This window comes from Halanaerobaculum tunisiense (assembly GCF_054657635.1).
In genome coordinates, this window is record NZ_BAAHYI010000002.1 from 1 (window position 1) to 57,671 (window position 57,671).

Sequence of the window (57,671 nt, forward strand, 5' to 3'; positions counted from 1 at the left end):
TTACTACTTTAACAAATAAATTACTTATTGTCAAGAATAAAATTAGTATTATTGGATACCTTAATTAAAAACTCATTTATTAAATCTAAACTTCTTAATACTAAGGAGCGGATAATAATGTTAAAAACAATAATAACAATTTTTAAATTTGTTTATTCTAGCTATTTTTTATTTCTACTTTTAACTACTGGCTTATTAATTATAACATTAGATATGTACCATCACTACCAAAATCAAAATAAAACTGATACCTTAATCTCAAGATGGATTGGCTTATCTTACATTATATTAAGTATCATAGCATTTATAGTTGATAAGTTACTTACTAGTCTTGGAATATAATCATTCCTACTTGTCTAATATAAGCTGTAACTTCAACTTGCAAATTAATTTCAGAGTACTTCTGGTGCCAATCAATCTTATCCCAATAGTCAGGATAGTAAGCTCTTACATACTCTCCTATCCCCCAAATATCAGCTTGAAATTTATTTTGAGTCTTTTTAATAATTGTAATCATCTCTTGCTTCATCTTATTTTCTATCCTAGTCTCTATCTCCCGCACAATCTTCTCTCTACTTAAATTTGATTGGCTAAGCTGTTCAGTTACTCTAGCTTCCACCTCAGTATTAATATGTAAAGTTAAATTATCATCCACTAATTCAGGTTTTAGATTAGTAGTAACTTCCTCTATTTTTATAGTTAGCCTATCTATTTCAGTTGTGGGATCAGAAATAATTAAATTTCCTTTATCATTAACTCCTAAAATCCGTTGATAATAAATAGTTTCAGCTTCACTTAAACTTCCTACAAATTTATCTCCTTCAAAAATCCCTAAACCAATATAATCAATCTCCTCCTCATTAGATTTAATCATCACTGCTATTGGTTCTTGTCCCGGATTAGAAAGCTGAACAAAAAAATCACCTAACCTTAAATCAGGTATTTTTCCTATGTCAGACCCGTTATTAAGCATATGCATTAAATAAATTGCTGGTATTGCTTCTAATTTTGGTTTTGACTTTATCACACTTTCTGCACCATTTTGGGAAACTAATAACCAACCTAATCTTCTTATTTCAGGCAGATTTCGAAAATAATTTAAGTATTTATTAAGTCCTTCTTTAGCTAATTGTTGATTAAATACTATTACTCGTAGATGACCAAAAAATAATTGTTGATTCATCTTATCTTGTAAATTATTAATTGCTCCAGCTATACTATTTCCTACGCTACTTACTACCCAAGTAACATCCTCTCCTCCTTTTTCTTCCATCTTAGAAGCAATAGGAGCTTGAATAGTAACTTTAACTTTATTTTTTTTAGTTACCTCGCTATCTTCTTGCTTAATAGAATCAATTCCAATTGCTAACACAGGAACCCTATCTTCAATATCCCTTCTATCCCAACAACCAGTTAATATATTTAACAATAAAATGATAATTAGGATCTTAACTATCTTGTTCATTACTAATCCTACCCCTTTGGCCTCTAATTATAGCTAAAATTAATAAAGTCAATGGCAAAATACTCGTTAGAAATAACCCTATTATAGACATTAAATCAATTAAATTAAATAATTCATAAGCATTTCTAGGAATTAAAGCTACTAAATAAAGAAGAGGTAACAACGGCAAAATTAAAGTCCTATGATCATCTAAATTTAATGTTTTTGCTCCTCCAATAACTGCTCCAAATAATAAATTAGAACCTGTAGTAAAAATAGCTACTACCCAAATTGTAATAAAAGCTACTTCTAATCTCTCAAACAATAGATCAAAAAATTGAGTTGATTTAATCAATTCAAAAGTAGGCCACATCAAATTTTTTAATTCAAAAGCTCCAAAAACAGACAAAGAGGCAAGCATAGTAACTATCACTAGACAAGAACAAATCAGCCAACCACTTAATCCGTATTTCCAAGTTGATTTTTTAGTCGTGATATGAGGAATAAAAATAGCTATAATTTCAAATCCTAATAAACTAAAATAAGCTGACACACTCCCCTTTAAAATATTAATACTATCATAACCTCTAATAAGGGGAAATAAGTGTACCATTCGTCCTTGGCCTAAAGAAACAATAACCAATAATAATAACGGAATTACTAATACTAAGACATACAATTCATTTAATCGACCTATCACCTGAATATCTTTCCGAACTAAGTAAGCAATCAATAAGAACATACTAACCATTATTACTTCTAAAGGAGTTGTCGGTAAAATAGCAGTTACTATTAATTCACTAAAGGCTCTAACGCCTAGGGAAATACCTAACAACCAATATAAAACTAATACGCCCCCTATTAATTTTCCTACTATATTACCTACAATCTGTGGTAAATACTCAAAAATATTATCTTCTGGAAATCTAAGACCTAGTTTAATAATAACCAATAAATTACCTAAAAAAAATAAAGTAGCTAACACAACTGATACTAAGCCCCCACTCTGAGCAAATCTAACTACTATCCGAGGCAAAAATAAAATTCCTACTCCAATAACTGTATTAATCAAAATAGCACTAAACTGTCTTTCAGTAACTTGACCTTTAATTTTGATCTTGATCACCCTCTTCCTGACGCTGAGAGTCCTGAGTCCGCATCAATTTAGGTCGATAAACCATCTTCCATAAGGGAAATCTAATTATACTATCCTTTAAATCACTAAGTCGAGAAGGAGCGAAAGGAGTTAAATAAGGAATCCCAAAGGATTTTAAAGCAGCTAAGTGAACAGTGACAACTATTATACCTAGTATTAAGCCATACAGCCCAAAACTAGCAGCTAAAACCATCAATATAAACCGCAATATTCTAATAGCAATAGCTGCACTATAATTAGGAATTGTAAAAGAACCAAGAGTAGTCAAAGCTACAATAATTACCATTCCTGGACTAACTAATCCTGCGTTAACAGCAGCATTACCAATCACCAAGGCACCTACAATTCCAATTGTAGAACCAATTAAATTCGGCAAACGTACACTAGCTTCCCGGAGTATCTCCATAATCCCCTCCATCAAAAAAGCTTCAAAATAAGTTGGAAAGGGTACTTGAGCTCTTCCTCCAGCAATAGAAAGCATTAAAACAGTAGGTATCATCTCAATATGAAAGGAAGTTAAAGCTATATAAAAAGCAGGTAACAGTAAAGCTACTGCTCCACCAATAACTCTAACTACTCTGACTAAACTAGAAATTATAAATCGTTGGTAATAATCTTCAGGAGAGTGATAAAACTGGTCAAGTACCGCCGGAATAATTAAAGCAAAGGGAGTCCCATCAATAATAATAATAACTCTTCCTTCTAACAAATTACCTACTGCTTTATCCGGTCGTTCAGTATTTTGAATCTGAGGAAAAGGAGAAAATGTAATATCTTCAATAAATTGTTCTATATAACCTGATTCTAAAATACCATCAACTTCTATATCAGTTATTCTGTTAGTTACCTCTTCTACAATATGTTGATTAGTTAACCCTTTAATATATAAAATTGCTAGATCAGTTTTACTTCTTTCTCCTATTGTATGACTCTCTATTTTTAATCCAGGGTCCCTTAAACGACGTCTAATATGGGCAGTATTAGTTCTTAAGTTTTCAGTAAAGCCATTTCGGGGACCTCGAATAACTGACTCAGTAGTTGGCTCTGAAATAGAACGTGACTCCCAACCTCGACTACTGATAATCAATCCTTGCTCCACTCCATCGATTAATAATAATGTATCACCGGATAACACTAACTTAATTATCGGGGCTAGTTTTTTCTTTTTCTCAGCACTACTAGTAGTTATAATCGAATTTTGAATTAGATCTAGTCGTTTCTGAGCAGTAGCATCAGCTATTTTTTCCTCGTGAGATTTATCTAACAAAGGGTCAATTACATTTAAGTTTAATAAATTAGTATTAGTTAATCCATCTATGTAAATCAATAACGCAGAATAGTCTCCATTCCCAGCTAAATTAAATTCTTTAAAAACGACATCTCCACTCTCACCAAGAATTTTCTTTAGCTGTTCTTTATTCTGGTCTAATTGAGTTGTTAATTGCTTCTCCTCTGATTTGTTATCTTTATCTTCTTCCTCACTAGCAACTAATTGCTCTATTCTTTGCTTTAAGTTATTCCAATTCATTCCTTACCTCCTTTTCCTTACCTATTATGTACTAAAATCATTCTCTATATAACTAAAATAGACTAGTTGATTGAATAATTAACGTATTGCTTCTCAAACTAAGAAAAAATATGAAGGTGATAAATATGAAACAAATTTTAGGAATGTTGTTAATAATTAGTTTACTAACAACAGCTTGTCAGCTAAATATAAAGCAACTAAATCCTCTTACTCCTCAACCACCATCTAAAAAAGAAATTAGCATTGGAGTCAGTATAGGACAGCAGGAAAAGAAAGTAGCTAAACTGATGAAGAAAGCATTTCGGAAGAATAAAAGAAAAGAAAATACAACTATCACCTGGAAGAATGCCAAAAATAATCTAGAGCAGCAAAACAAAGATGTCCTGAATTTAATAAACCAAGAAGTAGATGTGATTATTATCCGTTCTTTAAATACTAGCCAACAAGGAAGAGAAATGATAGATTTAATCAAAAAAAACAATATTCCTGTCGTCGCTCTAGATAAATTACCACGCAACTGTAATGTAGATGCTTATATCAGTGCTGATAATTTTAAGACAGGTCAATTACAAGCTAGGTATTTAATTGATCAGCTTAATAAGGAAGGAAAGATAATTATTTTACAAGGGCCAACTGAGGATAAAATTGTTCAAGATATTATCACAGGTAATAAAGAGGAAATTAAAAAGTATGACGAGGTGACTATTCAGCAAGAAAAAAATTGGTCTCAAAAAACAGCTAAACGCACAATCAAAGACTATATTAAAACCAAGGCTCAATCTAAAATTAAAGGTATTTTAGCTACTAATGACCAACTTGCTCTAGGAGCCATTACAGCTCTTAAACAAAAAGGGCTTAATCAAGATATAACTGTAGTAGGTGCTACAGCAAGCAAAGCTGCTACTAAGGCAGTAGCTAAAGAGGACTTAGCGGCTACCATAGATAAGATGCCTTATATTCGAGCTTTGCATGCTCTCAATGTAGCTACCTTTATTGCTAGAGAAGAAAACTGGAACTGGGATAATAAGATTAAAAATGGTAGTCACGAAGTTAATTTAGTTACCACTCCCGTCCGATTAATTAACAAGTATAATGTCTATAGTTTACAAGATCGCTGGCCAGATATAAACCTAAAAAAATAGACCAGGAATAGATCTATTCCTGGTCTTGATTATCTTGTTGTAAATTAGGAATTATCTTATCTGTAGCTATAACTTGATCTCCCTTAACTCTCATACACCGCACTCCTTGTGTATTACGACTAGTAGTCGAAATTTCAGCTACAGAAGTTCTTAGTAGATATCCTTGTTCTGTAATAAGCACTATTTCATCCTGCTTAGTAACTAATTCTAAATCGATCAAATCACCATTTGCTTTAGTTCTATTGATAGTGATTAATCCTTTACCGCCTCTTGCTTGCTGAGTATACTCTTCGAGAGGAGTTCTTTTCCCATAACCTTGTTCAGTAATAACTAATGCTTCTTGTTTATCAGCTGTAATGACTTCTAGTCCTTGGACTACATCTTCAGAGCCAAGATCAATCCCTTTAACTCCTCTAGCAGTCCGACCCATATCTCTAACATCTGCTTCAGCAAATCTAATTGCTAATCCTTCCTTAGTAGCTAACATGATCTCTTCTTCTCCACTCGTTACTCCTACGTCAACTAGTTGGTCACCTTCCTGAAGGCTTAAAGCAATTAATTTAGAGTAATTTGTATTAAAGTTGCTTAAACTAGTCTTCTTTACTATACCTTCCTTAGTAGCCATAAATAGGTACTGATCCTCTTGGAATTCAGACAGAGCAGAAACAGCAACTACTTCCTCTTCCAAATCAAGATCTAACAAATTAATAATAGGTACCCCTTTAGCTTGCCGGCCACTTTCAGGAATCTGATAACCTTTTAAACGGTGCACATAACCTTGATCGGTAAAGAATAATAAATAATCATGTGTTGAGTTAACTTGAATATCACTGACTCGATCATCTTCTTTTGTCTTAATCGCAATAACTCCCTTACCATCTCGATGCTGATTGCGATAAGTATCTAATGGCATCCGTTTAATATATCCGTCTTCAGTCAGGACAACTATTATCTCTTCTTCTGCAATCAGATCCTCTATCTCTAAATCAATATCCTGATCTTGAATTTCAGTCCGCCGTTGATCCTGATATTTTTCTTTTAATTCTGTTAATTCTTCTTTTACAATCCCTAATAATTTATCTTCACTAGCTAAAACAGAACGATAATAACTTATTTTCTCCTGTAATTCAGAATATTCTTCTTCTACCTTTTCCTGTTCTAAATTAGTTAAGCGATGTAATTTCATATCTAAAATTGCTTTAGCTTGCTTTTCAGTAAAGTTAAATCTATCAATTAACCTTTCGTTAGCAACTTGAGAAGTATCCGAACCACGAATTGTCTTAATTACTTGCTCAATATTACTTAGCGCTGTCTTAAAACCAGCTACAATATGAGCTCTAGCCTCTGCTTTATCTAACTCGTGTTTAGTTCTTCTAGTTATTACTTCTTTCTGATGATCTATATAATGATTTAGTACCTCTTTCATACTTAAAACTTCTGGTTCGCCATCTACTAAAGCAAGCATGATAACCCCAAAAGTAGTCCGTAATCTGGTATGTTTATATAATTTATTAAGCATAACTTGAGGGTTAATCCCTGTCTTTAGTTCGATAACTACTCTTAAACCTCTTCTATCTGACTCGTCACGCAAATCAGTAATTCCTTCTACTTTATCCTCACGTACTAACTGAGCGATTTTTTCTACTAATTTAGCTTTATTCACTTGGTAAGGTAGTTCGGTAATTATAATCTGGTATTTATTAGTTGCTACTTCTTCAGTGGTACTCTTAGCAATTAACTTAATCTTACCTCGGCCAGTCTCAAAGTACTCTTTAATCGGCTTCCGCCCCATAATAATTCCGCCTGTAGGAAAATCAGGCCCCTTTATAATATGCATTAAATCTTTAGCTGTTAAATCAGGATTATCTATTAGTTCTATAACTCCATTGATCACTTCATTTATGTTATGAGGGGGAATGTTAGTACTCATACCAACAGCAATTCCTGAACCACCATTGACTAATAAATTAGGAACCTTAGCTGGTAATACTTCTGGCTCTTGTAGTGTACCATCAAAATTATCAGTAAAATCTACAGTGCTCTTTTTTATATCCGCTAAAAGATCAGTCGTAATATCTGTCATTTTAGCTTCTGTATACCTCATAGCTGCTGCTGAATCACCATCAATAGAACCAAAGTTACCATGACCATCAACTAATTGATAGCGATAAGAAAAGTCCTGAGCCATACGCACCATAGTATCATAGACAGCACTATCTCCATGGGGATGATACTTACCTAGTACCTCTCCTACAATCCTAGCTGACTTCTTATGTGGTTTACTAGGTTTTAATCCCAAATTATACATAGCATATAAAATACGTCGGTGAACTGGCTTTAAACCATCTCGTACATCAGGCAAAGCACGTCCTACAATTACACTCATTGCATAATCAATATAGGCATCCTGCATTTCATCTTCAATATCTACCTGTCTAACTCGTTGAGAATTTACTTCAGCCATAATTCTCCTCCTACACATCTAGATTCTGTACGTCATTAGCATGCTGTTGAATAAAATCTCGCCGTGGTTGTACTTGATCGCCCATCAATTTAGTAAATATTTCATCGGCTCTGATAGCATCACTAATGCGCACTTGTAGTAAAGTTCTATTTTCAGGGTCCATTGTTGTCTTCCATAATTGAATCGGATTCATCTCTCCTAATCCCTTATACCTTTGGATTGAAGTCCGTTTTTTACCTAACTTATTCAATAATTCTGTTAGTTGTCGGTCTTTATAAACATATTCCTCTTTTCTGCCTTTAGTTACTTTATATAACGGCGGTTGAGCAATATACACCATTCCTTCTTCCAATAAAGGTCGCATATAACGATAAAAGAAAGTTAATAATAAAGTTCTAATATGAGCCCCATCAACATCAGCATCAGTCATAATAATAATATTTTCATAACGTAAATTATCCATATCAAATTCATCAGCTATTCCTGTACCTAGCGCAGTAATTAAGGATCTGATTTCTTTATTATTGAGAATTTTATCTAAACGTGCTTTTTCCACATTGAGAATTTTACCTCTAAGAGGCAAAATAGCTTGAAATTCTCTATCTCGCCCTTGTTTAGCTGACCCTCCGGCTGAATCGCCCTCTACTATATATATTTCACTTTTTTCTGGATCTTTAGAGGAACAATCCGCTAATTTACCAGGTAGAGCAGTACTAGCTAGAGCACTTTTTCTCTTAGTTAACTCTCTAGCTTTTTGAGCTGCTTCTCTTGCTTGAGCAGAAGCAATTGCTTTTTTAACTATCTTTTCTCCTAACTTTGGATTCTCATCTAAAGTAGTACTTAACTTCTGGGAAACGGTAGAATCAACTAAGCCCCTAATCTCGCTATTTCCTAGTTTAGTCTTCGTCTGTCCCTCAAATTGGGGATCAATTAGTTTAATATTTATAATTGCTACAATTCCTTCTCTAATATCCTCACCTGATAAATTATCATCGCTATCTTTTAAGAAATCATTTTTGCGCGCATAATCATTAATTGTCCGAGTTAAAGCTGATTTAAACCCGCTCAGATGAGTACCACCTTCATGGGTGTTAATGTTATTAGCAAAGGTAAATATTTTATCCACATAATCTGTATTATACTGGAATGCTATCTCAATTTCTGTTTCTTCTGTTTCTTCAGTAAAGAAAATAATTTCTTCATGAATTGGATCATGAGGTTTATTTATCTCCTGAACAAAGGAAACAACACCTCCGTCGTATTTAAATTCATCAGTTTGCTCTGTACGTTGGTCATTAACTTTAATCTTAACTCCTTTATTCAAGTAAGCTAATTCTTTAAATCTCTGCGCCAAAGTATCATACTCAAAACCAAGTGTAGTAAATATCTCTTCATCCGGTTTGAATTTAATCTTAGTTCCTGTTTGCGTAGTATCTCCTAAGACCTTTAAATCCGATTCCGGAATACCTCGATAGTATTTTTGATAATAAACTTGACCTTTCCGATGGACTTCTACTTCTAGCCAAGCTGATAAAGCATTAACCACAGAGACACCTACTCCATGTAAACCTCCGGAAACTTTATAACCTTCTCCTTCAAATTTACCACCAGCATGAAGTACCGTCATTACTACTTCAATAGCTGGTCTATCCATTTTAGCATGAGAGGAAACTGGAATTCCTCGCCCATTATCCTGGACAGTAATAATTCCATTTGATTCAATTGTAATTTCAATTTCATCGCAATAACCCGCTAACGCCTCATCAATACTATTATCCACTACTTCATAGACTAAATGATGTAATCCTCTTTCTTCGGTACTTCCGATATACATCCCGGGGCGTTTACGAACAGCTTCTAATCCTTCTAGTACTTGAATTTGGTCGGCATCGTAATTAGCTTCTTTACTCATTCATATAAACCTCCATTATACATTTTCTTCACTACCAAGGTCATACATGAAATTAACTCTCTTTCGTAAGGTAGCTGAAGAAATTATAGAATAATAAATCTTTTCTTCAGTTATGACAAAAGAACTAGGCTCACCTTGAGTATAATCAATAATAAATCCTTCTTCTTTAGCTACCTGTAAAAAATTACGAGTTTCTGGCGAATCAGTTGTTGCTTCCCAATCAGCTATCATAACTACATCTTGAGCTGGAATAGTATGTCCGCCACCTAAATGTAACAAACTACCTCCTCCTTATCTAATCTAACTAAAGGATTGCTACTAGTTATAAATTGCGATACACCTTCATCCAGTTAGAACCTATAACTTTCTTAATTAGCCTCTCAGTTAGATTATCTGGACTAACACCAGTCTCTAACATGACATACTTTTGAATAACAACTCGCACTTCTTGGTTATCAACTTGATCTTTCATAGCTTGAGCAGTTAATTTATCTAATTTTGTTTCTAAACTTTGACTAAGTTCTGTTTTTACTGTCTGAAAATCATCCTTGGTTAAGTAAGGAAAATAGTCGGTGGTTTGTTGGTAACTCAACCAAGGATTACTAGTCAATAAATCCTTTAGTTGCTCCCAGTCAATTCTGGCTTGCTTACATTCACAAATATAACATTTTTCCCTCTCAGGCGGAATCAAGACTGAACAATTAGAACAAGAAGCCCAATTATTAGTTGCTCGCCATTTTTGTTTTTTCTTATCTCTAACTAATAATTTAAATAATTTATCTTGTAATTCATCATCTTCAATATTAGCAGTTATATTTTCTATTTTATTAAATTCTTGCTTAGTAAGTTCTATATTCTCTAGTGGATTAGACTGTTGCTCTGTAGTAGGATCCTCTTGGGTAACGTGGCCTACTTGAAATCTGATATCTTGAACTATTTCCTGATTTAATCTCCGGTTTAATTTAGTAATTAATTTTTCTTTCATAAATAACAATTGGTGAGCCCAAGTAGAGTTATCAACTGCAACAAATAAAACTCCATGATTAATATGTTTAGCTGCAGTATGCGGCCGAATTTTATCCCCGATAACTTCTGACCAGAGATTTAAAACACTTTCTTCTTTGATTTTATCTGCCAAACCTAATTTATTTAAGGTAGACCCCAATACTTGTTTAATTGATTCAGCCATAGTTACACCTCAATTGCTGTACCATTTTTAATTTTAAATAGCTTGTAATCAGCCCTAAATTCTTGTAGTTCCTCTTGATTTGTACTAGTAATAAAAGTTTGAATCTTATTTTTAACTGTTTGTAATAACTGATTAGAGCGATTAGCATCTAGTTCAGAAAAAACATCATCTAGTAACAAAATAGGATATTCACCTGTTTCGGACTTCATAAATTCTAACTCTGATAATTTTAAAGCTAAAGCTGTCGTTCGTTGTTGGCCTTGTGAACCAAACTTTCTGATATCAATATCATTGACTAATAACGAAATATCATCTCTATGTGGGCCAACTGTCGTCACTCCTCTGTTAATTTCCTGGTCAATACGCTGGTCTAAATAAGAGTTAAAATGATGCTTTATCTCCTCAACAGAACTATCATGATCTAGATCCAATTTTGTATCATACTTAAGTTCTAAACTTTCTAAACCATTAGTTAACTTACGTTGCTTTAATCTAGCCAAAGGAATTAATTTATTTAAAGCTTGTAATCTGCGGCTAATAATTTTAGCGCCTAAATCAACTAACTGTTGGTTCCAGACTGGTAGCATATCCTGAGGAGCATCATTATCTCTAATCTCCTTTAAAAGATTATTTCTCTGCTTTAAAACTTGTCGATAATCAGTTAATAAATGGTTATAATAACTACTTACTTGGGATAGCTCTAAATTGATAAATTTTCTCCTTAATGAAGGACTGCCTTTGACTAATTCTAAGTCCTCAGGAGAAAAAATTACAACATTGAGATAACCAATTAAGTCGCTAATCCGATCTAATTTGTTAGAATTAACTTTAACCTCTTTTTGGCGCCCCTCTAAGTTAACTGCCAGTTGATAATCCTGATTCTTCCTGATTACTTCCCCTTTAACGTAAAATCTATCTTGATGCCAGTTAGTTAATTCAGATGTAACATTAGTCCGGTGCGATGAGCCAGTTCCTAATAAGTAGATAGCCTCTAATAAATTAGTTTTTCCGTGGGCATTAGCCCCAATGAAAAAATTTAACTGTTCGTTAAACTGTAAATGTTGTTGTTGATAATTTCTAAAGTTATTGAGATATAATTGTGATAATCTCACTCTCTTTGTACCACCCTTTAAGAAGAAGTTACTTGGTAACTAGTTCCGCGGTATTCTATAGTATCTCCTACACTTAATGTTTTAGCTCTCTTCTCTACTACTTCTCCGTTGACCTTAACTTTTCCTGCTTGAATAACTACCTTCGCCTCTCCACCTGTTCCAACTAAGTTGGCCCATTTCAAGAATTGATCAAGATTGATGTTTTCTGTTTTAATTTCTATTTTATTCATAATTAATTTCCTCCTTACAATTGACTTTAAGCACTTCTCACTGGCATAATAACACAGATATAATTTTGTCCGGTCTTAATTACACCTGGTGCTAGAGCACCTGATAATTCTATATTTATTGTATCCTGATCTATAACTTTTAAACAATCTATCAGATAACTAGCATTAAAAGCAATTTCACTTTCCGGACCAGTCAAAGAAATAGAAACTTCTTCATAAGCTTGTCCTATTTCCGGAGCATTAGAAGTAATTATTAATTTATCAGTTTCAAAATTTATTTTAATAACATTTGATTCTCTTTTGGCTAATAAAGAAGCTCTTTTAGCTGCTTGTAATAAATCTCCTTTAGCAACTTCCACTTGAGTTTTAGTTTGGTCTGGAATAACTTGGTTATAATCAGGGAATTGGCCTTCAATTAAACGAGAAACAATAGAAATCCCTGCAAACTGGAATAAAATTTGGTTTTCAGTAACTATAATTTTAACTTTTTCTTCTGAATCATCCAGTAATTTGCTTAACTCAGATAAAGTTTTTTTAGGAATAATTACTTTTTCTTGGCTAGCAGGTAATTGGTCAAGTTCATCTTCTCGATAGGCTAGCCGATAGGTATCTGTAGCTACTAATTTAATAGAATTCTCGTCTAAGATTAATAATCCTCCAGTCAAAAAAGGTTTACTTTCATCTTCAGAAGTAGCAAATTCTATTTGCTTAATAACTTGTTTTAATTTTTCTTGGGTGATAGAAAATTCAGTATTAGATTCTATCTCTGGTAATAAAGGAAATTCATCAGCAGCTGAACCATGAATATTAAACTGGGAATTACCACATTTAATCTGGGATGTGTTATTAGTCGGTTCAGTAGACAATAAAATTTCTTCATTAGGTAATTCACGTGCAATGCTAGCTAAATATTTAGCTGGCAAAACAATATCACCTTGTTCTATAATATCTGCTTCTACAAAACATTCAATTCCTATTTCTAAATCAGTACCTACTAATTTTAAATTATTCCCTGCTGTACGCAATAAAATACCTGATAAAATAGGTAAAGTTGTCTTAGATGATACAGCTTTTTTGACAGTTTGAATTGCATTATAGAATTCTTTTTGGTTAAGTTTAACTTTCATCTAAATCCTCCTTTTTTACGTTATTACTACACTAATACCATTACTATTACTAGTTAAACATATATATACAAAAACATAGTAGTAATAGTAGTAGGGGTTGTGGATAATGTGGATAACTAACCTCAAGCCAGGCAACACAAGGGCTGATGCTTGTGGAAAGATTGTGGATAAGTTGTGGATAAGTCCAAAAGTTATCCACAGGGTTGTGGACAAAAATAGGCTTTAAAAGTTATCCACAAGTAAAAAAAGGTTATCCACAGGGTTATCCACAGGGTTATCCACAGGCAATTAATCTTTGATTTTAGCTAATAATTGGTTAATTTCAGACTCAAATTCAGAGTCAGCTGAGATTTTATCATTGATTTTATTATAAGCATGTAAAACAGTACTATGATCTCGTCCTCCAAATTTTTTACCGATCTGTGGTAGAGATAATTCAGTTAATTTACGAGTGAGATACATTGCTACTTGCCTAGGGAAGGCAATAGCTCTAGTTCTTTTCTTGGATTCCATATTCTTCAAGTCTATTTGGTAATAATTAGCTACTATTTTTTTAATAGATTCAGCGGTTATCTCTGTAGGGCCTTGAGAATTAGCTGTATTTTCACTAGCAATATTTTTAAGTACTTCTTGGGCCAAATTAACATCGATTTGGTCATTAGAAAAGGAAGAATAGGCAATGACTCTAATTAAAGCTCCTTCTAATTCTCTAATATTGGACTTGATTTTATTAGCGATATAGACTATTACATCATCAGGAACTTCATGTCCTTCTAAAGCAGCCTTCTTTTTTAGAATAGCAATTCTAGTTTCTAAATCCGGTTCTTGAATATCAGTAATTAAGCCCCATTCAAAACGAGATCTTAATCTTTCTTCTAAAGTAGGAATTTCTTTTGGCGGACGATCACTAGAAATAATAATTTGTTTATTAGCATCATGTAAAGCATTAAAAGTATGAAAAAATTCTTCTTGGGTTCTTTCTTTCCCTGCTAAAAATTGGATATCATCAATTAATAATACGTCTATATTCCGATACTGGTTTCTAAAATCCATTGTTTTATCATCTCTAATGGAATTAATTAATCTATTTGTAAATTCTTCTGAAGTTAGATACATTACTGTAGTATTGGAAGTATGTTCAAGTATATAATGCCCAATAGCGTGCATAAGATGAGTCTTTCCTAAACCTACTTCTCCATAAATAAATAGTGGATTATAAGCTTTAGCTGGTGCTTCTGCTACTGCTAAAGAAGCAGCATGGGCAAAACGATTACTACTACCAATTACAAAATTATCAAATGTATATTTAGAATTTAATGATGGTGGTTCAATGTCTGGTTCCTCTTGTTCCTGTTGGGAGTTAGGAGCTTCTTTTTTTTCGTCTATTAGTAGTTCTTCTTCTTTCATTTCGGGAATAATAAATTCAATTTCGTATGATTTACCGGAAATATCAGAAATAATTTCTGTAATCAACTTAGAATATCTTGTTTCTAGCCAGTCTTTAGCAAATTCATTTGGGACTTCTATTAGAAATTTATTATTTTTAGTAGCTAAAGCCTTAGTTGATTTAAACCAGGTTTCAAAACTAGGAGTACTAAGTTCAGTTTTGATTTCCTCTAATGTTTTATCCCAAATTTTTTCTGCTTCTTTCTTTTGCACAATAACTTAACCTCCTGCTAGGTAATGTTATCCACAAGATTGTGAATAACATTGTGGATAACTAATGATTAATTAAAATAAAGTTAAAAAAAGATTAGTTATCCACAGTTTAGACAGCTATTGTCAATAAATTGTGAATAACTAATCTTGTCTTGTTTATTTAATTTATTTTATTTATTTTCAATGGTACCGTAAAATAATCTTAACAAATTAGTACTACTTTATCAAGATTTTTAGGCTGAAATACTCTTTAATTAACAAAAAGATATTATATATCTTGACATAAGATGATTTTATCATTTATAATTGAATAGAGTATTGCTTGTATTTATTAAGTTAGGTTAGTCTCCACTTGAAGATGTCAAGGAGGATCATTCATGGGAAAAGATAGTACATTAAAAAAGACTTACCAATTCAAACGAGTTTATAATCATGGATCATCTGTTGCAGATCGTATACTAGTAGTCTATTCTTTACAAACCAATACTACTAAGAGAAGAATTGGTTATTCAGTTAGTAAGAAAGTAGGTAAAGCTGTAACTAGAAATAGAGTTAAAAGATTATTTAGAGAGGTTTATAGACATAATAATAGTCAATTGATTACTGGAGTGGATATTATCTTAATTGCTCGTAATCCAATTGTGGATGCTTCTTATCACCAAATTGAAGATTCGTTTAATAAATTATGTCAGAAGGCTAAATTAGTAAAGGAGTAGTCTATGAGCTGGGGAACTAATATTTTAATAAAATTTATTAAGTTTTATCAAAAGTTTATTTCTCCGCTGAAAGGAAAGAGTACTTGTCGGTTTAGACCTACTTGTTCTACTTATGCTAGAAAGGCTTTACAAAAATATGGATTACTAAAAGGTGGTTGGTTGGCACTGAAAAGAATTTTTAAGTGTCATCCGTTTCATCCTGGGGGTTATGACCCAGTAGATTAGGGAGGGTTTATTTTGTTAGCAACACTGTCACTTGGTGTCTTTGGTTGGTTAGGAGATATAATGCAAAGTCTATTAGTTTGGGTTTATAGTTTCACAGGTAGTTATGGTTTTTCAATTATTTTATTAACTTTGACTGTGCGAGTGATTCTGTTTCCGTTAGTAGCTAAACAAACTCGTTCGATGAAGAAAATGCAGGAATTGCAGCCGGAGATGGAGGAGTTACAGGAAGAATATAGTGATGATAAGGAGCAGTTACAAGAGGAAACTATGAAGTTATACAAAAAGCATAAGGTTAATCCTGCTTCTGGATGTTTGCCTCTTTTAGTACAGATGCCTATTTTAATTGGTTTGTTTAGAGGATTGCGCGGTTGGGAAGAATTAGTAGGACAACCATTTTTGTTAATTCCTGATTTGAGTAATCCGTATCTTCCTTTAGTTATTCTGACTGGATTGACTATGTTAGGTCAGAGCTTATTAACACAGAAATTGTCAGGAGGTACTGGTGGGGGGAATAAGATGGCTTACTTTATGCCATTATTAATTGTGGTTATTGGTTATAGCCTACCATCAGGAGTTTTACTGTATTGGTTTATTTCTAATCTAGTAATGACTGTGCAACAATATATATTATATACTGAGTCTAGTGATGATTTAGAATTAAAGGAGGAATCTAATTAAGATGCAAAGGGTCATTGTAACTGGTGAAAATATTGAAGAGGCCCTTAAGGAAGGATTAAAGAAATTAGATGTTTCCCGAGATCAGGTTGAATACAAGGTATTAAAGGAGCCTAAATCTGGTTTTTTAGGTATTTTTGGTAAACAAATTGCCAAATTAGAGGTTAAAACAGAAAAGTCTAAAGTAGAAAAAGCTTTTTTCTTTTTAGAAAAATTATTAACTAAGATGGATTTAGGTTTTGAAGTGGAATTAGCTGAAAATAGAACTAGTGATAACGAAGTTGTTTTTAATATATCTGGGGATGACCTAGGAATCATCATTGGACATCGAGGTAAAACTTTAGATTCATTACAGTATCTTACTAATCTAGCAGTTAATAAAGGAGAAAATGACTATTTACGAGTTATATTAGATGCTGAAGGTTACCGCGAGAGAAGAAGAAATACTTTAGAACAGTTAGCTGTTAAATTAGCTGATAAAGCTAAAAATAAAGGAGGGCAGATTAGTTTAGATCCCATGCCTTCTCATGAGAGAAAGGTTATTCATAAAGTTATTCAGAATATATCCAATGTATCTACTTATAGTAAGGGCCAAGATCCTAATCGGAAAGTAGTAATTAAGGCTGAATAATAGTTTGCCCAGTATTTTTTAATACTGGGTTTCTTTAATTTAGTGGTATATTAATTAAAATAACTTGACTAGGATAATTTAATTATTGGAGGTGTTATCAATGTATCAGGCTGATACGATTGCAGCTATTTCTACTGCTGTTAGTGAAGGCGGGATTGGAATTGTTAGAATTAGTGGTCCTGAGGCAATAGAAATAGCAGATACTGTTTTTAAAAGTAAAGGAAATAAGAGTTTAACGGAAGTAGATAGTTATACAGCCCATTATGGTCATTTAGTCCATCCTACAACAGACCAAACAGTAGATGAAGTTATAACTTTGGTTATGAGAGCTCCTAAAACATATACTACTGAGGATATAGTAGAAATAGATTGTCACGGAGGAACTGTGATTTTAAAGAAGATCTTAGATCTTGTCCTCCACCAAGGGGCTAGATTAGCTGATCCTGGTGAGTTTACGAAGCGAGCCTTTTTAAATGGGCGGATTGATCTATCCCAAGCTGAGGCTGTCATTGATTTGATTCGCTCGCAAACAGAGGCTAATTTAGAAGTAGCTGTCGACCAACTAGAAGGAGGTTTAGCAGCTAAAGTAACTGCTATTCGGCAAGATATAGTTTCATTATTGGCCCATTTAGAAGCTACAATTGATTTTCCTGAGGATGAAATAGATGATTTTTCCTCTGCTGAGTTAGGAGAGCGGATTGATCAAGTAATAGCCAAAGTTGATAAGTTATTACAGACAAGTGAACGAGGTAAGATAATTAAAGAAGGAATTGAAGCAGCAATTATTGGTCGTCCGAATGTGGGAAAATCAACTTTATTAAATTCTTTACTGAGAGAAAAACGAGCTATTGTGACAGAAGTTCCAGGGACAACTCGAGATGTGATTGAAGAAGTAATCAATTTGGATGGAATTCCGGTGAAGATTATTGATACAGCAGGGATTAGAGAAGCTGAGGATGAGGTAGAAAGAATTGGAATAGAAAAATCGGAAGAATTTTTAGCTAAGGCCGATGTAGTCTTATTAGTCTTAGATTTAAACCAAGGTATTGCCCAGGAGGATCGGGAATTAATTGCAGCAACTGAAGATAAAGAAAGAGTTATTGTGGCTAATAAATTGGATTTAGAGAATGAAGTTGATTGGGCAACAGTAAAAGACTTAGCAGGAGATAGTCCAATTGTTAAAACAGCAGCTGTGGATAATAAAGGAATTGATGATTTAGAAGAAGTAATATCTGATTTAGCTTTTAGTGGACAAGTCCAAGCTAGTAATCAAACTTTAATCACCAACTTAAGACATAAGAATGCTTTGGATAGAGCTAAACAGAGTTTATCCGATGTGAAAGAAACCTTTAACCAAGGTTTACCTAATGACTTTTTAACTATTGATTTACGCGAAGCTTTAGAGGCAGTAGGAGAGATTACTGGTGATACTCTAAGTGAGGATATTATAGATCAGATCTTTGCTGATTTTTGTTTAGGGAAGTAACATTAATTTACAATTAACAATTGACAGTTGACAATTAGAATTCTTAATAAATCTGTATATTTCAAAAATTAATTCTTACATGATACTCTCATCGTGGTATTGGTATTAGGATATTATATCTGTCGTAAAATTATTAACCTGTATCAAAATTTTAAAAAGGATAATTTTTGATTGTAAATTGTCTATTGTCAATTGGTTTTATAAGAAGGAGGAAGAGGAATGAAAGAGTATGATATTATAGTAATTGGTGCTGGACATGCAGGTTGTGAAGCAGCTTTAGCTAGTGCTCGGATGGGTTGTAGTACTTTATTATTAACTTTAAATATTGATCACGTTGCTTTAATGCCTTGTAATCCTTCTATTGGAGGTCCGGCTAAGGGAAATATTGTCCGAGAGATAGATGCTTTAGGAGGAGAAATGGGTAAAAATATTGATAAAGCTTATGTGAATATGCAATTGTTAAATACCTCTAAAGGACCAGCTGTCCATGCTTTAAGAGCGCAAGCGGATAAGCATAAGTATCAAGTAGAGATGACTAAGACTTTACAAGAACAGGATAACCTTGACCTTAAACAAACAGTAGTAACAGATATAATGATTGAGCAAGGAGTAGCAACAGGAGTAGAGACTATTACAGGAGTTAGCTATCAGGCTGAGAAAGTAGTTTTAACCACAGGTACTTCGTTAAATGGTAAAGTAATTATTGGTGATATTAAGTATACTGGTGGTCGACAAGGGGAATTTGCAGCAGTTAAATTAGCTGATAGTCTTGAAGAAGCAGGGATTGAACTGGATAGATTCCAGACAGCTACTCCTCCGCGAGTAGATAAGAGTACAGCCAATCTGGAGCAGATGAGAGTTCATCCTGGAGCAGAAGAGCCCTTACAGTTTTCCTTCTTTGCTTCAAGAGATGAAAGAGAGCAGATTCCGTGTTGGCTGACAAGAACTAATGAGGACACTAAAGAAGTAATCAAGAAAAATATCGAAGAATCTCCGCTATCAACAGGAATTGTAGAAGGGGAAGGCCCAAGGTATTGTCCTTCTATTGATCGGAAAGTAATGCGCTTTCCAGATAAGGAAAGTCATCAGGTTTTTGTAGAACCTGAAGGAGCAGATACTAATGAACTCTATTTAAATGGGTTAACTACTAGTATGCCTGAGGAGTTCCAAGAAGATATTATCAGAAGTGTACCTGGTTTAGAAGAAGCGGAGATTGTACGACCAGGTTATGCTGTAGAGTATGATTATATTCCTCCCTATCAGTTACAACCAACAATGGATAATAAAGTAGTAACTGATCTTTATACAGCAGGCCAAATTAATGGAACAAGTGGTTATGAAGAAGCAGGAGCCCAAGGTTTAATGGCTGGAATTAACGCTGTATTATCTATAAGAGATGAAGAACCTTTGATTTTGAAGCGGTCTGAGGCTTATATAGGTGTTTTAATTGATGATTTAGTAACTAAAGGTACTAGCGAACCTTATCGAATGTTGACTTCGCGAGCGGAGTATAGATTATTATTGCGCCATGATAATGCTGATTTAAGATTAAGCGAGATTGGTTATCAGGTAGGGTTACTAGCAGAAGATGATTATAGACAAGTAAAAGATAAAAAGAATAAGATTGAATCTGCTTTGGAAGTCTTAGATAATACTAGGATTACTCCTACGAAAGAAGTTCGCCAGACTTTGCAAGAATTAGGCAGTGGTGGATTAAAGAAACCTGTTAATTTAGCTACCATTCTGCAGCGACCAGAAGTTGATTATCATGATTTAAATAAATTATCTGCTGAGATACCAGAGATTGGCCCGGAAGTTAAAGAACAAGTCAAGATTAGAGTTAAGTATCGAGGTTATATTAAAAAACAACTTAAACAAGTAGAAAAGTTTAAAGAAATGGAAGAAAAGAAGTTACCAACAGATATTGATTATCAGCAGTTGGATAATTTAAGGTTAGAAGCGAGAGAAAAATTAGATCGGATTAGACCAGTCTCTTTAGGTCAAGCTTCTAGAATTTCTGGTGTTTCACCAGCTGATATTTCGTCACTAATGATTTATTTAGAACAGTTAGAGAGGGATCATTAATGAAAGAGTATGATGTAATTGTAGTAGGTGCTGGTCATGCTGGTTGTGAAGCGGCTTTAGCTAGTGCTCGGCTAGGGTGTCAGACTTTAGTACTTACTATTGATCTGGATAATATTGCTTTAATGCCTTGTAATCCAGCAATTGGTGGGCCAGCTAAAACTAATATTGTCCGGGAGATAGATGCTTTAGGTGGGGAGATGGCTAAGAATATTGATCGTGCTTGTATCCATATCCGGAAATTAAATACTGGTAAAGGTCCTGCTGTCCAAGCTTTACGAGCTCAAGCAGATAAAATGACTTATCACCTAGAGATGAAGCAGGTTTTAGAGCAAGAAGCTAATCTTAATTTACGCCAGGGGTTAGTAGAGGAATTAATTGTAGAGAATGATATTGTCCAAGGGGTTAAGATTAAAAGTGGGGCTCAATTCAGGGCTCAAAAAGTAATCCTAACGACAGGTACTTTCTTGCAAGGAGAGATCATCGTAGGCCAGACTAGTTTTAATTCTGGTCCCCATCATCAGTTTCCAGCAAATGCTTTATCAGCCAATTTAGAAGAGTTAGGTTTTGAATTAAGAAGATTCAAGACAGGAACACCTCCGCGGGTAGATAAGAGAACTATTGATTTTGCTGAATTAAAAGTCCAACCTGGTTTAGAAGAGCCAGTAGCTTTTTCTTTTACAAACCAGACGATTAGCAATAATTTAAATCAGCAGGACTGTTGGGAGTTATTTACTAACCAACAGACTCATCAGGTGATTCAGGAAAATATTGATCAATCCCCTATGGTAGCTGGTTTATTAGAAGGGGAAGAGCCAAGATATTGTCCTTCGTTAGAGACTAAAGTACAAAAATTTCCTGATAAGAACAGGCATAAGCTGTATTTAGAACCAGAAGGAGAGTATATTTATGAGATGTACTTATCTGGTTTTTCTACTAGTCTACCAGAGGAGATTCAAGTAGAAATGTTACGTACTTTACCTGGCTTTAGTCAGGCAGAAATTATGCGTCCTGCTTATGCTATTGAATATGATTGTCTAGATCCTACTGTTTTAAAACCTACTTTAGAAACTAAGTTAGTTACTGATTTATATACTGCTGGTCAGCTGAATGGTACTAGCGGTTATGAAGAGGCAGGTGCCCAAGGAATTATGGCTGGGATTAATGCAGCTAGGGCAATCCAAGGGAGAGATTCAGTTATTTTAGGCCGGTCTGATGCTTATATAGGTGTTTTGATTGATGATTTAGTAACTCAAGGAACTGCTGAACCTTATCGAATGTTGACTTCGCGAGCTGAATATAGATTAGTATTACGCCAGGATAATGCTGATTTAAGGTTAACTCCTCTGGGATATAAATTAGGTTTAATCTCCCAAGACAGATATGATAAATTTCAGACTAAACAGGAAGCAATTAAAACAGAAAAGAAACGATTGCGAAATACTGATATTTATTCTTCTGACCAAGAGGCTCAAGACTATCTGGCAAGTTTGGATAGCGCTCAAGTTAAGAATAAAGATAATTTAGGTCATTTATTGAAAAGGCCTGAACTGGATTATGATTCTTTAGCTGCTCTTGATCCTCAACGGCCAGAATTATCCTCTGCTGTGCAAGAAGAAGTAGAAATCCAACTCAAGTACGAAGGATATATTAAACGTCAGCAGGAACAAATTAAGCGCCAAAAAGAGCTTGAAGAAGCTAAGATACCGGCAAGTATTGATTATGAGCAATTGGATAATCTAAGTCTAGAAGCTAAAGAAAAGTTAAAACAGATCAGACCGCTTTCTGTAGGCCAAGCAAGTCGAATCCCTGGCGTTTCTCCAGCGGATATTTCAGTTCTAACTGTTTATCTTGAACAATTTGATAGAAATTAGGTGATAAAATGATCAAGCAGAAGAAAAAAATAGTTAAGGGAGCCAAAGAATTAGGAATTGATTTAACTGAAAAACAGATTAAAAATTTTAAAACTTATCTGGAAATTTTACAAAAATGGAACCAAAAAATTAATTTAACTGCTTTAGATAGTGCAGAAGAAATTATTGTTAAACATTTCCTGGATTCCTTATCCTGTTTAACGGGAATAAAATTAACGGGAAATGAGAAAATTATTGATGTAGGAACTGGAGCTGGTTTTCCTGGTCTGCCGATTAAGATTATTTATCCTGAGTTAAATCTTACTTTACTGGATGCTTCACAAAAACGGATTAGTTTTTTACGCCGGGTTTGTTATAAGTTAGGCTTAAAAAAAGTGGAATTTATTCATGGACGAGCTGAGGACTATGGTCAAGCTAAGGAGTATCGGGCAAGTTATGATTATGCTTTAGCTAGAGCAGTAGCTAAGTTGAATATTTTAGCTGAGTATCTACTACCGTTTACTAAGGTAGGAGGACAAGTTATAGCGCATAAAGGACCAGAAGTAGATAATGGACTAGCAGATAGTAAAGCAGCAATTCAAGAATTAGGAGGACAACTAAATCAAGTACAGGAACTTAATCTACCATTTAGAGAAGCAGAAAGAAGATTAGTACTAGTAGATAAAGTTGCTTCTACGCCACTAGAGTATCCTAGACAAGCAGGACAACCAACTAAGAATCCATTATAGGAATTATCAATATAGGAGGGGCCAAGACTGAAAAAAATAATTCTTATACTCTTAATCTTGCTACTAGCTTGTCCTCCAGCAGTGGCTCAAGTTAAACTAGAAACTTTATTAACTACAGAAGGATTGAATGAGCAAGGGGTACCAGTTACTATTCAACAGGAGTTTAGTTTAAGTGAAGATGATGGAGTTCAATACTATGTAGCGTGGCTTGCTGATGAGCAAAATCATAATTTAGTCGTCAAGTGGTTTGATCCTCAAGATAAATTAGTTAATTTATTATCTTTATCTAATTTTTCTAAGAATGTAGTTCGAGATTATATTAGTTTTTCTAATAAAACACAAACACAACTTTTTGTTCCTGACCAGGTAGGAGAGTACACGATTTATCTATATTGTAATCAGGAAGTAATTGCTATCACTACATTTCGGATTACTGAGTGATGAATTCGGAAAATTTCCGAGATAAAATATATATAATAAAGTAACTCGGAAAATATCGGCTAAGCTCCTATTTGCAACTGCTCAAGAGGTAAGGTATAATAAACTTGTAAGTTGCATAGTAGTCTAATAAAGTGGGAGAAATCCTGCTTTAGAGGATGAACTCACAATTAAAAAAGCAACTCTTAGTGAAAGGGGGGGACCTGATCACCCAGAGGGCTAAGCAATAGGCGTAGTAAATCGCGACTTGCCCTCAGGGTAAGTCTTTTTTATTTGGAGTAGGAAAGTAATTGCTAATTGTACATTATTGATATATTGTGTCACCAAAGGTGACACAGTCGTCAATCGTGTGCTGTGTGCTGTCAGCCAATTCAAAACATTCAAATTCAAAACCTAACCCTTATAATTCCTATATTCTAAAGGGCTGAACTATATCTATGGTTTTGAATTGAAGAATTTGACTTGGCTCACGACACATAGCAGACAGCTGATAGCTGATATAAAGTGGCACGAAAGTGCCACTTTATATCAATTAAGTTTAATTGTCAATTAAAAAAAATGAGGTGATAACATGAATCAGGATTTTATAGAGGATGCTAAATTAGAACGAATTTTAACCGAGGTAGAGCCGACTGAAAGAGAGATAGAAAGGATTATTAATAAGTCTTTAAATAAGGAACGATTGAGTCTCCAGGAGACAGCTTGTTTATTACAGGCTGATCAACCTGAAGAGATAGATAAGATTTTAGCTGGGGCCAAACAGTTAAAGAATAAGGTGTATGGTGATCGAATTGTATTTTTTGCTCCTTTATATGTAGGAAATAAATGTATTAATAACTGTAAGTATTGTGGTTTTAAGGCTTCTAATAGTCAAATTGAGCGGTGTACTCTAAGTCATGACCAGTTAGCTGACCAGATTAAAGCTCTAGAATCAAGAGGTCAGAAGCGATCTATTTTAGTTTATGGGGAACATCCTGATTATGACGCTGATTTTATTGCTGAGACTGTTAAAACAGTTTATGACACTAAAGAGGATACAGGGGAGATTAGACGAGTTAATATTAATGCTGCTCCACTTGATGTTGCAGGTTATAAAAAACTTAAAGAAGTTGGTATTGGGACCTATCAGATCTTCCAAGAGACATATCATCATGAGACTTACCAGCAAGTTCATCCTTCTGGACCTAAATCGGACTTTGCTTGGCGTCTGACAGGCTTAGATAGAGCAATGGAGGCTGAGGTTGATGATGTAGGTATTGGTGCCTTGTTCGGACTATATGACTGGAAATACGAAGTGTTAGGTTTATTAGAGCATACAATCCATCTCGAGGAGAAGTATGGAGTTGGCCCGCATACTATTTCTTTCCCTCGTTTAAAAGAAGCTACTAATATGGATATTGATGAGGAGTATTTAGTTGATGATGCTGAATTCAAACGACTAGTAGCTATCTTACGTTTGGCAGTACCATATACGGGGTTGATTTTAACTGCTAGAGAAAGTGCTGAGATTAGACGAGAAGTAATTGAATTAGGGGTTTCCCAGATTGATGCAGGAACAAGAATTGAGATGAATGGTTATACAGCCAAGGGTGAGGAACAGGATTTAAATCGAGAACAGTTTAAGATTGGTGATACTCGGTCCTTAGAAGAAGTAATCCACGAACAAGTTAATAATGGTCAATTGCCTTCTTTTTGTACTGCTTGTTATCGGTTAGGCCGAACAGGAGAACACTTTATGGAGTTTGCTATTCCCGGTTTTATTAAGCGTTATTGTACTCCGAATGCTATCTTAACTTTTAAAGAGTATTTAGAGGATTATGCAACTGAGGAGACTAGACAAGATGGTGAGCAGTTAATAGCTGATAAAATGGCGGAAATTAACAATCCAGAGATTAAAGAGGAATTAGAAGATAAATTAAGGCGGGTTGCTAATGGAGAACGAGATTTATACTTTTAAAACAGAGATAAGTAATCTAATAGATAAAAATCAGATGAAGGTCTGGTTAGCTAAGAAGCATGGCAAGCGGGTAGAACATGTCTTTAAGATAGGAACAGAACAGTTTATTCCTCCGCAGACAATAGTAGAGAATGCAGATTATGTTTTACTAGGGCAGAATATTGCAGATGTTAAGGAGCAACTACTAGATTTATTTGAGCAGTATATAGAAGTTTAAGCTATGAGTCATCAGCTATTAGCTGTGAGCTAGTTCAAAACCTCTACAATCAAAATCTAATCTTTATGAAGTTTGAGATATCTTTTTGATTGGGATTTTGGTTTTGAATTAGCTCATGACTCACGACTCATAGCTCACGACTAATTCGAAAGCAGGTGGCAAAATGGCTTTACGGGATAAATTTTTAGCTGAGGAAAGTGATGAACAGTCAGTTTTAGTCTGTGCTTCTACTCATCATATGCTAGAAGCTAATCAACGGCTTAAGAAGCAAGGAATTACAACTGAGCTGGTTCCTACCCCACAGGGGATTGGCTCAGCTTGTACAACAGCTATTCGCTTTAGTAGACACCAAGAATCTAAAGTAGAAGAAGTACTCAATAATTACTCTACTATTGAGTGGGAAGATATCTATCCTATTGAGCCCAAGGATAGAAGAGCAGAATGGCAGGATTTATTGGAACTTGATTTGAGAGCTGGATTCAAGAAAGCTTTAAGTAAGGTAGCTCAAGATGGAGTATTATCCAAACAAGAGGTAATTAGCCTTTTAGACGCGGAAGGTGATGATGAGCTAGAGGCTTTATTTGCTTCAGCTAATAGAATAAGACAAGAAATGGTCAGCGATATGGTTGATATTCGAGCAGCAATTGAGTTTTCTAACTATTGTACTAAAAATTGCAACTATTGCGGCTTGCGTCGGGATAATGATATTCCCCGCTATCGAATGACTGAGGATGAAATTTTAGAAGGAGTAGCGGAGATAAATGAGTTAGGGATTAAGACGGTTATTCTCCAGTCTGGTGAGGATCCGTGGTATACTACTGATAAAATTGTTAGTATCATCCGACGGATTAAAGAAGAGTTTGGGATGCAGATTACTCTTAGTTTAGGTGAGCGATCTTATAAAGAGTACCAGACTTTTAGAGAGGCAGGGGCCAACAACTATTTGCTCAAGATAGAAGCAGCTAATCTTTGTTTATTTGACCAGATTAATCCTGATGATGATTATGAGACGAGAAAACAGCATACTAAATGGCTCAAGGAATTAGGTTATATTACTGGCTCAGGAGGGATGATTGGTCTACCTAATCAGACTATAGACCACTTAGCTGAAGATATTCTCTTCCAGAAGAAGTATGGGATTCATATGATTGGAGTTGGCCCGTTTTTACCAGCTGCTGGAACACCATACGAAGACTATACTGCTGGTGATTTTTTATTATCACTAAAGGTTGTAGCAGTGATGCGTCTGGTCTGTCAAAATGTATTTATTCCTTCGACGACTGCCTTAGCTTCTTTAACTGAAGATGGGCAAACAGAAGGCTTAAGAGCAGGAGCTAATGTGATTATGTTGATTATGACTCCTCCTGCCTTACGAGATAATTATCAGATTTATAGTGAGAAGAATATGGTTGATTTAGATTTTGCTGTTCAATCCATTTTAGAGGCTGATCGAAAAATTCCCCCATATATTAATCTAGACCAACTTAAGCGGATAGATAGGAGTGAGATAGATGCAGAAAACACCACAGGCTAATCGAGTTCATATAGCTATTTTAGGGCGGAGAAATGTTGGTAAATCGAGTTTGATTAATGCTTTAACTAATCAGGAATTAGCAGTTGTATCAGAGATAGCAGGGACTACTACGGACCCAGTTTATAAGTCGATGGAATTACATCCTTTAGGTCCAGTAACGATGATTGATACTGCCGGAATTGATGATACAGGTGAATTAGGTGAGTTACGAGTCAAGAAGACTAAAGAAGTCTTAGGCCGGACTGATTTAGCAGTCTTAGTAGTTGATCCTGAACAAGGAGTTGGTGACTACGAGAAGGAACTGTTAGCAGAAGTTGAAGCTAGAGAAATACCTGTAGTAGGAGTTATTAATAAATTAGACAAAGTAGAAGAAATAGATGAACAAGAACTAATGGAAGAGTTAGGTACTAAGTTATTAACTGTCAGTGCTACAGAAGAGACAGGAGTTGAAGAACTAAAGAAAGAGATTGTCTTTAATGCTCCAACCGAATTTGAAGAGCCACATATTATTGGTGATTTAATCGAGCCTCAAGATACAGTTGTTCTAGTAGTTCCAATTGATAGTGCTGCACCTAAGGGGCGCTTGATCTTACCTCAGATGCAGACTTTACGTGATGTATTGGATAATGATGCGCAGGCAATGGTGGCCAAGGATACTGAATTAGAAGGAGCTTTAGCTGAGCTGGAGTCTAAGCCAGAGATGGTGGTAACTGATTCACAAGCCTTTAAAGATGTATCTACTGTAGTACCAGAAGAGATTAAGTTGACTGGTTTTTCTATTCTTTTTGCTCGCTATAAAGGTGATTTAGAGATTTATACTAGGGGAGTTAAAGGAATTGAAGCATTAAATCCGGGCGATCAAGTCTTAATAGCTGAATCTTGTACTCATCATCGGACTGCTGAGGATATAGGAACAGTCAAGATTCCTAATTGGATAGAAGGATTTGTTGGTGGAGAATTGGAGTTTGACCATGTAGCTGGCCGAGAATTTCCAGGACAGATTGAGAAATATGATTTGATAGTCCAGTGTGGTGGTTGTATGACGAATAGAAAAGAAATATTATATCGGTTAAAGAAAGCTGACAGTTTAGGTATTCCAGTTATTAATTATGGGATGTTGATTGCTCATGTGCATGGGATTTTGGATCGGGCTTTAGAACCTTTTCCCACTGCTAAAGAGATTTGGGCCCAAGAATAAGTAAAAAAGGGATGATGTAAGTGATTTATCTTGATAATGCAGCTACAAGTTGGCCGAAACCAGAACAAGTCTATCAGGCTATGGATCAGTTTATGCGCCAGAAGGCAGCCAACCCAGGTCGGGCCGGACATCAGATGGCTGCTCAAGCTGGGGAAGTAGTCTGGCAGACAAGAAATTTGATAGCAGATTTCTTTAATGCAACTAGTAGTCAAGAGATTATCCTAACTAAGAATGCAACGGAAGCTTTAAATTTGGCTCTGCAAGGTTATTTAGAAACAGGAGATCATGTAGTAACGACTAGTTTGGCCCATAACTCTATTTTACGACCACTAAAAGAATTAGAACCAGAGATAGAGTTAACAATTGTTCCTGCAGATAATAGAGGCCAGGTTAAGTTAGAGCAGATACAGAATAGTCTCCAGGAGAATACTAAGTTAGTAGCTGTAAGTCATGCTTCTAATGTAACTGGTTATTTATTACCTCTAGCAGAATTAGGAGAGTTAGTAGCAGATAAAGATATTAGATTATTAGTTGATGCCGCCCAGACAGCTGGGGTTTATCCGATTGATGTCCAACAGATGAAGATTGATCTGCTAGCTTTTACAGGGCATAAGTCTTTATTTGGCCCGCCAGGGACAGGAGGACTGTATTTAAAGGAGGATATAGAACTCAACCCCCTACTAACAGGAGGAACTGGTAGTAATTCAGAGGATATTTACCAACCTCGGATCAGACCAGATAGATACGAGAGTGGAACCCCTAATACAGTTGGTTTAGCTGGCTTACAGTCAGGAGTAGAATTTATTCTAGAGCAAGGTTTAGCTGATATTAGACAACATGAGAAAAAATTAGTAAAGTATTTAGTTACTGAATTAGAACAGATACCAGAAGTTAATTTATATAGACCAACTGAGATAGAGAATCAAGTGCAACTTCTGTCAGTTAATTTTGGCACTGAAGATGCAGGTGAAGTAGGTTATGTTTTAGATAAGGCCTTTGATGTAGCAGTCAGAACTGGTCTCCATTGTGCTCCTTTAGCTCACCGTAGTTTAGGTACTTTTGAACAGGGGACAGTTAGATTTAGTGTTGGTTATTTTAATACATTAGAGGAGATAAAAAAAGTAGTAGAGATCAGTCAAGAAATAGCTGCTGAAGTTTAGGAAGCTGGAAATATTAAGTAACAACTTCATTAATGAAGTTGCTATGGGAGATGAATAAACTTAAGGAATTATTTAAAAATATTATACCCTAATAGTATTTCAAATTGACTATCCTCCCCTGAATTCAGGGGAGGATTTGTTTAGTTAATCTATTTTTATAACTGGATTAAAAAATAATATCTGGTTGAGAAAGGAAAAACGAAAATTATCTAGTATTATTGTAATAAGTAATTAAAAAGTAAATAAATCGATTTATCCTCAAAAAAGTCACACTTATTGAAAAATAAGGTCGCAAAGTTATGAGTTTACGGTGTAATTATTATGCTAGGACTGTCAGGCTACCGAAAGGAATATTTCGTTTATAGATCCTATTCCTTAGTTTTATTTGGCGAGGAGTAGGATCTGTTTGTAATTATTGTAAAAAATATCTATGGGTTTATTTAGCAGGAATCTTGATTAAAATAGTGAATAAAATATAACATAAGGAATGGTGGTTAAATGTGACAGGAACTATAGTAAATACAATAGCAATTGTCATTGGAGGTAGTATAGGATTATTTTTGGGAGATAAACTCCCCAATTCGCTAAAAGAAGTTGTAATTCAGGGGCTAAGTCTTGCTGTCTTATTAATTGGGTTCCAAATGGCTCTCAAAGGTCAAGAAATGACTTTAATAATTTTTAGTTTAGTGATTGGAGGTCTGATTGGGGAAGGACTAAAGATTGAAACCAGATTAGAGCAGGTAGGTAATTGGTTAGAAGGAATATTTGGTAGTCAAGATGGTCTAGTAGTTGGCTTTGTGCAGTGTAGTTTGATTTATTGTGTGGGGGCTATGGCTATTATGGGGGCGGTTCAGGATGGATTACAACAAAATCCTTCTACTTTATATGCTAAATCACTACTAGATGGATTTTCTGCTATTGCTTTTGCGTCCACATTGGGGGCAGGGGTTATTTTAGCAGCTGGTTCTGTTTTGGTCTACCAAGGAACAATCACTTTGTTAGCTAGCTGGTTAACTAGTATTTTAACCTCCAATGTAGTGACTGAGATGACAGCTATTGGTGGATTATTGATTGTAGGAATTGCTCTTAATATATTAGAAATAACTGAGATCAAAGTGGGTAATTTATTACCTGCAATTTTAGTTAATGTTTTGTTAGTAACTTTCTTTTAGATCTTAGTTAGGTTGAAAATAATAAGTTAGGAAGGGGGGGAGACGATGTCTGAAAATAAGTCAAAAAAAGAGATCACTTTACAGATTATACCCCATACTTCGCAAGATGTATTCCGGATTCGAATTCCAAAAAAATGGTTAAGAGTTGCTGGTGTTTGTTTATTAGTTAGTCTGGTATCTCTACTAGGGTGTTTATATTATTACTATACCCAGTATGATTCTGTGCAGCAAAAAATAGCAACTCTTAAACCTTATGAGCAACAAAACAAACAATTAAAGAAGAAAAACGAACATTTGTATGAAAAGCTAGCTAAGTTATCTCGGGAGACAGAAAAAATAAAAGAACAATTTAGTCAACTAAAGAAAGAAAACCGTAAGATCAAGCAGATGGTTGATTTTAATAGCCAGCCTGACCAGCAAGCTAAAGTAGATTCTACAACAGTTAAAACAGTAAGTTATACTCCAAAGCAAGCAAATGAAAATGTGGTTCGACAGGCGGAAAAAAATGTTAGTTCTTTACAAAAGGATCTACCACAAGGGGAACAGAAATTATCCCAACTGAAAGAAGATGTCACAAGGTATAAAGATTATTTAGCTTCTAAACCACAAGGGTGGCCGATTAAGAAGCAGAAAGGAAAAATCAGCTCTGCCTATGGTTATCGTGATCACCCCGTATTGAATAGAAAAGTGTTTCATGATGGGGTAGACATTGGAGTCTGGTATAATCACAAGGCAATTGCTACTGGAAGAGGAAAAGTTATCTTTGCTGGGCAAAAACAAGGTTACGGAAAAGCAATTATTATTGATCATGGTTATGGCTACCGAACTTTATATGGACATAATAAACGATTGTTAGTTAGAGTAGGTGAGCAAGTAAGTAGAGGACAGACTATTGCTTTAACTGGTAATACAGGCCGGAGTACTGGTCCGCATCTACATTATGAAATTCAATACCAAGGTAAACCAATTAATCCTATAGAATATATAAAATAGGTTATAAAATAATCAAGGAGGGTATAACTAATGTTTGGAAGTGATAAACAAGATGATAAAAATGTAGGGACAGTAATTAGTCAAGAAACAATTATTGAAGGCGAGATTGAAGTGGAAGAATCAATCAGGATTGATGGGCAGTTAAATGGTACACTAACTGCTGAAGGAGATGTATTTATTGGTCAAGAAGGTAGATTAACTGCTGATATAAAAGCTGAAAATGTGATGATTGCTGGTTCAGTAGAAGGCAATGTAGTAGTTGATGATAAATTAGAGGTTGTTAGTACAGGCCGGTTGAGTGGAGATATTAGTATCTCTAATTTAGTGATTCATGATGGTGGCGTCTTTGAGGGAAGTAGTACAGCTAATTTAGATAGAAGCCAGTTGGCTTCAGATGAGGAGCAAGAAGCTGTAATAGACTTACCTGATGAGGAGCAGGTTAATGAAGGTTAAACAAGCAACAACTAACCAGGAGTTAGAGCAGGCTTTAGAGGTCAGAAAAGAAGTATTTGTCGAAGAGCAAGATGTACCTTTAGAATTAGAAATTGATGGTAATGATCAACAGGCAGATCAGTTTATAGCTGTCAAGCAAGGAGAAGTAATTGGTACTTGCCGGCTTCGAAGCGATAATCAGACAGGTAAGGTAGAACGAATGGCTGTTAAGGTTGATTTCCGTCGCCAAAGAGTAGGTAGTAAGTTGTTAGAGTCAGTTACTATGTATGCTCAACAACAAAAGTTAGCTACTCTCGTTTTACATGCTCAGTTAAAGGCGCGAGAATTTTATCTGCAGAATGGTTTTCAGGTTATTTCGGAAGAAATAATTGTAGAAGCAGGAATTGAACATGTTAAAATGAAGTTAGAGCTGTAGTTATTTTAAAGTCTTAGCTAAGGCATAAGAGATTATTTTAGACATTTTAAATACTATATTCAATCTAGTGCTTTGGAGAACAAAGTACTCCATATAGCCAGCTACATTAACTAAACCAGTAATATGTAGATTGCCTATTTCTGGCAATTTTTTATCGACTCCAGTGCCTGGTTGTAAGGGACCATTTTTGACGCTGATTGAACCAACACTATTATTCTTTCCTAATCCAGCATCAATAGCTATAATAAAAGGATTATTATATTTGTGTTGGATTTTTTCAATTTGATCTTGTAGATTGGTAGCGTGGACTGGGTTTTCTAAAGTACCTAAAATATCAACTGAATTATTAAAGCGGAATTTAGTTAGTTTGGATCCAACTAAAGGGCCTAATGCATCTCCTGTGGAACGATCAGTCCCAATACAGGCCACGATTAATTTCTGGTGGTCTGCGTGATACTTTAGTTGTAGCTGGTGATTAATAATTTTTTTTAGATTAGAAATTGCTAGTGGATCATCAATATGAACTCGGTTGTTAGTTAGTAGTTTTTGTCTATCAAAGTCAGTTGAGGATATATTCTGTAAAGCCAAGTAGCAACTTTGACAGACAGGTTGTTGATCCCTAAAGAACTTAGGGTTAGCTAGTTGTGTTGCACAGTATTGACAGCTTGTTGGCTCTTGTGGTTTCATGTTCTTCCTCCCTAAAGAAGCAATTTATTATCTTTTTTAGTATATGAGTTTATAGCTAGTTTTAAACTGTAATATTTTACTAATTTAAGTTTATTTCTTATTTCATATGTATTAAAGAGGGGGGAGGAATAATATGAAGTTAAAGAGATATTTTCAAGTAGCTGTTACATATATCGGAGCTATTATTGGAGCTGGATTTGCTTCTGGCCAGGAGTTACTACAATTTTTTATTGTCTATGGCGCTAGTGGTCTAACTGGAATTATCATCTCAGGTCTGTTATTTATTTTATTAGGTATTAGTATGGGGTTAGTAGGCTACCACTTTCAATTAGAGGATTATCATAATTTATTTTATAAACTTGGCGGTAGAGTAATTGGTTTAGTAGCCGATCTTTTTTTAACTTTATTTTTATTAGGAAGTTTAATTGTTATGCTAGCTGGTTGCAAAGAAATCTTTAATTATCTTTTTACTTGGCCTCTTAATCTAGGGTTAGTGGTGACAGTGTTTATCATAGTCGGTAGTAATTATTATGGATTGGAAGGAATAATGAAATTAAATACTCTATTAATCCCTGTTTTAATTATAATTAGTCTGGTAGTAGTAATTAATTTAACTACTACGGCTGATTTAGTTGAGCCCTCATTCTCTTTTAAGTTACCTATTGTTACTTCTGCTGCAGTCTATAGTGGTTATAATTTAGTATTAGGAATGGTTATTTTACTACCTTTAACAGCTAAAATGAGGCGACAGGAAGTAGTTATAGGTATCTTTGCGGGAGGATTGATGTTGGGAATAATTGCTTTTGTAATAGGTAGTATTTTGTTGCAGTATACTCCAGAAATTATTGCTAGTGAGATACCTATGTTGGAGATAGTTTATAAGTACCAAGCTAAGCTTTATTATGTCTATGGTATAGTATTGTGGTTGGCAATGTTGACTACAGCAAGCTGTAATTTATACGGCTTAGTAACGAGGTTAGAAGCAGTTTGTTCTTTAACTAAAGGTAGATTATTATTACTAATCTTAGTTATTGTGCTACCAATAGTTAATTTACGTTTTTCTAAATTAGTTGAATTAATTTATCCCTGGTTAGGAAAAATAAATTTGAGTTTGATGGCGGGATTAATAGTTAGTTATGCCGGACAGAAGGTGTATAAAGGAAGTGGTGATTATGGAGGTTACTGGCTCTAGTTGGCTAGAAATTGATTTAGATGCTATTAAATATAACTTAGAACAGGTACGAGATAAACTAGATATGACAACTCATTATAATCTGATACAGCAGAAGTTTTATACCAGGGCCAACGTTATTTATTAGGAACTATTAATTATGAAGTGGTTAGTAGAGTTGGCCCGAGAATACCTAGATTGTTTTATGAAAATGGAAAATTACAGAAAGGAGAGCTAATATGGAGCAAGTGATTGCTTGGTTAGCTCAATTTTTTGCTCCTGCTACTTTAATTCAAATTGGACTAGCCTTGCTACAGATAGTAAGTATTGTAGTAGCTACTAAATTATTATTGTATTTAGGAGATAAATTTCTAACGCAGATGTTTCGAGAAAAAGCTGATACTGATCAGTATGTTAAACAACGAAATAAGACATTAAATAGTTTATTACATAGTGGTTTACGGTATCTTTTCTATTTTATAGGCGGGACTATGGTACTTGAGGTTTTAGGAGTGCCAACTGTTTCGATTATCACTGGAGCAGGAGTAGTAGGGGTAGCTGTTGGTTTTGGAGCTCAGAGTTTGGTTAAAGATGTTATTACTGGTTTCTTTATTATTTTTGAAAAACAATTTGTAGTAGGCGATTATATTAAGATTGCTAATCGAGAAGGTATTGTAGAGGAGATAGGTCTCCGCGTAACTAAAATCAAAGACTTTGATGGTATAATTCATACTATTCCTAATGGTAGTATTGACCAAGTAACTAACTTGACTGCTAGTGCAAGAAGAGTTGTAGTTGATGCAGCAATTACTTATGAACAGGATATCCAGGAAGCACTTAATGTCTTAGATAAGTTATGTGAGGAAATTAAAGAAGAATATACTACAGTATTTAAAGAAGGGCCAACTGTGCTAGGAGTCCAGGAGTTAGCTGATTCCAGTGTTAATTTACGTTTAGTTGCTATGGTGGAGCCTTTTCAGCTTTGGCAGATGGAACGGGTACTAAAACAGCAGGTTAAAGAACGTTTTGATCAGGTAGGGATTGAGATTCCTTATAATCATTTAACAGTTGTGGAGAAGAGTGAAACATAATTGATATAATGTCGTCCCCTAGTTTACTAGGCAAGAGTTTTCTCACTCTCTGAATTTTTTCAAACTCATCTAGAGCTCACTGCTTAAAAATAAGGCTAACCTAATTTAATATTCTACAAATTAGGTAATTCAAGCCTTATTTTTACTCCAGATCGCTAAGATTCGTTACTAAAAAAATTCAAATATCGTTGTGAAACTCTTACCTAGTAATTACAAAAGGTTGCTCTGGTTTAATTTAAGTAGAACAATCATTAAAAGTTACCAATTCTAGAACTTTTTAAGTTTTTGAATTTTAAACAGGAAAGAGAAGCGTTCTAAGATTAAGAACTAGAGATTAAACTAAATTTTAATACTACTTAGCAGCTGAACATTTTTTCAATGGTAAGAAGCATTTTCTCTTTCCTAAGACTTTTTGGATACTTTTTTGTCGTGAAAAAAGTATCACGGAAAAAAGCTTGCTTGCAAGCTTTCCGGAATGAATTTTAAGGTTGTAGAGATTAAAGTGTAAATTTGTAAAGTTATACTTTATATCAATAATCAGTTCTGTTTGCATTTTCTACTATTTCCTTATATACTTTTATAAGGAGTTTAACTAGGAGGTGACAGCATGGAATTTGCTGTTGGAGAAGTCGTGCAGTTTAAGAAAGAACATCCCTGTGGGAATGATAAATGGGAAATTTTAAGAACAGGAGCTGACTTTAGAGTTCGCTGTTTAGAATGTGATAGACTTCTGATGTTACCGAGAAAAAAATTTGAGAAGAGTGTTCAGCAGAAAGTAGAGGAAGGTTAAGGACAAGGCCGAGGTTAAGGATTAGATTAAGGACAAGGTCACTGTAAATTATAAATTATAAACTGTAAACTAACATAAAGGAGCGGTTTGTACTATGGGTTTGAAGTGTGGAATTGTAGGATTACCTAATGTAGGAAAATCAACTTTATTTAATGCAATTACTGAAGCAGGAGCTGACTCAGAGAATTATCCTTTCTGTACTATTGATCCTAATGTAGGGATTGTAGATGTTCCAGATCAGAGGTTGGATAAGTTAACTGAGTTAATTGAGCCCCAGGAAACAATACCGACAGCTATTGAGTTTGTGGATATTGCTGGGTTAGTTAAAGGAGCTAGTGAAGGAGAAGGATTAGGAAATAAGTTTTTAGGCAATATTCGGGAAGTGGATGCTATTGTTCACGTTGTTCGTTGTTTTGAAGATGATGATATTACTCATGTCGAAGGTAGTGTAGATCCTTTACGGGATATAGAGATTATTGAAATGGAGCTTATTTTAGCTGATTTAGATAGTGTAACTAATAAAAAAGAAAAGACAGAACGGATGTTAAAGTCTGGGGAACAAAAGTATGAAGAACAATTTGAAGTATTAGAAAAAGTAGAAGCTGTACTAGAAGAAGGTCAGCCAGCTCGGATTTTAGATTTATCGGCTCGAGAAGAAAAATTAATTAGAGATTTAAATTTATTAACGTTAAAACCAGTTTTATATGCTGCTAATGTAGGAGAAGAGGATATTGTTCAGGAAAACAATCCTTTAGTAAATAAGATAAAATCTAAAGCAGAGCAAGAAGAGGCAGAAGTAGTAACTGTTAGTGCTGGAATTGAGTCAGAAGTAGCTGAGCTTGGTGGTGAGGAAAAAGAGCTATTTTTGGCAGAATTAGGAATAGAAGAGTCAGGTTTGGATAAATTAATTAAAGCAGGTTATCGGCTGTTAGGTTTGCTTACTTTCTTTACAGCAGGAGAGAAAGAAGTGAGAGCCTGGACGGTACAACAAGGAGCTACTGCTCCAGAAGCTGCTGGAACGATCCATTCTGATATGGAGCGAGGATTTATCAGAGCAGAAGTTATCAGTTATGAAAAGTTAGTAGAAGCAGGTTCTTTTGCTCAAGCTAGAGAAAATGGTACTTTGCGTTTAGAAGGTAAGGATTATATAATCCAGGATGGAGATGTCTGCCACTTTAAGTTTAATGTTTAGTCAAAAAGGTTGTTTGCAAATTGGTCAAGCTATGTTATAATAATAATCGATTCCATGCTCTAACTACAATTTAGGGCCATGACCATATGGAGGAGGTGAAGTGAATGCGAAAATACGAGACTATGTTTATTATTAATCCTGATTTAGAAGAAGAAGCTACAGAAGAATTAGTAGAAAGAGTAACTGATGCGATTGCTAATTACGAAGGTGAAGTAGTTAATTTAGATGAATGGGGTACTAAAGAATTGGCTTATGAGGTTAATGACCATCAAGCTGGTTATTATACAGTAGTTAATTTCCAAGGTACTCCTGCAACTGTTGACGAGCTAAGAAGAGTTTATGATATTAATGATAATATCATGAGAAATATAATTCTTAAGGATGAGTAATAGCAGGGTGGTGTAATAAGTGCTTAATAAAGTTGTGCTAATCGGTAGATTGACTGATGACCCTGAGTTAAGATATACTCCCAGTGGGACAGCAGTTTGTAATTTTACATTAGCTGTGGAGCGTAATTTTAGAAATAGAGATGGCGAATATGATACTGATTTTATAGATATTGTTGTCTGGCGTAAGCAGGCTGAAAACTGTGCTAATTACTTAGCTAAAGGAAGATTAGCAGCAGCAGAAGGTAGATTACAGATTAGATCTTATGAAACTGACCAAGGCCAACGCCGAAGAGTAACTGAAGTAGTAGCTAATAGTGTTCAGTTTTTAGAGTATGGAGATAGTAGTAACAACAATAATAATCAGACTTCTGATCAAAATCAGTCCGCTAATAATGATGACGATATAGAAGTACCATTTTAAATAAGTTTGTTAAGGAGGTGACTGTATGGCACGGGGCAAGTCTTGCGAATTTTGTGCAAAAGATATAGAAAAAATTGATTATAAAGACGTCCAAAATCTACGTAAATATATAACTGATCGAGGAAAAATTCTACCAAGAAGAATTACTGGTAATTGTGCGCAACACCAAAGAAAGGTAACTTCAGCAATTAAGAGAGCTAGAAATATGGCTTTATTACCTTTTAAGATAGACTAGTTTATTAAAAGGAGGTATTTGATACCTCCTTTTATTTTAATTTTGCAGGAAAAAGAATTTTTTTCCAGAAGTAAGTGGTAGACATTGGTTATTTAGGAGGTTCTTCATGAAAAAGTTTAACTCTAAAGAAGGGTCTATCACAAAGAATTTAAAAATTATTGAGTGGCTGAAGACAGAGATATTAGATAACATATCTAAATTATTTAAGTCGATGGTAGGAGATAATGATCAATTTGAATTATTGGATATAATAGCAAGTATTATCATGGCTATCTACTTGTTGGCCCAAAGATTAGGTTATTCTTTTGACCAACTAGATAGGAAGTTAGAGAAAAAAATCCAAAATAACATAGATAGCGAACACCAGATTGAAGAGTGGTATGGCGACTTAAGTAAACTTTTAGAGCATTTGCGGAAGCGAAATTGAGGTGGGTTTATTGCAGACAAGAGCATTGATTGAAGGAGCATTATTAGCTGGGTTTACTGCCGTAATGACTATTTTAGGCCTCTATTTTCCGTTAGGTAGCCTTCTATTATTAATAACCCCCTTACCTCTAATCATTCTAGCAGCTAGATGGAATAGTAGATTAAGTATCATTGCTAGTGTAGTGAATGCTATTATTTTAATCCTGTTTATCAATCCTGCTTTATTATTTTTAACTGTTTTTTATACTGGTTTAGTAGGAGTAGCTATAGGAGCAGCTTTTGAAGAAGGATTTTCTCCTAAGTTGATTTTAACTGTAGGAACTATTGCTGTAGTTATATCCTTAGTTATTAATTTACTAGTTGTTACCTATATGTTAGAAATCGATATTGTTCAACAAATAAAATCAGTTTTAGATTTAGTTGCTAAATTCTATCAAGAAATAGATATTTCTGAGGAAGTTTTAGCTACAATAAAGAAGCAATTTTTAACTTTATTGACAACTACTTATCCTACCTTATTTTTGTGTAGTGGATTATTAGTAGCGACTAGTAACTATTATTTGAGTAGCAAAGTTTTGAATAGGTTTGCTGAGTTTGATTATCCTCCATTATTCTCTTTAGAGGAGGTTAAGTTACCAAGATTCACTCTATTATTTTATTTCTTTGCTGTCTATTTTAACCAACATTTTATCTGGATGAATATTTATGTTTTAGTTAGCTTTTTATTATCAGTGGAAGGATTAGCTGTAGCTTATTATTATTTTTTAGCTAATAAACTAAATAGATTAACTATCTTAGTAGGTGTTATCTTCTTTCCTCTTACCATTCAGTTATTATTTTTAGTTGGTTTAGCTGATGTTATATTTGATTTTAGAGGATTAAATCAATTACAAAAGTAGTTTAGACTCAGGGAGGGATATTATGAAAGTGATTTTAGAAGAAGATGTAAATGGTTTAGGTCAGCAAGGTGAAGTAGTAGAAGCTGCAGATGGATACGCTCGTAATTTTTTATTTCCCAAAGGATTGGCTAAGAAAGCTACGGAAGGTAACTTAAAGAATTTAAGACAGAAACGAAAAGCTCAAGAGCAGCGAGAAGAACGTCAGATAGAAGAAGCGGAAGAAAAAGCTGCTGAAATTGAAGACCTGCTGTTAGAGATAGCAGTTAAAGCTGGGGATAATGGCAAATTGTTTGGTTCAGTTACTTCTACTGATATAGCAGAGAAAATTAAAGAGGAAACAGGAATTAAAGTTGATAAGAGGAAGGTACAATTAACTGATAATATCAAGACTTTAGGTACTACTAAAGTAGAGGTTAAATTGCATACCGAAGTGCTAGCTACAGTGAAGGTTAAAGTAGTAGAAGCCTAGGTTAGTAGACAGTTATATAGATTATTAAGCCCCAAAGAGTAGCTGGTAAATGCTACTCTTTTGGTTTTTTATAATTGATTTAGTGCTAAAATGTACCAGATTATTAGAGGAGGTGAAAGACAATGGGTGAGGTGGAAAAGGTACCTCCTCATAGTTTAGATGCGGAAAAATCCACTTTAGGATCTATGTTACTGGATAAAGATGCAATTGCTAAAGCAATTGAAGTTTTAAATGGAGATGACTTCTACTGGCAATCGCATGCTACTATTTTTAGGGCTATTGGTCAGCTCTTTGACCAAGGAGAACCTGTTGATTTAGTGACGATTAACCAGGAATTACGAGAGGAAGAAGAGTTAGAGGATGTTGGCGGTGCTTCTTATATTACTTCGTTAGTTAATAGTGTTCCTACAGCAGCTAATATAGAACACTATGCTCAGATTGTAGAAGAAAAATCAATTTTAAGGCGGTTGATTAAGGTATCAAGTGAGATATCACAACTAGGCTATAGTGGCGAAAAGAGTGCTGACAGTCTGTTAGATGAGGCCGAGAGTAAAATCTTTGAGATTTCGCAAACAAGAAGGGTAGAAGGATTTGCTAATGTTAAGGATGTATTAATGGATACTTTTGATCGCTTAGAACAGTTGCATGAGCATGATAGTGATGTAACTGGAGTGCCTACCGGGTTTCATGACCTGGATAAGATGACTTCTGGGTTTCAGGATTCCAGTTTGAATATTATTGCAGCGCGACCTAGTATGGGTAAGACAGCTTTAGCTCTTAATATTGCCCAGTATGTTGCTGTAGAAGAGGATATTCCAGTAGCCATTTTTTCGTTGGAGATGGCTAAGTCACAATTGGTCCAGCGGATGTTGTGTTCAGAGGCTCATGTGGATAGCCATAGATTACGAACAGGTAAGTTAAGAGATACAGACTGGCGGAGACTATCTCAAGCAGCAGGTCGGTTAGGAGAGTCTAGTATTTTGATTGATGATACTCCAGGAATCAGTGCTATGGAAATGAGGGCCAAAGCCAGAAGAATTAAGGCTGAACATGGTTTAGGGATGATTCTAATAGATTATTTACAATTAATGCAGAGTAGTGGGCGGACTGAAAGTCGCCAGTTAGAGGTATCGCAAATTTCTCGTTCGCTGAAGGGCTTGGCTAGAGAGTTAGATGTACCAGTAGTTTCTCTCTCTCAGTTGAGTAGGGCAGTAGAACAGAGAAATGATAAACGACCGCGGTTAAGTGACTTAAGATCAAGTGGTTCTATTGAGCAGGATGCTGATTTAGTGGCTTTTATTTATCGTGATGAGTACTATAATCCTGATACAGAAAAGCAAGGAATTACAGAGATTATAGTGGGTAAGCAACGGAATGGTCCAGTAGGTACAGTGGAATTAGCCTTCCAAAAAGAATATACTAAATTTGTTGATTTATCCAAACGTGAAGGATAGATGGTTTACCATCTATCCTTTTTTTGGTTTATCAGGAGGATTCTACTGGATGATGTAGAATTAAAAAAATAAATAAATAGTTATTAAATAATCATTTGTGGAGGTGGTAGGATGGATTTATCAGTAGGTAAGATATTATTTGCTTCACTACCAGAAAGTCTATTAGTAATTTATGTAGGTTTAGGATTATGGGGGATTAAGACTACAGTACAAAATTATATTTTAATGGCTATAATCTGTACTATTTCATTAGTGATTACTAGGAATTTTTTAGATCTGTATGGTTATCATAGTTTGATTTTGTGTATTGTTCTTAGTTTGATAATCAAGTTTACTATCCAGATAGATTGGAAATGGGCATTAGTAGCTTCTTTATCTGGTTTTATCTGTCTATTAACTGGTGAGGCCTTAGTGTTATCAATAGTTGTTAATTTGTTAAATATTAGTATAACTGAATTTATTAATAGTAGTTTATTTATTTTTTGTTTAATAAGTTATCTAATACAATTACCACTTTGGATTACAGCGACAGCTATCTATGGCTGGGATCTAAATATTATAAATATTAGTCAAATTACAGGCAGGGAAAAATATGAATAATTTAAGTAAATCTAAATTATTTTATATAATTATTATCCTTCTGGTTCAATCTTTTTTACTGTTATTAGTTACTACCTGGCGGAATATATCTTTTTTTAATATTACTGGTACAGTTATATTAGAGATTATTTTATTTATTGCGGTAGGATTATCTATTTTATCAATTATAATGATTAAAGAGTTATCTAAAATAATTAATAGTAATATTCAACAGAAGATTAAGACAGTTAAATTACAAGAAAAGGAGAAATTAATCAAGAATCTGCGTCGCCAAAAACATGATTTCTCTAATCACTTACAGACAATATACGGGATGGTGCAATTAGAAAAGAAAGATGAAGTCTTAGATTATATTACTTCCCTAAATCAAGATTTACAGAATCTTCAGTTAAATAAGACTAAGGGTGATAATGATAACTTTTCTGGCTCAATTTTAGATTCTATTCTCGTACCTAAGCAAGAAGAGGCGCAAGAGAAGGGGATTGATCTTGAGTATTGGATTGATGCTGATATTGAAGCAGTTAATTTGGAGTTGAATAAAGTTTTTCGGGTGCTTTATAATCTAGTTGATAATGCTGTTGAGGCAGTAGAGTCATCTAATGAGGAACTAAAGATTGTAATGGTAAGAGGAAAAAAGAAGGAGCCTAATAAGTACCAACTAGCAGTCTATAATACAGGAAGTCCTATTGACCAAGAGATGTTAGATCATATTTTTGCACCTGGTTTTTCCAATAAAGGCTCTGATCGCGGTTATGGATTATATATTATTAAATCTATAGTAGACCAAGGAGGTGGTCAAATAGAAGTTAAAAGTGAAGAACAATTTGGAACCGAGTTTATTTGCCACCTACCTGTAGCTGAAAATTGTCAAAATTAATATATTTTTAGTATATTATTGTATAATTTCTATTTATATGTTATGTTAATATTGGAATAAGTTGATACTAAAGGATGAATACTATGGAAAATAAGGATAAATTGGATTTATTAAGTAGTAAACTAATAAATAACTGGTATCAATAGGTTATTATATTTTTTACTTAACAGGTGGTAGTCAACAGGTTGTAGTAGCTGGTTTACTAGGGATTAGCTGGCAGTTATTCACCCTAAATCCGGTAGCTTATAAGTTCTACAATAGACAATATATTTCTATTGCAGAGGTAGTAGAAGGGAGTGAAGATGATGAGATTTAAAAATATATTGAGAAGAGTATTAAAGTTAATAGCTAAAAGTAATATTTCTTCTACTAGTACAACTCTTAGCTACCAACCTACAATGCCAGAGTCTCTGCAAGAAGAGAAATAAATAGTTAGCGCCCTAGCCTAATTAATAGCTGGGGTGTTTATATTAGATAGGATAGTTTCCGATTGAATCCGAATTAAAGAAGATTAGGTAAGCTAATTTCCGATTTTTTCGGATAGTAACCGTAAGAGTAGGTTTTAAGAAATTAAAGCCTTAAAATAAACGAATATTATTATATTTTTATTATTTAAAATTCGACTTTATATTGACAATAAACTATTAATTTGCTATTATGTTGATGTTAATAGTGAATATCAAGCTGATAGGAGGCTTTTAAATGATAGAACGTTATAGTTTATCTCCCATGAAAGAGGTTTGGAATGAAGAGAGTAAGTTTGATAAATGGTTAGAAATTGAAGTAGCGGTTTGTGAAGCATTAGCAGAGACTGGTGAGATTCCTAGAGAAGCTGTAACAGATATTAAAGCTAAAGCTGATTTTACAGTAGCGCGGATTAAAGAGATTGAAGCGGAAACTCGGCATGATATTTTAGCTTTCTTACAGGCGGTAGCAGAGAATGTAGGCGAGGAATCTAAGTATATTCATCAGGGCTTGACTTCTTCAGATATTAAAGATACAGCGCGAGCTTTACAGCTTAAAGAAGCGGCGGAAGTAATCTTAGCTGATCTAAAGGAGTTTAAGGAAGTACTAGCTCTTAAAGCTAAAAAATATAAAAAACAAGTTATGATCGGTAGAACTCATGGAGTTCACGCTGAACCTGTTACTTTAGGACTCAAGTTAGCTAATTGGTATTCAGAAATAGAGCGCCAGATAGAAAGAGTAAAGGGGCTGCTAGAGAGAATTAGTGTTGGTAAGATCTCTGGGGCTGTAGGTACTTTTGCCAATATTGATCCAGAAGTAGAAAAGTTAGCCTGTCATAAATTAGAGTTAGAGCCAGCAGCTATTTCATCACAGATTTTACAACGAGATCGGCAGGCAGAGTATTTATCTGTTTTAGCTGTGATTGCTAGCTCATTGGATAAATTTGCAACTGAAATTCGTAATCTCCAGCGGACTGATATTTTAGAAGTGGAGGAATCCTTTAAGAAAGGGCAAAAAGGTTCTTCTGCTATGCCTCATAAAAAAAATCCAATTGTTTCCGAGAGGATTTGTGGATTATCGCGAGTAGTTAAGTCCAATGCGCAGACTGGTTTTGATAATGTTAACTTATGGCATGAGCGGGATTTAACTCATTCTTCTGCTGAAAGAGTTGTTTTACCTGATAGTAGTATTCTAGTTGATTATATGTTGACTAAATTTACTGAGGTAATTAATAACTTAGGAGTTCACGAAGCTAATATGGAAGCTAATTTAGCGGAGACAAAAGGACTTATCTTCTCCCAAAAGGTAATGTTAACTTTAGTAGATCAGGGATTACTTAGAGATGATGCTTATGAAATTGTTCAGCGGAATGCTATGCAAGCTTGGGAGACTGATCAACACTTTAAAGATTTACTATTAGCAGATGAGGAACTAAGAGAGCATTTGAGTGAACAGGAAGTAGAAGAAATATTTGATTATAGTTATCATTTACAAAATATAGATACTATTTATCAGCGACTAGGGTTAGAATAATAGTAATTGAGAATTTAAAATGAATAATTTACAATCACAAATAAATAATATTTGTTTGTAAAAGGGAAGTAATATTGATATAATACTTCACTTTTTAATAAAAATTAATCAACTATTTCGGAAAAGCTACTTAGTAGCTTTTTTCCGAGTAACTTTTGTTGAAATACAAAAGTTACCAAAAGATTTCAAGGGAGAACAATCAATGTTTTCTACCATTAAAAGATTTTTATACAATTAAAATAATTAAAGGTCATACATTACTGATTTATTTTAATCACAGGGTACTGACCTAGTAGTTTTTGAATTTAAAGCTTTTGGCACATAGCTCACAGCAGACGACAGATAGCTGTGGCACGAAAGTGCCACTTTTGTAAATTGCTTTTAATAGGAGGCTAACAAATGGGAACAACAGTGGTAATAGGAACACAATGGGGCGATGAAGGTAAAGGTAAACTGACAGATTTGATCTCTGAGGATGCAGATCTGGTAGTCCGCTACCAAGGTGGTAATAATGCTGGCCATACTGTAGTAGTAGAAGATACAGAATATAAACTACACCTGATTCCATCTGGGGTGTTATATGAAGATACTACCTGCGTAATCGGAAATGGAGTAGTAGTTGATCCTCAAGTATTGATTGAGGAGTTAGATTATCTGGCAGATAAAGGAGTTGAGGTAACTAATCTGTATATCAGCTCTAAAGCTCACTTGATTATGCCGTACCATAAAATGTTGGATCAAGCTGAGGAAGTAAGAAAAGGTAATGATAAAATTGGGACAACTGGTAAGGGGATTGGCCCGGTTTATAAAGATAAGATTGGTAGGTTAGGAATTAGAGTAGAGGATTTATTAGACCAAGAGCAATTTACTGCTAAAGTGGAGGAAGCTGTTGAGTTAAAGAATTTAATTCTAGATAAGGTGTACGGACTAGATACTTTGGATGCTACTGAGATTATTGAGGAGTATTTAGGCTATGCTCAACAGATCAAAGATTATGTAGCTGATACTTCTGTATTGGTTAATCAAGCAATAGATAATGGGCAAGCTGTCTTATTTGAAGGAGCGCAAGGGACTTTATTGGATATTGATCATGGAACTTATCCGTATGTTACATCTTCTAATCCAACTGCTGGAGGAGTCTGTAATGGAGTAGGAGTTGGCCCTACTAAATTAGATCAGGCCCTTGGTGTTGTTAAAGCTTATACGACTCGAGTAGGAGAAGGGCCCTTTCCTACTGAATTGACGGAGGCTACAGGAGAGCAGCTAAGAGAAAAAGGAGCTGAATTTGGTACTACAACAGGCCGACCGAGACGCTGTGGTTGGTTTGATGCAGTTATTGTAAAGTATGCTGCTAGAGTAAATGGCTTAACTAGTTTAGCTGTTACTAAGTTAGATGTACTAGATGGATTAGAAGAAATTAAAATTTGTACTGGTTATCGCTACCAGGGAGAATTATTAACAGAGTTCCCTACTAATCATAAGATTTTACAAGAGTGTACTCCAGTGTACGAAACTCTACCTGGTTGGCAGGAGGATACTTCCCAAATTAAAGAGTATGATAATCTACCTGCTAATGCTCAACAATATTTAGCACGGATTTGTGAATTGACAGGTGTGAAATTAGGAGTTTTATCAGTTGGCCCTAAACGATCGGAGACAATGATATTAGATAACTTGTTAGAATAGTTGATATTGACAACTGGTTGTTTATCTGGTATTATAGAGTTACAAAATAGAATAGATAGGATTATATGACTGGCGGAAGAACATGGAACTAACCATGGGGGAGTATAATCCTGAGAATAAATCGCCCGCCTGGATAGCAGTTATGTTATCCAGGCGGGTTTTTGTTATTTAATCTTGGTAATAATGTGAAAATTTCATGTTTTCAATTAGCTTATCTAATAATAGATGCTGAGTACTAAAAAAAAGGGGGCTTACTAATGAAACAAGAAGATTTTGAGTCAGGAAAATGGGAAGAGGAAATTGAGGTTAGAAATTTTGTTCAACAAAATTATACTCCTTACGAGGGAGATGATTCTTTTTTAGCCGGGCCAACTGAACGGACAGAAAAATTATGGGAGGAGTGCAGTGATCTATTATGGCAAGAGATTGAAAATGATGGAGTCTTGGATGTTGATGTGGAGACTGTATCTGATATAGATGCCTATGATGCTGGTTACATTGATCAGGAGTTAGAAAAAATTGTAGGATTACAGAGTGATGAACCACTTAAGAGAACCTTAAACACGTATGGCGGTATTCGTATGGCTCGTCAAGCTGCTGAAGCTTATGGTTATGAAGTCGATGAGGAGATTGATGAGATTTTTACTAAGTACCGGAAGACACATAATGATGGTGTTTATGATGTCTACACACCTGAATTAAGAGAAATTAGACGTTCGGGAGTGATTACTGGTCTGCCTGATGCTTATGGTCGGGGTAGAATCATTGGTGATTATCGCCGGATTGCTTTATACGGAATTGATCAGTTGATTGCGGATAAAAAGCAGGATATTGCTGATTTGCCGACGCAGATGACGGAAGAAAATGTTCGCTTGCGAGAAGAATTAAGCGAACAAATTGATGGGTTAGAAAAGTTAAAAGATCTAGGAAAGACCTATAATCTTGATCTATCTCGGCCGGCTGAAAATGCCCGCGAAGCTATCCAGTGGACATATATGGGTTATTTAGCCTCTATTCAAGAAAATAATGGAGCAGCTATGTCCTTTGGACGAGTGGCTGAATTCTTTGACATTTACATTGAACGAGATATTGCAGCTGGAGAGTTAACTGAAGCAGAAGCACAAGAGTTAATTGATGATTTTGTAATTAAGTTAAGATTAGCTCGGCAGTTAAGAACTCCAGATTATAATGAATTATTTAGTGGTGATCCAATGTGGATTACTATTGTCTTAGGTGGAATGGGGATTGATAGTCGACCATTAGTCTCTAAGACAAGCTTTAGATTACTAAATACCCTTTATAATCTTGGGCCAGCCCCAGAACCTAATTTAACTGTTTTATGGTCCGAGAATCTCCCGCGAGGATTCAAAGAATTCTGCACTAAAGTATCTAAGGATACAAGTTCTATCCAGTATGAAAATGATGATTTAATGCGGGAAAAATTTGGTGATGATTACTCTATTTCTTGCTGTGTATCTGCAATGAGAACTGGTAAGGAAATGCTATTCTTTGGAGCTCGTTGTAACTTACCAAAGACATTATTATACTCCTTAAATGGGGGCCGAGATGAAGTAAGTGGTGTCCAAGTTGGCCCTGAGATTGCTCCTTACCAAGGTGATGTTCTGGAATTTGAGGCAGTGATGAATAAGTTTGATACTTTCTTAGATTGGTTAGTAGAAAAATATGTAGATGCTTTAAATATTATTCACTATATGCATGATAAGTATGCTTATGAGCGAGTTCAGATGGCCCTACATGATACAGATGTAGAGCGCATAATGGGCTTTGGAGTAGCTGGGCTATCAATTATTGCTGATTCTTTAAGTGCTATTAAGTATGCTACAGTTAAACCAATTAAGAATGAAGAGGGGCTAATTACTGATTTTGAGATCGAAGGTGACTTCCCTAAGTTCGGTAATGATGATGACCGAGTAGATGAGTTAGCAGCTGATTTTGTAAAAAGATTTATGACTAAGCTAGAAGAGCATGAATTATATCGGGATGCTAAGCATTCTTTATCTATCTTAACTATCACTTCTAATGTTGTCTATGGTAAGAAGACCGGCGCTACTCCTGATGGCAGAGAAGCAGGAGAACCATTTGCTCCGGGAGCTAATCCAATGCATGGTCGTGATACTTCTGGTGCTATGGCTTCTTTAAATTCTGTAGCTAAATTACCATATGACTACTGCCAAGATGGTATCTCTAATACTTTTTCTATTGTTCCGCAAGCATTAGGTTCAGCTGAAGCAAGTCAGGTGGATAATTTGACTTCTATCCTAGATGGTTACTTTAGTCAAGGTGCTCATCACTTAAATGTTAATGTTTTACAACGCGAGACATTAGAAGATGCCGTTGAACATCCAGAAAAGTATCCCCAATTAACAATTCGGGTATCTGGTTATGCAGTTAACTTTATTCGTTTAACCCCAGAGCAACAACAGGAAGTTATTGCCCGAACTTTCCACAACCAAATGTAATAGTTGCTCAATCTAGCCAGAGGATATCCTCTGGCTATTTTTTTGAGTAACTTCAGGTTGAGGTTAAGGTTGAGGCTAAGGTTGAGAAAACCAAAAACAGATAATCCTGAAGTTTATAAAGATTTTCCTAAGCCTAAACCTCGATCTTGATCTTATAGCTTTATATCAATATAAAGCAACTATTTGTCAATACTAAATAAGAGGTGATTAGAATGACTACCGGCTATATTCATTCAGTAGAAAGTTTTGGCACTCAGGATGGGCCAGGAATTCGTTATGTTGTCTTTATGCAAGGTTGTCCTTTGCGTTGTAAATACTGTCATAATCCTGATACCTGGCATCTCCAAGATGGAGAAGAAAAAAGTGTAGACCAATTAATGGATAAAACTATCAAGTGTAAGCCTTATATGAACCGTAGTCAGGGAGGATTAACTATTTCTGGCGGAGAACCTACTTTACAGCTGGATTTTGTGTTGGAATTATTACGCGAGAGTAAAGAAGAAGGAATTCATACTGCTATAGATACTTCAGGATATATTGAACAGAAAGAGTTTGCTAAATTACTGCCTTATCTCGATCTAGTATTATTAGATATTAAGCAACTAGATGATAAACGGCACCAGCAGTTAACTGGAGTTAGTAACGAAAAAATATTAAATTTAGTTGATTTTTTAGAAGAGAAAGAACAACCATTCTGGATTCGCCATGTAATTGTACCAGGCTGGACTGATAATTTAGACGAGATAGAATTATTAGTTGAGAAATTATCTTCTTTAGAGCAATTAGAAAAAGTTGAGTTGTTGCCTTATCATCAATTAGGTGTTCATAAGTGGGAAGAGTTAGATTTAGAGTATCAACTAGAAGGTGTTGAACCACCTAGTGAAGAAAAGTTAGCAGAGATTAAAGAAGTGTTTACTAACCAGGGGCTTGAGACAGTAGTTAAGTAGATATAAGCTGATTAGCAAGAAAATAATAGCAGATAAGTTTGTATAGTGCTTCTAGATTTGTTCTATAATATATATAAAGATGAATTAGGAGTGACTAATGTGCAGTTAAAGAAAAAAATACTTATCGGATTTATAATGCTTATTCTGCTAGCAATGGTTGGGTGTGGTCAGCAAAAATCTGAGTCTCAATCTGAAAAGTCGAAGGTACCAGTTAGTTTTACTAATGTAGAAGTTACTGTTGAGAATATGATTGAAGATTTAGAGGACTTTTACTTACAGCAAAAAAAGAGGCAGGAGGCCAAGAAACAACAGCAAGAGGCAACTAATCAGAATAGTCAGCAAGAAGAAAAAGAAGAGGGGAAGAAAGAAGATAAAGAACAAGAGGAAAAGCAAAAGAACTGGGATAATATACAACAGACTATTAAACGGATCCATAAAAAGTGGAATAGATATGAGGGAGAGAGTTCTGTTGCTAAGGAAAAGTTAAATGAATCGGAGCAGAATTTAATTGGTTTAACTGAAGCAGCTCAGGAGAAGAAATTATTGTCTTCTCTGTGGCAAACTAATCAATTTGCCTTGCAGTTAGCTGAACTATATAGTGAATATGATACTAAAAAGGAGGTAAAAAAGAAGATTATAGCTTATGCGAGAAAAGTGATTTATGGCAGTTGGTTAGGGATTGAGCAGGAGCAAAGGTTAGCTACTAGTGATAAATTAAAGGAATTTATAGCAGATTTAAAAGGACAAGTTAAAGGGACCAAAAAAGAGAAGAAGATACAAGAGTTAGAAGAGGCGGTTATAGATTTAAAGGTTGCCGTCCAAGAAGAAGCTAGGGAAGCAATTAAAATTAAAGGTAATTTGATTGTAAATAAGGTGAAAAATTTAGGTGATTAGAGTTGATAGTCGTAGTTAAAGAAACTAATAGTATATAGTTTTATATTGACTAACTTATGTTTTTCTGTTAAGCTTATCCTGTCAGAACTTAATATTGTAACTTGGTTAACCTCATATAACCGTGAGAATCTGGCTCACAAGTTTCTACCAGGTGGCCGTAAACTACCTGACTATGAGGGAAGTGTACCTAGGGTTCCGGTTAACGTTGGTCCAAGCGGTACAGATATTTATTACACCGAAGGGATAAAAGCCCAGGCGGATAGGTTCTACTCTTAGTCTAGTAGAGTCTATCTGTCTGGGCTTTTTTATTTGGTTTAAAGTTTGCTAAATTGCAAATAATAAATAAAGTAAGCAATAAAAGTTACCAAAAGATTTCTAGGGAGAACAATCAATGTTTTCTGCTAATAAAAAAATTGCTATAATATTTAGGCAGTCTTAGTTCATATATTACTTGCTGATTTTAACTATAGGTCACTGATTGTTCTCTTATAAAAAATAAAAGAATTTTAATATTCTTTTAAGGTTTTGAATTAGCTCACGACACACAGCAGACGACAGATAGCTGTGGCACGAAAGTGCCACATAACTATAAAATCGGAGGGATTAGATGAAAGTATTAGTAATTGGTAGTGGAGGAAGAGAACATACTTTAGTCTGGAAGTTACAACAGAGTCCGCAAGTAGAGGAGATTTTTGTTGCGCCAGGGAATGCTGGAACAGCTGAATTAGCAACTAATATTGAAATTGCAGGTACAGATATTGATAAACTAATTGAATTTGCTCAGGATAATGAAGTTGATCTAACTTTTGTAGGTCCTGAAGCTCCTTTAGTAGCAGGGATTGTTGATCAATTTAGAGCTGCTGGACTACAGATATTCGGGCCAACTAAAGAAGCAGCGCAGTTAGAAGGAAGTAAAGTATTTTCTAAGAAATTAATGAACAAGTATGATATTCCTACAGCTAAATACGAAAGTTTTACTGATCCAACAAAAGCAATTGCTTATATTAAACAACAAGAAACTCCAATTGTAGTTAAAGCAGAAGGTTTAGCAGCTGGAAAAGGAGTTTTTGTAGCTGAAAGTAAAGCAGAGGCAATAGAGGCTGTAGAAACAATAATGGTGGCTGAAAAGTTTGGCGAGGCAGGTAGTAGAATAGTTGTAGAAGAATTTTTAGCTGGAGAAGAAGCAACTGTCTTAGCCTTTACTGATGGGGAAACTATTAGTCCTATGGTGCCCTCTCAAGATCATAAGCAAGCCTATGATGGAGACGAAGGACCTAATACTGGTGGGATGGGTGCTTATGCTCCTGCACCAGTAATTACAGATGAATTATTGGAGCAGGTTAGAGAAGAAATTTTAGAGCCCACTGTAGAAGCTTTACAGGAAGAGGGAATTGAATACAAAGGAGTTTTATATGCGGGATTGATGATTGAAGATGGTGAACCGCAAGTATTAGAATATAATGTCCGCTTTGGTGATCCAGAAGCCCAAGTAGTATTACCTTTATTAGAGACTGATCTAGTAGAAATAGCCGAGGCAATTACTGAAGACAGATTAGCTGAAATTGATATTAAGTGGTCAACGAAGACAGCTGTTTGTGTGATTATGGCTTCAGGTGGTTACCCACTAGATTATGAGACTGGTAAACAGATTACAGGGATTGAAGAAGTAGCTGCTCAAGATACTGTTGTCTTCCAAGCCGGAACCGATTATCAAGATGGTCAGCTAGTAACTGCTGGAGGAAGAGTACTAGGAGTTACTGCTCTAGGAGATAGTTACCAAGAGACGATTAGTCAAGCCTATGAGGGAATAGAGAAGATAGAGTTTGCAAAGGCTCATTATCGGACTGATATCGGAGAGAAAGCATTGAAGTAGTTAATTGATAATTGAGAGTGGAGAATTGAGAGTGAAACTTAACATTAAAATCTATAAATTGCTTATATATTAGAAGTTATAAGGGTTTGATTTTTGAACTATCAATTCTCAATTATCAATTCTAAATTTATGAACTAGGAGGTACTCATATGTCTCAGGATCAAACTAAACAGCGGATTGGGATTATCGGTGGCGGTCAATTAGGTAAGATGATGATTTTAGCAGCTAAAGAAATGGATTTTGAGATTATAATTCTAGATCCTACCTCTCAGTGTCCTGCTCATAGTATTGCTGACGAACATCTTGTAGCTGACTTTGCTGATGAGCAAGCAATTAGAGAGTTAGCTACTAAGTCTGATGTTCTCACTTATGAATTTGAACATATTGGAGTAGAAGTTTTACAGGGGTTAGAAAGAGAAGGATATAATATTTATCCCCCACCACAAGCTTTAACGGATATTCAAAATAAATACCAGCAAAAGGAATTGTTAAAGGAACAGAATTTACCAGTAGCAGCTGATATGAAAGTAACTAGTATAGCAGATATTAAACAAGCTGGAGCTAAATTTGGCTATCCTGTAATGTTAAAAAGTTGTACCGGAGGTTATGATGGTAAAGGTAATTTTTTAATTCAAAGTGAGCAACAAATTGAAGCAGGGTATCAAGCTTTAGGAGCAGAAACTAATTTATTAATGGTAGAGGAATTTGTCCCGTTTAGTAAAGAAATATCAGTCTTAGCCTGCCGAAGTACAAACGGAGAAGTAGTTACTTATCCAATTGGAGAGAATGAACACGAAAATAGTATTTTAATTGAGGCTAAGGTGCCCGCTGATATTAGCTCTGCAGTTAAAGAGGAAGCACTTAAGTTAGGAACAGAAGTGATAGAATTATTTTCTGGGGTAGGGATCTTTTGTATAGAGATGTTTGTAACTAAAGATAATCAGGTATTGATTAATGAAATTGCTCCCCGACCACATAATTCAGGCCATTATTCTATTGAAGGATGTATTACTTCTCAGTTTGAGAATCATATTAGGGCGATTACAGGTTTGCCTCTAGGAAGTACAGAATTAGTAACTCCTTCTGTAATGAGAAATATCCTGGGGACAGGACAGGAAGGGGAGGCTAAAGTAGTTGGGTTAGAGCAAACACTACAATTGCCGCAGATTAAAGTCCATAATTATGGAAAACAGATAGCAAGATCAAATAGAAAAATGGGGCATTTAACAGTTACAGCAGATACAGTAGAGAAAGCAAGCGAAATTGCTAGAGAGGCTAGTGAGTTAATTGCAATAAAAGGGCAAGAAAGCTAAATAGTCGTGAGCTGTGTGTCGTGTGCGGATGCTTTTCATCACGAAAAGTTTCTGGGAAACTTGTAGGATCAGCCAATTCAAAATCTAAATCTTTAAAATTACTATATTTTAAGGGGTTGAACTGGGTTTATGGTTTTGAATTGAAGAATTTGACTTCCTACGAGTCCTTTGGACTCTCCGTGAAGATCTGCTCACGACACATCCTACAGGTCTAGAATATAGACCTTTCGTAATAAAAACCATTTGCAGATAGCTGATAGCTGTGGTATGTGCCACTTTATTTTCAACTGTAAACTGTAAATTGTAAACTGTACACTATAACACCGGGAGGGATTAATTTATGAAACCTAAAGTAGGAATTATTATGGGAAGTGACTCTGATTTACCAGTGATGCAAGAAGCGGCAAAAGTATTAGAGGAGTTTGATATACCTTATGAACTAACTATTGTATCTGCTCATCGAACACCTAAGCGAGTAGAGGAGTATGCAACAACAGCAGAAGAGAAAGGGATTGATGTAATAATTGCTGGAGCAGGGGGAGCAGCTCATTTACCAGGAATGACAGCATCTCATACTTCACTACCAGTGATTGGAGTGCCAATTAAGACTTCTAAGTTGAGCGGAGTGGATTCTCTCTATTCTATTGTCCAGATGCCAGGAGGGGTTCCAGTAGCTACAGTAGGGATTAATGGAGCTAAAAATGCAGGTTTATTAGCTATTGAAATGTTAGGAATTGCAGACCAAGAATTAAGAGCAGAGTATAATAATTATAAAGCAGAGTTGGCCCGTAGTGTAGAAGAGACAGCTCAGGAAGTAGAAGACTTAGGTTATCAAGAGTATTTAGACCAGCAGTCTTAAAGAACGAAAATTTAGATAAAATTTTATAATAATCTTCGTTTTAAACTTGATAAAAAGCTTATAAACTGTTATTATAAAAATAACAATCGCTATTAACCGAATATTAACTTGCTTCATATATGTGTAGGATAGGGCTACACGTTTCTACCAACAGCCATAAACTGTTGACTATGAAGGAAGGCTAATAGGGGGTAGTAGACCTAGATAGGCTTTCCTTGTAGTTATTAGGGAGTTTATCTAGGTTTTTTTAGTTTTGGTTAGTCATTAATGAGTAATTAATAGTTAATAGAAGATAATAAATATGAAACAATGTTATAATTTTTTAATCAAGAAAGGGAGGAATAAAATGACTAAGCGGAATGTTTTTAAAAATATTAGTCCTTTAGACCATAGATACTCCTTACGAGATGAATTTGGAGAGTATTCAACTTATCTATCGGAAGAGGCAAAAGTTAAGTATCAAGCTACTGTAGAGGTAGCTTTAGTTAAAGCTTTGGCTAACCGAGGAATATGTGCCCCACAAGTAGCTAAAGAAGTAGAAGAAGCAGCTCAAGAGATAACGCCAGCTGAGGTATATGCAGAAGAGAAAAAGACTAAACATAACATCCGGGCTTTAGTTAACTGTTTGCAAAGTAAAGTTAGTGATCAAGCTAAGCCTTATATTCACTTCACTACTACTTCTTTTGATATTGTTGATACAGCTAATTCTGTTCGGTATAAAGAAACTACTGCGGAATTAATCTTACCTACCTTAAAAAAGTTAGAAAAACTATTAATGGAGATTGCCCTCAGAGAAAAGGAAACAGTCCAAGTAGGTAGAACTCATGGCCAGCATGCAGTACCAGTTACTTTTGGTTTTACTGTAGCAGAGTATGTCAGTAGATTAGGTAATCGGATCCAAGCAATTGAAGAAAGCAGTAAGCAGTTAAAAGGAAAGATAGCAGGAGCTGTAGGGGCCTATAATGCTAGTCATCTTTTCTTTGCCGAACCAGAAGATTTTGAAGCAGATGTTTTAGCAGAGTTAGGTCTAGAGGCTAGTACTCATTCTACTCAGATTGTAGAACCGGAATATATAACTGATTTTATTCATAATTTAACTTCTTGTTTTGGAGTTATAGCTAATTTTAGTGATGATATGCGCCATTTACAACGTTCAGAGCTTGGGGAAGTAGGAGAGCATTTTGCTGCAGACCAGGTTGGTTCTTCTACTATGCCTCATAAACGGAATCCGATTAATTATGAAAATGTAAAAAGTATGTGGAAAGAATTTATGCCGCGGATGATGACTGTCTATCAAGACCAAATTTCTGAACATCAACGGGACTTGACTAATTCTGCTTCTAGTAGATTTATTCCGGAAATTATAGTTGGTTTATTATCTGCTGTTAATCGATTGATTAGAGTGGGGAATAAGTTAGTAGTAGATCGAGAAAATATGACCCAAAATTTTGCTCAAAATAAAGAATTAGTGGTAGCAGAACCGCTTTATATTCTACTAGCTTCTTATGGCCATCCTGATGCTCATGAAGCAGTAAGAAAACTAACTTTAGAAGCTGAAGAATCAGATGTTGCTTTAAGAGAATTAGTGCAAGAAAAAGAAGAATTAGAACCTTACTGGAAACAGTTTGATGAGAGACAAAAGAAATTATTAGTTAACCCGGAAGAATATATAGGTGTTAGTGACAAGAAAACAGAGAAGGTAGTCCAAGTCTGGAGTGACAGATTAGATATTGAGTTGGATTAGGAAGAAATCCGAAAAAGTCGGATCATTAAATCAAACTTCGGGATAATTCGTTGTTAATCCGAAATAGAAATCTTAATCTAAATTTTTTAATTATCAATTATAAATTCTCAATTGTTAATTATCAATTAATTACGCTAGGGGGCTAAGTATGAAAAAAGTAGAAATGATTTATGAAGGAAAAGCTAAGAAAGTGTATAGTACTAAGGATGATGATAAAGTAATAGTTGAGTATAAAGATGATGCTACTGCTTTTGATGGC

The 57,671-nt window shown here is 34.9% G+C and carries 57 protein-coding genes and 4 riboswitches (1 of these 61 running past the window's edge); of the genes, 45 read left to right on the forward strand and 12 right to left on the reverse strand.

The window, feature by feature from the left end; translation table 11 throughout:
* Positions 1-117: 117 nt before the first annotated feature.
* Positions 118-342 carry a CLC_0170 family protein gene (locus tag ACYQ3D_RS01620; protein ID WP_459835473.1) on the forward strand — a complete coding sequence of 75 codons (225 nt, stop codon included), beginning with the start codon at positions 118-120 and terminating at the stop codon, positions 340-342.
* Here ACYQ3D_RS01620 and ACYQ3D_RS01625 read toward each other — a convergent pair.
* The 3 genes from ACYQ3D_RS01625 to ACYQ3D_RS01635 are packed head-to-tail and all read right to left on the reverse strand — an operon-like array spanning position 326 to position 4,128.
* The gene (locus ACYQ3D_RS01625; RefSeq protein WP_459835476.1) at positions 326-1,465 is read right to left on the reverse strand and encodes a Ger(x)C family spore germination protein; all 1,140 of its coding nucleotides are present in this window, start codon (positions 1,463-1,465) and stop codon (positions 326-328) included. The genes ACYQ3D_RS01620 and ACYQ3D_RS01625 overlap by 17 nt on opposite strands.
* The gene (locus tag ACYQ3D_RS01630; protein WP_459835478.1) at positions 1,449-2,570 is read right to left on the reverse strand and encodes a GerAB/ArcD/ProY family transporter; all 1,122 of its coding nucleotides are present in this window, start codon (positions 2,568-2,570) and stop codon (positions 1,449-1,451) included. The genes ACYQ3D_RS01625 and ACYQ3D_RS01630 overlap by 17 nt, the downstream gene beginning before the upstream one ends.
* Complete coding sequence (locus ACYQ3D_RS01635; RefSeq protein ID WP_459835480.1) at positions 2,551-4,128, reverse strand: spore germination protein; 1,578 nt, start codon at positions 4,126-4,128, stop codon at positions 2,551-2,553. The genes ACYQ3D_RS01630 and ACYQ3D_RS01635 overlap by 20 nt, the downstream gene beginning before the upstream one ends.
* A 125-nt stretch (positions 4,129-4,253) precedes the next feature.
* On the opposite strand from ACYQ3D_RS01635, the gene ACYQ3D_RS01640 reads away from it, so the two are divergent.
* Entirely contained in the window at positions 4,254-5,270 is a 1,017-nt protein-coding gene (locus tag ACYQ3D_RS01640; RefSeq protein ID WP_459835482.1) for a sugar ABC transporter substrate-binding protein, read from the forward strand.
* A 13-nt stretch (positions 5,271-5,283) separates the two neighbouring features.
* Here the strand turns inward: ACYQ3D_RS01640 and gyrA are convergent, their stop codons facing one another.
* The 8 genes from gyrA to dnaA all read right to left on the reverse strand — a co-directional run bounded on the left by gyrA (position 5,284) and on the right by dnaA (position 14,963).
* Positions 5,284-7,734 carry a DNA gyrase subunit A gene (gyrA, locus tag ACYQ3D_RS01645; RefSeq protein ID WP_459835484.1) on the reverse strand — a complete coding sequence of 817 codons (2,451 nt, stop codon included), beginning with the start codon at positions 7,732-7,734 and terminating at the stop codon, positions 5,284-5,286.
* A gap of 10 nt (positions 7,735-7,744) precedes the next feature.
* Entirely contained in the window at positions 7,745-9,646 is a 1,902-nt protein-coding gene (gene gyrB / locus ACYQ3D_RS01650) for a DNA topoisomerase (ATP-hydrolyzing) subunit B (RefSeq protein WP_459835486.1), read from the reverse strand.
* Between the two features lie 15 nt (positions 9,647-9,661).
* Positions 9,662-9,925, reverse strand: a complete 264-nt coding sequence (gene remB, locus ACYQ3D_RS01655; protein WP_459835489.1) for an extracellular matrix regulator RemB — start codon at positions 9,923-9,925, stop codon at positions 9,662-9,664.
* Between the two features lie 43 nt (positions 9,926-9,968).
* The gene (locus ACYQ3D_RS01660; RefSeq protein ID WP_459835491.1) at positions 9,969-10,835 is read right to left on the reverse strand and encodes a DciA family protein; all 867 of its coding nucleotides are present in this window, start codon (positions 10,833-10,835) and stop codon (positions 9,969-9,971) included.
* A gap of 2 nt (positions 10,836-10,837) precedes the next feature.
* Complete coding sequence (gene recF, locus ACYQ3D_RS01665) at positions 10,838-11,947, reverse strand: DNA replication/repair protein RecF (protein WP_459835493.1); 1,110 nt, start codon at positions 11,945-11,947, stop codon at positions 10,838-10,840.
* Positions 11,948-11,964: 17 nt separating this feature from the next.
* Positions 11,965-12,177 carry an RNA-binding S4 domain-containing protein gene (locus ACYQ3D_RS01670; RefSeq protein ID WP_459835495.1) on the reverse strand — a complete coding sequence of 71 codons (213 nt, stop codon included), beginning with the start codon at positions 12,175-12,177 and terminating at the stop codon, positions 11,965-11,967.
* Positions 12,178-12,203: 26 nt separating this feature from the next.
* Positions 12,204-13,304: a DNA polymerase III subunit beta gene (gene dnaN / locus ACYQ3D_RS01675; RefSeq protein ID WP_459835497.1), complete on the reverse strand. Its 1,101-nt coding sequence runs from the start codon at positions 13,302-13,304 to the stop codon at positions 12,204-12,206.
* Positions 13,305-13,592: 288 nt separating this feature from the next.
* Complete coding sequence (gene dnaA / locus ACYQ3D_RS01680) at positions 13,593-14,963, reverse strand: chromosomal replication initiator protein DnaA (protein ID WP_459835499.1); 1,371 nt, start codon at positions 14,961-14,963, stop codon at positions 13,593-13,595.
* 377 nt (positions 14,964-15,340) lie between these two features.
* Between dnaA and rnpA the strand changes: the two genes are divergently transcribed.
* The 18 genes from rnpA to ACYQ3D_RS01770 all read left to right on the forward strand — a co-directional run bounded on the left by rnpA (position 15,341) and on the right by ACYQ3D_RS01770 (position 32,917).
* Positions 15,341-15,679 (forward strand): ribonuclease P protein component, encoded by a 339-nt coding sequence (gene rnpA / locus ACYQ3D_RS01685; RefSeq protein ID WP_459835501.1) that lies wholly within the window; start codon positions 15,341-15,343, stop codon positions 15,677-15,679.
* Positions 15,680-15,682: 3 nt separating this feature from the next.
* Positions 15,683-15,904: a membrane protein insertion efficiency factor YidD gene (gene yidD / locus ACYQ3D_RS01690; protein ID WP_459835503.1), complete on the forward strand. Its 222-nt coding sequence runs from the start codon at positions 15,683-15,685 to the stop codon at positions 15,902-15,904.
* 12 nt (positions 15,905-15,916) lie between these two features.
* Positions 15,917-16,582, forward strand: coding sequence for a YidC/Oxa1 family membrane protein insertase (locus ACYQ3D_RS01695; RefSeq protein WP_459835506.1), 666 nt, complete (start codon positions 15,917-15,919; stop codon positions 16,580-16,582).
* A 1-nt stretch (position 16,583) separates the two neighbouring features.
* Positions 16,584-17,210, forward strand: a complete 627-nt coding sequence (gene jag, locus ACYQ3D_RS01700) for an RNA-binding cell elongation regulator Jag/EloR (RefSeq protein ID WP_459835508.1) — start codon at positions 16,584-16,586, stop codon at positions 17,208-17,210.
* A gap of 100 nt (positions 17,211-17,310) precedes the next feature.
* On the forward strand, positions 17,311-18,696 hold the full coding sequence (gene mnmE / locus ACYQ3D_RS01705; protein WP_459835511.1) for a tRNA uridine-5-carboxymethylaminomethyl(34) synthesis GTPase MnmE: 1,386 nt from the start codon (positions 17,311-17,313) through the stop codon (positions 18,694-18,696).
* A gap of 219 nt (positions 18,697-18,915) precedes the next feature.
* A complete protein-coding gene (gene mnmG / locus ACYQ3D_RS01710; RefSeq protein ID WP_459835513.1) occupies positions 18,916-20,781 on the forward strand; it encodes a tRNA uridine-5-carboxymethylaminomethyl(34) synthesis enzyme MnmG in 1,866 nt (621 codons plus the stop codon).
* A complete protein-coding gene (mnmG, locus tag ACYQ3D_RS01715; protein ID WP_459835515.1) occupies positions 20,781-22,652 on the forward strand; it encodes a tRNA uridine-5-carboxymethylaminomethyl(34) synthesis enzyme MnmG in 1,872 nt (623 codons plus the stop codon). The genes mnmG (ACYQ3D_RS01710) and mnmG (ACYQ3D_RS01715) overlap by 1 nt, the downstream gene beginning before the upstream one ends.
* A gap of 8 nt (positions 22,653-22,660) precedes the next feature.
* Entirely contained in the window at positions 22,661-23,380 is a 720-nt protein-coding gene (rsmG, locus tag ACYQ3D_RS01720; RefSeq protein ID WP_459835517.1) for a 16S rRNA (guanine(527)-N(7))-methyltransferase RsmG, read from the forward strand.
* A gap of 81 nt (positions 23,381-23,461) precedes the next feature.
* A complete protein-coding gene (locus ACYQ3D_RS01725; protein WP_459835519.1) occupies positions 23,462-23,821 on the forward strand; it encodes a hypothetical protein in 360 nt (119 codons plus the stop codon).
* A gap of 568 nt (positions 23,822-24,389) precedes the next feature.
* Entirely contained in the window at positions 24,390-25,775 is a 1,386-nt protein-coding gene (gene hydG, locus ACYQ3D_RS01730; protein ID WP_459835521.1) for a [FeFe] hydrogenase H-cluster radical SAM maturase HydG, read from the forward strand.
* Positions 25,750-25,992, forward strand: coding sequence for a hypothetical protein (locus ACYQ3D_RS01735; protein WP_459835523.1), 243 nt, complete (start codon positions 25,750-25,752; stop codon positions 25,990-25,992). The genes hydG and ACYQ3D_RS01735 overlap by 26 nt, the downstream gene beginning before the upstream one ends.
* A gap of 163 nt (positions 25,993-26,155) precedes the next feature.
* Complete coding sequence (gene hydE, locus ACYQ3D_RS01740) at positions 26,156-27,526, forward strand: [FeFe] hydrogenase H-cluster radical SAM maturase HydE (RefSeq protein ID WP_459835526.1); 1,371 nt, start codon at positions 26,156-26,158, stop codon at positions 27,524-27,526.
* Entirely contained in the window at positions 27,504-28,724 is a 1,221-nt protein-coding gene (hydF, locus tag ACYQ3D_RS01745; RefSeq protein WP_459835528.1) for a [FeFe] hydrogenase H-cluster maturation GTPase HydF, read from the forward strand. Before hydE ends, hydF begins: the two co-directional genes overlap by 23 nt.
* A gap of 20 nt (positions 28,725-28,744) precedes the next feature.
* The gene (locus ACYQ3D_RS01750; protein ID WP_459835530.1) at positions 28,745-29,884 is read left to right on the forward strand and encodes an aminotransferase class V-fold PLP-dependent enzyme; all 1,140 of its coding nucleotides are present in this window, start codon (positions 28,745-28,747) and stop codon (positions 29,882-29,884) included.
* 256 nt (positions 29,885-30,140) lie between these two features.
* A riboswitch (cyclic di-GMP riboswitch) is annotated at positions 30,141-30,230 on the forward strand.
* Positions 30,231-30,384: 154 nt separating this feature from the next.
* Complete coding sequence (locus tag ACYQ3D_RS01755) at positions 30,385-31,056, forward strand: DUF554 domain-containing protein (RefSeq protein WP_459835532.1); 672 nt, start codon at positions 30,385-30,387, stop codon at positions 31,054-31,056.
* A 45-nt stretch (positions 31,057-31,101) separates the two neighbouring features.
* Positions 31,102-32,049: a peptidoglycan DD-metalloendopeptidase family protein gene (locus ACYQ3D_RS01760; protein ID WP_459835534.1), complete on the forward strand. Its 948-nt coding sequence runs from the start codon at positions 31,102-31,104 to the stop codon at positions 32,047-32,049.
* A gap of 30 nt (positions 32,050-32,079) precedes the next feature.
* Complete coding sequence (locus ACYQ3D_RS01765; protein ID WP_459835536.1) at positions 32,080-32,502, forward strand: polymer-forming cytoskeletal protein; 423 nt, start codon at positions 32,080-32,082, stop codon at positions 32,500-32,502.
* Positions 32,492-32,917, forward strand: coding sequence for a GNAT family N-acetyltransferase (locus ACYQ3D_RS01770; protein ID WP_459835538.1), 426 nt, complete (start codon positions 32,492-32,494; stop codon positions 32,915-32,917). The genes ACYQ3D_RS01765 and ACYQ3D_RS01770 overlap by 11 nt, the downstream gene beginning before the upstream one ends.
* Here ACYQ3D_RS01770 and yyaC read toward each other — a convergent pair whose 3' ends face one another.
* Entirely contained in the window at positions 32,918-33,604 is a 687-nt protein-coding gene (gene yyaC / locus ACYQ3D_RS01775) for a spore protease YyaC (RefSeq protein ID WP_459835540.1), read from the reverse strand.
* Positions 33,605-33,737: 133 nt separating this feature from the next.
* Between yyaC and ACYQ3D_RS01780 the strand changes: the two genes are divergently transcribed.
* The 25 genes from ACYQ3D_RS01780 to purC all read left to right on the forward strand — a co-directional run.
* Positions 33,738-34,796, forward strand: coding sequence for a YkvI family membrane protein (locus tag ACYQ3D_RS01780; RefSeq protein WP_459835542.1), 1,059 nt, complete (start codon positions 33,738-33,740; stop codon positions 34,794-34,796).
* On the forward strand, positions 34,777-34,923 hold the full coding sequence (locus ACYQ3D_RS01785) for a hypothetical protein (RefSeq protein ID WP_459835544.1): 147 nt from the start codon (positions 34,777-34,779) through the stop codon (positions 34,921-34,923). The genes ACYQ3D_RS01780 and ACYQ3D_RS01785 overlap by 20 nt, the downstream gene beginning before the upstream one ends.
* Positions 34,924-35,014: 91 nt before the next feature.
* Complete coding sequence (locus ACYQ3D_RS01790) at positions 35,015-35,866, forward strand: mechanosensitive ion channel family protein (protein WP_459835546.1); 852 nt, start codon at positions 35,015-35,017, stop codon at positions 35,864-35,866.
* A 607-nt stretch (positions 35,867-36,473) separates the two neighbouring features.
* On the forward strand, positions 36,474-36,656 hold the full coding sequence (locus ACYQ3D_RS01795) for a DUF951 domain-containing protein (protein ID WP_459835548.1): 183 nt from the start codon (positions 36,474-36,476) through the stop codon (positions 36,654-36,656).
* 94 nt (positions 36,657-36,750) lie between these two features.
* Complete coding sequence (ychF, locus tag ACYQ3D_RS01800; protein WP_459835551.1) at positions 36,751-37,848, forward strand: redox-regulated ATPase YchF; 1,098 nt, start codon at positions 36,751-36,753, stop codon at positions 37,846-37,848.
* A gap of 104 nt (positions 37,849-37,952) precedes the next feature.
* Complete coding sequence (gene rpsF, locus ACYQ3D_RS01805; protein ID WP_459835553.1) at positions 37,953-38,237, forward strand: 30S ribosomal protein S6; 285 nt, start codon at positions 37,953-37,955, stop codon at positions 38,235-38,237.
* A 19-nt stretch (positions 38,238-38,256) separates the two neighbouring features.
* A complete protein-coding gene (locus tag ACYQ3D_RS01810; protein ID WP_459835555.1) occupies positions 38,257-38,658 on the forward strand; it encodes a single-stranded DNA-binding protein in 402 nt (133 codons plus the stop codon).
* Between the two features lie 25 nt (positions 38,659-38,683).
* Entirely contained in the window at positions 38,684-38,893 is a 210-nt protein-coding gene (gene rpsR / locus ACYQ3D_RS01815; RefSeq protein ID WP_459835557.1) for a 30S ribosomal protein S18, read from the forward strand.
* Positions 38,894-38,999: 106 nt separating this feature from the next.
* On the forward strand, positions 39,000-39,320 hold the full coding sequence (locus ACYQ3D_RS01820; RefSeq protein ID WP_459835559.1) for a MazG-like family protein: 321 nt from the start codon (positions 39,000-39,002) through the stop codon (positions 39,318-39,320).
* A gap of 10 nt (positions 39,321-39,330) precedes the next feature.
* Entirely contained in the window at positions 39,331-40,218 is an 888-nt protein-coding gene (locus ACYQ3D_RS01825; protein ID WP_459835562.1) for a DUF2232 domain-containing protein, read from the forward strand.
* A 22-nt stretch (positions 40,219-40,240) separates the two neighbouring features.
* Complete coding sequence (gene rplI / locus ACYQ3D_RS01830) at positions 40,241-40,687, forward strand: 50S ribosomal protein L9 (protein WP_459835564.1); 447 nt, start codon at positions 40,241-40,243, stop codon at positions 40,685-40,687.
* A 122-nt stretch (positions 40,688-40,809) separates the two neighbouring features.
* Positions 40,810-42,141: a replicative DNA helicase gene (dnaB, locus tag ACYQ3D_RS01835; RefSeq protein WP_459835566.1), complete on the forward strand. Its 1,332-nt coding sequence runs from the start codon at positions 40,810-40,812 to the stop codon at positions 42,139-42,141.
* 111 nt (positions 42,142-42,252) lie between these two features.
* Complete coding sequence (locus ACYQ3D_RS01840; RefSeq protein WP_459835568.1) at positions 42,253-42,741, forward strand: hypothetical protein; 489 nt, start codon at positions 42,253-42,255, stop codon at positions 42,739-42,741.
* A complete protein-coding gene (locus ACYQ3D_RS01845; protein ID WP_459835570.1) occupies positions 42,734-43,618 on the forward strand; it encodes a sensor histidine kinase in 885 nt (294 codons plus the stop codon). The genes ACYQ3D_RS01840 and ACYQ3D_RS01845 overlap by 8 nt, the downstream gene beginning before the upstream one ends.
* Positions 43,619-43,923: 305 nt before the next feature.
* Positions 43,924-44,046: a cyclic lactone autoinducer peptide gene (locus ACYQ3D_RS01850; RefSeq protein WP_459835573.1), complete on the forward strand. Its 123-nt coding sequence runs from the start codon at positions 43,924-43,926 to the stop codon at positions 44,044-44,046.
* 274 nt (positions 44,047-44,320) lie between these two features.
* Positions 44,321-45,616, forward strand: coding sequence for an adenylosuccinate lyase (purB, locus tag ACYQ3D_RS01855; RefSeq protein ID WP_459835576.1), 1,296 nt, complete (start codon positions 44,321-44,323; stop codon positions 45,614-45,616).
* Positions 45,617-46,015: 399 nt separating this feature from the next.
* Entirely contained in the window at positions 46,016-47,302 is a 1,287-nt protein-coding gene (locus ACYQ3D_RS01860; RefSeq protein WP_459835579.1) for an adenylosuccinate synthase, read from the forward strand.
* A gap of 55 nt (positions 47,303-47,357) precedes the next feature.
* Positions 47,358-47,444, forward strand: a riboswitch (ZMP/ZTP riboswitch).
* Positions 47,445-47,559: 115 nt separating this feature from the next.
* The gene (pflB, locus tag ACYQ3D_RS01865) at positions 47,560-49,782 is read left to right on the forward strand and encodes a formate C-acetyltransferase (RefSeq protein ID WP_459835581.1); all 2,223 of its coding nucleotides are present in this window, start codon (positions 47,560-47,562) and stop codon (positions 49,780-49,782) included.
* A 212-nt stretch (positions 49,783-49,994) separates the two neighbouring features.
* Positions 49,995-50,729, forward strand: coding sequence for a pyruvate formate-lyase-activating protein (pflA, locus tag ACYQ3D_RS01870; RefSeq protein WP_459835584.1), 735 nt, complete (start codon positions 49,995-49,997; stop codon positions 50,727-50,729).
* Positions 50,730-50,828: 99 nt separating this feature from the next.
* Positions 50,829-51,623, forward strand: a complete 795-nt coding sequence (locus tag ACYQ3D_RS01875; RefSeq protein ID WP_459835587.1) for a hypothetical protein — start codon at positions 50,829-50,831, stop codon at positions 51,621-51,623.
* Between the two features lie 91 nt (positions 51,624-51,714).
* Positions 51,715-51,816: riboswitch (purine riboswitch) on the forward strand.
* Between the two features lie 414 nt (positions 51,817-52,230).
* Positions 52,231-53,496: a phosphoribosylamine--glycine ligase gene (gene purD / locus ACYQ3D_RS01880; protein WP_459835589.1), complete on the forward strand. Its 1,266-nt coding sequence runs from the start codon at positions 52,231-52,233 to the stop codon at positions 53,494-53,496.
* Between the two features lie 149 nt (positions 53,497-53,645).
* Positions 53,646-54,809 carry a 5-(carboxyamino)imidazole ribonucleotide synthase gene (locus tag ACYQ3D_RS01885; RefSeq protein ID WP_459835591.1) on the forward strand — a complete coding sequence of 388 codons (1,164 nt, stop codon included), beginning with the start codon at positions 53,646-53,648 and terminating at the stop codon, positions 54,807-54,809.
* A 340-nt stretch (positions 54,810-55,149) separates the two neighbouring features.
* The gene (purE, locus tag ACYQ3D_RS01890) at positions 55,150-55,668 is read left to right on the forward strand and encodes a 5-(carboxyamino)imidazole ribonucleotide mutase (protein ID WP_459835593.1); all 519 of its coding nucleotides are present in this window, start codon (positions 55,150-55,152) and stop codon (positions 55,666-55,668) included.
* A gap of 93 nt (positions 55,669-55,761) precedes the next feature.
* Positions 55,762-55,859: riboswitch (purine riboswitch) on the forward strand.
* Positions 55,860-56,014: 155 nt separating this feature from the next.
* Positions 56,015-57,412 carry a lyase family protein gene (locus tag ACYQ3D_RS01895; RefSeq protein WP_459835596.1) on the forward strand — a complete coding sequence of 466 codons (1,398 nt, stop codon included), beginning with the start codon at positions 56,015-56,017 and terminating at the stop codon, positions 57,410-57,412.
* A 148-nt stretch (positions 57,413-57,560) separates the two neighbouring features.
* On the forward strand, positions 57,561-57,671 hold the 5' portion of the coding sequence (gene purC / locus ACYQ3D_RS01900) for a phosphoribosylaminoimidazolesuccinocarboxamide synthase (protein ID WP_459835598.1). 597 nt of this gene lie beyond the right edge of the window; only the first 111 of its 708 coding nucleotides appear in the window; its start codon is at positions 57,561-57,563; its stop codon lies beyond the right edge, outside the window.

Bases quoted from the DNA above. Each gene is read 5' to 3' on its own strand.
- ACYQ3D_RS01625 (WP_459835476.1), bottom strand. From the start codon at position 1,465: ATGAACAAGATAGTTAAGATCCTAATTATCATTTTATTGTTAAATATA.
- purB (WP_459835576.1), top strand. From the start codon at position 44,321: ATGATAGAACGTTATAGTTTATCTCCCATGAAAGAGGTTTGGAATGAA.
- ACYQ3D_RS01760 (WP_459835534.1), top strand. From the start codon at position 31,102: ATGTCTGAAAATAAGTCAAAAAAAGAGATCACTTTACAGATTATACCC.
- rplI (WP_459835564.1), top strand. From the start codon at position 40,241: ATGAAAGTGATTTTAGAAGAAGATGTAAATGGTTTAGGTCAGCAAGGT.
- rnpA (WP_459835501.1), top strand. From the start codon at position 15,341: ATGGGAAAAGATAGTACATTAAAAAAGACTTACCAATTCAAACGAGTT.
- dnaB (WP_459835566.1), top strand. From the start codon at position 40,810: ATGGGTGAGGTGGAAAAGGTACCTCCTCATAGTTTAGATGCGGAAAAA.
- yyaC (WP_459835540.1), bottom strand. From the start codon at position 33,604: ATGAAACCACAAGAGCCAACAAGCTGTCAATACTGTGCAACACAACTA.
- ACYQ3D_RS01785 (WP_459835544.1), top strand. From the start codon at position 34,777: ATGGAGGTTACTGGCTCTAGTTGGCTAGAAATTGATTTAGATGCTATT.
- ACYQ3D_RS01765 (WP_459835536.1), top strand. From the start codon at position 32,080: ATGTTTGGAAGTGATAAACAAGATGATAAAAATGTAGGGACAGTAATT.
- ACYQ3D_RS01780 (WP_459835542.1), top strand. From the start codon at position 33,738: ATGAAGTTAAAGAGATATTTTCAAGTAGCTGTTACATATATCGGAGCT.
- ACYQ3D_RS01620 (WP_459835473.1), top strand. From the start codon at position 118: ATGTTAAAAACAATAATAACAATTTTTAAATTTGTTTATTCTAGCTAT.
- ACYQ3D_RS01820 (WP_459835559.1), top strand. From the start codon at position 39,000: ATGAAAAAGTTTAACTCTAAAGAAGGGTCTATCACAAAGAATTTAAAA.
- ychF (WP_459835551.1), top strand. From the start codon at position 36,751: ATGGGTTTGAAGTGTGGAATTGTAGGATTACCTAATGTAGGAAAATCA.
- ACYQ3D_RS01670 (WP_459835495.1), bottom strand. From the start codon at position 12,177: ATGAATAAAATAGAAATTAAAACAGAAAACATCAATCTTGATCAATTC.
- ACYQ3D_RS01860 (WP_459835579.1), top strand. From the start codon at position 46,016: ATGGGAACAACAGTGGTAATAGGAACACAATGGGGCGATGAAGGTAAA.
- ACYQ3D_RS01795 (WP_459835548.1), top strand. From the start codon at position 36,474: ATGGAATTTGCTGTTGGAGAAGTCGTGCAGTTTAAGAAAGAACATCCC.
- mnmE (WP_459835511.1), top strand. From the start codon at position 17,311: ATGTATCAGGCTGATACGATTGCAGCTATTTCTACTGCTGTTAGTGAA.
- rpsF (WP_459835553.1), top strand. From the start codon at position 37,953: ATGCGAAAATACGAGACTATGTTTATTATTAATCCTGATTTAGAAGAA.
- rpsR (WP_459835557.1), top strand. From the start codon at position 38,684: ATGGCACGGGGCAAGTCTTGCGAATTTTGTGCAAAAGATATAGAAAAA.
- ACYQ3D_RS01790 (WP_459835546.1), top strand. From the start codon at position 35,015: ATGGAGCAAGTGATTGCTTGGTTAGCTCAATTTTTTGCTCCTGCTACT.
- ACYQ3D_RS01885 (WP_459835591.1), top strand. From the start codon at position 53,646: ATGTCTCAGGATCAAACTAAACAGCGGATTGGGATTATCGGTGGCGGT.
- ACYQ3D_RS01845 (WP_459835570.1), top strand. From the start codon at position 42,734: ATGAATAATTTAAGTAAATCTAAATTATTTTATATAATTATTATCCTT.
- ACYQ3D_RS01850 (WP_459835573.1), top strand. From the start codon at position 43,924: ATGAGATTTAAAAATATATTGAGAAGAGTATTAAAGTTAATAGCTAAA.
- ACYQ3D_RS01770 (WP_459835538.1), top strand. From the start codon at position 32,492: ATGAAGGTTAAACAAGCAACAACTAACCAGGAGTTAGAGCAGGCTTTA.
- ACYQ3D_RS01635 (WP_459835480.1), bottom strand. From the start codon at position 4,128: ATGAATTGGAATAACTTAAAGCAAAGAATAGAGCAATTAGTTGCTAGT.
- hydG (WP_459835521.1), top strand. From the start codon at position 24,390: ATGAATCAGGATTTTATAGAGGATGCTAAATTAGAACGAATTTTAACC.
- ACYQ3D_RS01840 (WP_459835568.1), top strand. From the start codon at position 42,253: ATGGATTTATCAGTAGGTAAGATATTATTTGCTTCACTACCAGAAAGT.
- ACYQ3D_RS01735 (WP_459835523.1), top strand. From the start codon at position 25,750: ATGGAGAACGAGATTTATACTTTTAAAACAGAGATAAGTAATCTAATA.
- mnmG (WP_459835515.1), top strand. From the start codon at position 20,781: ATGAAAGAGTATGATGTAATTGTAGTAGGTGCTGGTCATGCTGGTTGT.
- purE (WP_459835593.1), top strand. From the start codon at position 55,150: ATGAAACCTAAAGTAGGAATTATTATGGGAAGTGACTCTGATTTACCA.
- purD (WP_459835589.1), top strand. From the start codon at position 52,231: ATGAAAGTATTAGTAATTGGTAGTGGAGGAAGAGAACATACTTTAGTC.
- hydE (WP_459835526.1), top strand. From the start codon at position 26,156: ATGGCTTTACGGGATAAATTTTTAGCTGAGGAAAGTGATGAACAGTCA.
- ACYQ3D_RS01660 (WP_459835491.1), bottom strand. From the start codon at position 10,835: ATGGCTGAATCAATTAAACAAGTATTGGGGTCTACCTTAAATAAATTA.
- pflA (WP_459835584.1), top strand. From the start codon at position 49,995: ATGACTACCGGCTATATTCATTCAGTAGAAAGTTTTGGCACTCAGGAT.
- dnaN (WP_459835497.1), bottom strand. From the start codon at position 13,304: ATGAAAGTTAAACTTAACCAAAAAGAATTCTATAATGCAATTCAAACT.
- yidD (WP_459835503.1), top strand. From the start codon at position 15,683: ATGAGCTGGGGAACTAATATTTTAATAAAATTTATTAAGTTTTATCAA.
- jag (WP_459835508.1), top strand. From the start codon at position 16,584: ATGCAAAGGGTCATTGTAACTGGTGAAAATATTGAAGAGGCCCTTAAG.
- mnmG (WP_459835513.1), top strand. From the start codon at position 18,916: ATGAAAGAGTATGATATTATAGTAATTGGTGCTGGACATGCAGGTTGT.
- gyrA (WP_459835484.1), bottom strand. From the start codon at position 7,734: ATGGCTGAAGTAAATTCTCAACGAGTTAGACAGGTAGATATTGAAGAT.
- pflB (WP_459835581.1), top strand. From the start codon at position 47,560: ATGAAACAAGAAGATTTTGAGTCAGGAAAATGGGAAGAGGAAATTGAG.
- ACYQ3D_RS01895 (WP_459835596.1), top strand. From the start codon at position 56,015: ATGACTAAGCGGAATGTTTTTAAAAATATTAGTCCTTTAGACCATAGA.
- rsmG (WP_459835517.1), top strand. From the start codon at position 22,661: ATGATCAAGCAGAAGAAAAAAATAGTTAAGGGAGCCAAAGAATTAGGA.
- hydF (WP_459835528.1), top strand. From the start codon at position 27,504: ATGCAGAAAACACCACAGGCTAATCGAGTTCATATAGCTATTTTAGGG.
- ACYQ3D_RS01640 (WP_459835482.1), top strand. From the start codon at position 4,254: ATGAAACAAATTTTAGGAATGTTGTTAATAATTAGTTTACTAACAACA.
- gyrB (WP_459835486.1), bottom strand. From the start codon at position 9,646: ATGAGTAAAGAAGCTAATTACGATGCCGACCAAATTCAAGTACTAGAA.